This is a genomic window from Methylophilus sp. 'Pure River', assembly GCF_046765995.1.
Taxonomy (GTDB): Bacteria; Pseudomonadota; Gammaproteobacteria; order Burkholderiales; family Methylophilaceae; genus Methylophilus.
In genome coordinates, this window is sequence record NZ_JBKOUE010000006.1 from 57,018 (window position 1) to 114,688 (window position 57,671).

A 57,671-nucleotide genomic window follows, 5' to 3' on the forward strand; every position below is an offset into this window, starting at 1 on the left:
ACGGAAATCAGGCATGGCCTGCGCTAAAGACCCATTCTCTGAAAATGCGGAACTGACTTGCTGCTGTAAAGACATACATTAATTATCCCACGAGCCACCATAAATCAGGCAGGCATTTTTCAAGAAATGCGTGGGCTCATGGCGGCAGAAACGGATTAAAAAAGCCCAAAAAACTTGCGCATGTTGTTAAAGTATGGCAAGGTTTAGGCCGTAGTCACTTCTGTGTCATCAAAAAACCTTTTCTCCAAGCCCTTGATTGTGATGAATAAATCGTTTATCCGGCTGGCTGCTTTACTGGTCAGCGCGTTGTTATGCCAATGCAAAAGCGTCGCCGCACCCGGCGATGATACGCGCTGGAAAAACGCCTACAGTTACTCACAAGAGCAAGTAATGGAAAGCCAGTCTGGCATTGCTGGCTCCTGGTCAGAAAAAGTAGAAGAAATCATGATTCGCGCCTTGAGCCTTACCGGGGTCGACTATAAATACGGCGGCCGCAGCCCGGAAACCGGCTTTGATTGCAGTGGCTTTGTACAATACGTGTTTAAACACGCCGCCCAAATTTCGCTGCCACCTTCTGCGCGCACCATTAGCGAAATGGGCAACACGGTTAAACGTGAAGAGTTGCAGCCCGGCGACCTGGTATTTTTTAACACGCTGAAATCTGCGTTTTCGCATGTGGGCATTTACGTCGGCAACAATCAGTTTATCCACGCCCCCAGGGCAGGCGCTAAAGTCCGCATCGAAAACATGGACGAACGCTACTGGAGCACACGCTACAACGGCGCCAAACGGCTGGAAGTCGAAGCGTCAAAATAACCGCCTTACTCCCTTGCGCCTTTGACTGGCGTATCACTATGACCCAGAGAGCGTTCTGGATCAATCAGGTCACGAATCAATTGCTTTAACTCTTTGGACTCAGGAAACCTCCCTGCTTCTTTACGTGAAAAAATCACGGCACCATCGCAACGCACTTCCAGGATACCGCCAGTGCCCGGTACCAGATTGACCGACTTTAAATCGCCATCAAATGTGGTCAATAACTCCTGCGCGAGCCAGGCGGCGCGCAACAACCAACGGCACTGTGTACAAAATTCAATTTCTACGATAGGCTTTTGCATATTTCACTCTAAACATTTATTTGCGTGAAGAGTATAGTCAATTTTATTGAAATAGCGGAAAATGAACTTAACAGCGTTCTGTCCACTCTCTGCAAACAGGCTGCCATCAACAGATGCAACTTGACTCTTATTAAAGTAATATTCTTCGCTTAAATTGATCACACAAGGCATGGTATGCGTTCCAAATTAGAAAAATTCAGCTTGCTGGGTGCAGGCGTGTTTGTAGGTATCCTGGTAAGCATCAACATTTCCGCCTGGGCAGACAGAACCTCCGTGTCGCAACTGCCCATAGACGAACTGCGCGTGTTTGCCGAAGTGTTCGCTAAAGTCAAATCTGACTACGTTGAGCCGGTTGAAGACAAAAAACTGATTAACGAAGCCTTGTCTGGCATGCTGCAAGGCCTGGATCCACACTCTACCTTTATGGACGCCGACGCTTACAAAGAGCTGCAGGCTGGCACGCAAGGTGAGTTTGGCGGCCTGGGCATTGAAGTTGCGATGGAAGACGGCCTAGTCAAAGTGGTCACCCCGATTGAAGATAGCCCAGCCTACAAAGCGGGCCTTAAATCTGGCGACCTGATCATGAAACTGGACGACACCCAGGTGCGCGGCCTGACCTTGAATGATGCAGTAAAACGCATGCGTGGCACACCAGACACCAAAATCGTATTGACGGTGATTCGCAAAGGTGAGGACAAACCTCTCACATTCACACTGACCCGCGCCATTATCAAATCACAAAGCGTGAAAAATAAATGGATTGAACAGGATTACGGCTATGTCCGTATTACCCAGTTCCAGGAACGCACGGGTGAAGACCTGGCCAAAGCCCTGAAATCGCTGCTGGCTGAAAACAAAAAACCACTCAAGGGTTTGGTACTGGACCTGCGTAACAACCCAGGTGGCTTGCTGGATGCGGCTGTGGGCGTATCTGCCGCATTTTTACCAAAAGATGATCTGGTCGTTTACACAGAAGGCCGTGTGGTGGATTCAAAAATGCGCTTGAATGCAACACCAATGGACTACGCGCGCCGCGGCAAATCAGACTACCTGAAAGACCTGCCTGAAGAGTTCAAGTCTGTGCCTATCGTGGTGCTGATCAACGCGGGCTCGGCTTCAGCATCCGAGATTGTAGCCGGTGCATTGCAAGACCACAAACGCGCGACAATCATGGGCATCCAGAGCTTTGGTAAAGGCTCAGTCCAAACCATCTTGCCTATGAACAATGGCAGTGCGATCAAGCTGACTACCGCGCGTTACTTTACGCCCAATGGCCGCTCTATCCAGGCCAAAGGCATCGTGCCGGATGTGACCGTAGATGACGGCTCTGATCCAAGTCTGAGCTTGCATGAGGCCGACCTGAAACGTCACCTGTCTAACCCGACCGATGCCAAAGGCAATGTAGACAGCAAAGCAGCGGATGAAGCAAAAGCACGTGCTGCGGCTGAAAAACTGAAAGAAGAGAAGCATGCTGAAACGCGCGGTCCGATTGAGCCTGCCAGCAAAGATGACTTCCAGTTTACGCAAGCCATGAACTTGCTTAAAGGCCTGCCAGTGCAAAAAACACAAGAACCAGCTAAAGTAAGTACCGCCAAGCCATAACACCGCCCCGGTTTGCGCAGCCGACCAGCTGCCGCCGGGATACACAGGGAGCGAATGATGTTGACACTACCGCCACTAAGCCTGGACAAAGCCATACACGTGCTGGATATGGGCTTGCGCACAGTGTTTAGCCCGGCGATTGCCAGCCGCCCCTACCCTGCTGCTGACACGCTCGGTGACGCCAAACTTAGCGGTGACACAAAACATAGTGAAGCCACACTGACCGATAGCGAGCGCAAACATGCTGCCGCCCTCATGCGCATCAATCATGTGGGCGAAGTCTGTGCGCAGGCCTTGTATAGCGGGCAGGCATTAGTGTCGCGCGACCCTGCCAATGTAGAGGCGCTCAAACAGGCCTCGCGTGAAGAAGTAGACCATCTGGCTTGGTGCGAACAGCGCATTCACGAACTCGGCGGCCGCAAAAGCCTGTTGAACCCACTGTGGTTTGGTGCCAGCTTTGGTTTAGGTGTCACCGCAGGCTTGCTGGGAGACAAATGGAACCTGGGATTTTTGGCAGAAACCGAACACCAGGTTGCTGCGCACTTGCATAGCCACTTGCAAGAATTGCCTGCGCAAGACCACGCTTCGCGTGCCGTTGTGTCGCAGATGAAAATAGACGAGGAACATCACGCAGAGACGGCCGAACACCTGGGTGGCGCAGCACTGCCTGCCCCAGTAAAACTGGCGATGCGACTGGCCTCAAAAGTGATGACGCGTACAGCGTATCGCTTGTAAGATTTGTAGTAACCTAGAGTCAACCATGCAAAAATTTAGTGACAACCTTCTCGCACTGGACAATGCCGATCACGTGAAACGCATTGAACTGTATGATGAAAACAATCAGCCTGTGGGCGTGCTTGAAAACAAGCCAGGCACCCAAGGCTCTATCAAGGTATATCATCACCTGTTTAAGGTATTTGGTGAGATTAATACCGATGCGGCGGTAGAAGGCTTAGCCCTTTATGCTGAACATACCGAGGATGCCGAAGACCATCCGGGTAAACACCCTAATATTGACCGCTTGCTGAATGTGCTGGATAAAGAGCAAACGCTTTCAATCAAATTAATTACTGAGTAAGCTAACCTCAGTGATAAAAAAAGCCTCCATAAACTGGAGGCTTTTTCTTTTCTTGCGATTCAACCACATCACTCACTCTGCAAATGGCGGGTAATTGGCGGGTGATAAATAAACTCCAGCAAATGGCCTACGCTGTCCAGGCAATAAAATCCGCGCGAGCCATCGCGATGACTTTTCGGCGCTTCGGTAATGCGCACACCATGGGTGACCATGTGCGTATACCAGTCATCCACGGCCTGTGCATCGGTGAGCACAAAACCGATATGATCCAGCCGCTGCAATGGATCTGCTTTGTAATCCACGCGATGCAGGGCAAATACATCCCCATGATTGGTTAAATACACATTATCCGGATCAGGCTGCCACTCAATATGCATACCAACTATCCGCGTATAAAAATCAATCGCAGCCTCAAGCTCTTTAATAAACAACGCCACATGGCGGATGCCTACCATGCCTTTAGGAATGCTCATGTGACTCCGTTACTCAAAGCTTGGCGCTTTGATTTCATAGCCGTGCGTAATCTCGCACGCCTTTTGCAGCATGATGCTGGCAGAGCAATACTTCTCGGCAGATAGTTTCACTGCACGCTCCACCTGTGACTCATTCAAGCCTTCACCGGTCACCACAAAATGCACATGGATTTTGGTAAACACTTTAGGCACCGTGTCAGCACGTTCCGCCTGAATCTCTGCTACGCAATCGACAATCGGCTGACGGGACTTTTTAAGGATAGTCACCACGTCAAACGAAGTACACGCGCCCATGCCGATCAGCAACATTTCCATTGGGCGCATGCCAATATTGCGGCCGCCGTTTTCAGGTGCGCCGTCTAATACTACCGCGTGCCCGGTTTCGGATTCACCGACAAAACTGACACCATCTATCCATTTCACTTGGACTTGCATTATGACTTTCCAATCATTGAGTGTTTATCTATCGCCAACATTCTCTACTTGGGGGCAATGTTCCATAGACACAAGCCACACAAATATTGCTGCCCACCAAGTTGTTGCGATAAACAGAATTATTTTTATTTCACGCCTAGTAGTTCAACATCAAATACCAAGGCCGCATTCGGTGGAATCACGCCACCTGCACCACGTGCGCCATAACCCATATCAGAAGGAATAATCAGCGTGCGCTTGCCGCCGACTTTCATGCCTTGCACACCGACATCCCAACCCTCGATGACCTGGCTGCCACCTAAAAAGAAATTGAACGGCGAATTACGGTCCAGGCTGCTGTCGAACTTTTGGCCTTTGTGGTCTTGTTTGCTGGCGTCATACAACCAGCCGGTGTAATGCACGGTAACGTTAAAACCGACTTCAGCTTCGCGACCTGAACCGACCACCGTATCAATTTTTTGTAATTCAGTCACATTGGCAGACATTTGTGCAGATTCCTTCGTATTTGACGAGTTAGATTGCGCTTGGCAACCTGTCATGGCCAGCAGCAATACGCTAAGGCCGATTAGTTTGATTGCAGATTTCACTTGTTTACTCCCAGAAAACGACCATTATTTTACGCGTTTTTAACGTCAAATTATCAGATACAGGCTAACGGCCTTCAATCAATTGTTTAAGCAAGGCATCCTGCACCGCGCGCACTGCGGAAGCACGTGCGTGATTGGCAATCACCACCATCACATAACGTTTACCAGCCATATCCTGCACATAACCTGCAATGCTGCTCACACCTTCCAGCGAGCCGGTTTTGAGGTAAGCCATGCCTTTGCTACTCCCCTCGGCCAAGCGCTTTTTAGTGGTGCCATCCAGACCCAGTATGGGCATGGAGGCCATAAGTACCGGCATCACCGGGCGCTGGTAGGCTGTGACGAGCAATTGTGCCAAATGTTCCGCGCTCACGCGCTCTATACGAGACAAACCGGAACCGTTTTCGAGTACCAATTCAGGGAACTGCAATCCACGTTGACGCAGCACCTGTTTAAGCGCCAGCACCGCACCCGCTTCATCGGCAGGGGTAAACCCGGCCTCCAGCGCGATCGTCAACAGCAGTTGGCGCGCCATCACATTGTTGCTCCACTTGTTGATATCGCGCACCACGCTATCCAAAGGTGGAGATAACCAGGTCGTCACCAGCGTATTGGCGTCCGTCGCTGGCGCCAGCACTAACTGGCCGTTGAACTGCCCACCCAATTGCGCCCACAATTTTTTAAAGCTGAAAAATACATATTGCGTGTCGCTAAGCACGCTTAGCTCCAGATAGCGCTCATCGCACTGGTCAGGCAAGGTACCGCTAAACGCCACCGTCACGCCATCCGCTTGCGGCGTGATGCTGTAATGCAAATCGCCACGCCAATCGTTACACGCCCCTTTGCGAGTCTGCATGGTATTAATCACACGGATTTGCGGTAACTCGAATTCTTGCGAGATTTGCACTGCGGGCTTATTGCCTGCATTTGCCACAGAAAAACGGAAACTGGTGTTGCGGCCATTGAGCAACAAGGCGCTCGGATTAGCGTTATAGGCACGCCAGGGCTCGTCGTCCAGCACGGGCCGCTGGCTGACTTCTGGCGCATACACGGACAAGTCCAGAACGAGATTGCCTTTGACCTGACGGATGCCTTGCTGCTGCACTTGTTGCAACAGGCGCCAAAACTCAGTGATATTCAATGCGGGGTCGCCATAGCCCTTGATGATTAAATCACCATCGAGCACGCCCTGATTCAGTGTGCCATTGCGATAAACCTCTGTTTTCCAGCGGTAAGCGGACGTGAGTGCTTCAAGTGCTGCATATGTGGTGACCAGCTTCATCACGCTGGCCGGATTCATGGCTTTGGCGGCATGATGGCTGATGATAGGCCCGCCGCCATCCACAGGCTGCACCACGACTGCCACGCTATCAGCAGGCAATTGTGCTTTGTTTAACGCCTCTTGCAAGTTGGTTGGTAACACAGCGTGGGCCACGGTCACCCAGCAACCACACAATATCAGCAGCCAGCGCATTACAAGCTCTCCACGATGGCGGCTCGCGTTGTTTGTACCAGATGCGCAATATCGGCTGCGGTCAGGCAATAGGGCGGCATCCAGTACACCGTGTTGCCTATCGGCCTTAACAGCAAGCCATGCTTCAAGGCAGCGGCATAGCAGTCACGGGCAAATTGCTGGTTCTGGGTATCCACTTCAAATGCAGTAATCATGCCGCGTTGCCGCACATGCCCCAGCGGCAAATCATATCTTGTGGCCGCCGACCATAATTGCTGCGCAGTGTGCTGGTTATCACCAAGTACATCACGCGTTTCAAACAGTTTCAAGGTTGCCAATGCGGCGGCACACGCCAAGGGATTGCCGGTGTAGCTGTGACTATGCAAAAAACCTTTAACCGTCTGATCATGGTAAAACGCCTGGTAGACGTCATCTGTCGTCAGCACCACCGACAGCGGCAAATAACCGCCGGTAATACCTTTTGAAAGGCAGATAAAATCCGCAATATCACTCACGCGCTCACCCGCTTGCTCACACGCAAACAAGGTACCCGTACGGCCAAAACCGACGGCGATTTCATCAGCAATGATATGCACCTGGTAACGGCTGCAAATTTCACGTGCCCGCTGCAAATACACCGGGTGATACATTGCCATGCCCGCAGCGCCTTGAACCAGCGGCTCAATAATAAACGCGGCTAACGCTGTGTGATGCTCAGCGACATAGGTTTCGAGCGTTTCAGCACAACGTAAAGCGTAAGCCTCGTCTGACTCACCTGATTCAGCCAAACGACTATCCGGGCTGAGCATTTGGGCAGATTGCAGAATCAATGGCGCATAGGTATCTTTAAAAATGGCTACATCGGTGACACTAAGCGCTCCCAAGGTCTCGCCGTGGTAACTGTTTTGCAAGCTGATAAATTTGGTTTTTTGCGGCTGCCCAATATTGCGCCAATAATGAAAACTCATCTTGAGCGCGATCTCGGTTGCACTCGCACCGTCTGAGCCATAAAACGCATGCCCCAGGCCAGTTAATGCAGACAATTTTTCTGATAACGTAACCACAGGCTCATGCGTAAATCCGGCCAGCATCACATGCTCCAACTGATCAAGCTGCGCTTTGATCGCATCTTTAATCACCGGCTGGTTATGCCCAAACAGATTCACCCACCAACTGCTGACAGCATCCAGATAGGCTTTGCCTTCGCTATCAAACAACCAGGCGCCTTCGCCACGCGCAATTGGCACCAAAGGATAGCGTTCGTGATGTTTCATTTGCGTGCAGGGGTGCCACACGCTGCGCAAACTCCGCTGCAATAAATCCTGATTTCCACTCATGGCGCTATTTTAAACCAAGCGCAAACAGCATGCTTGGTTTAAAATAGCGCCTTAAATCAAGTTGTTACACTGAAACAAACACTCTGCATGCAAAAAACCCGCAAACATCTAGAACTGCTCGCCCCGGCCAAAAATGCCGATTACGGTATTGAAGCCATCAACCACGGTGCGGATGCCGTGTATATTGGCGGCCCGGCCTTTGGTGCGCGCGCCAAGGCGCCGAATACGGTGCAGGACATTGCGCGCCTAGTGCAACATGCGCATAAATTTCATGCTGAAGTGTTTGTCGCACTGAACACTATTTTTCACGATAACGAGCTCGAGGGCGTACGCCAGTTGGTGCATCAATTGTATGACAGCGGCGTCGATGCCCTGATCGTACAGGACATGGGTTTGCTGGAACTGGATTTACCGCCTATCCAGTTGCACGCCAGTACACAAACCGATATCCGCACCGTTGAAAAAGCGCAGTTTTTAGACCAGGTGGGCTTTAGTCAGATTGTGCTGGCTCGCGAGCTGGATATTGCCACGGTGCGAAAAATTGCCGATGCCACGACGGCTAACCTGGAGTATTTCATCCATGGTGCCTTGTGTGTCGCCTTTAGCGGCCAATGCTTTATCAGCCATGCGCATACTGGCCGCAGCGCCAACCGTGGCGAGTGCTCGCAAGAATGCCGCTTGCCTTATACGCTGGAAGACCAGAAAGGCCGCATTATCGGCAAAGACAAACATTATCTGTCGATGAAAGATAACGACCAGAGCGCCAATTTGCGTGCGCTGATCGCTGCGGGTGTGAGTAGCTTTAAAATTGAAGGCCGCTACAAAGACCTGCCGTATGTGAAAAACGCCACGGCACATTACCGCCAATTGCTGGATGAGATTTTGGAGGATATGCCGGCATACGCTAAATCCTCTGCCGGGCATGCCAGCTACACCTTTACACCGCAGCCGGAAAAAACCTTTAACCGCAGTGCAACCGACTACTTTGCCAATGGCCGTCAGGCAGATATCGGCGCATTTGATACACCCAAGTTTTCGGGTGAAGAGTTGGGCAAAGTACGCAAGGTGGGCAAAGACTTTATCGATGTTGCCACTGATGTTGAATTACACAATGGCGATGGCGTGTGCTTTTTTGATGTGCACAAAGAGTTGGTGGGCTTACGCGTCAATACTGTTCAAGCACTGGATAAATACACCCAGCGGCTGTTCCCCAATGAAATGCCTGCCGACATCCGCAACAACACGCAGCTCTATCGCAACCGTGACCATGCCTTTATGCGCTTGCTGGAAAAAGACTCCGCCACACGCAAAATCGCGGTGGATGCCGTACTTTATGAAACCCGTGACGGTTTTGCACTGACAGTTACCGACGAGCAAGGGTTTATTGCCACCGCACAAGTAGCGGCCGAAAAACAGCCTGCCAACGATACCCAAAAGGCTGAAGCCTCCCTGCGGGAAAATCTGGCCAAACTGGGCAATACTGATTTTGTGGCAACAGAAATCAGCCTGGAGCTGACCCAATGCTGGTTTTTACCAGCGTCCGTGGTCAATCAATTGCGTCGTGATGCGGTAGAGCAACTGATCGACATCAGGACGCTCGCCTACGAGCGCCCGCCATTGCGAGCCGCTGCCGAACCACCGGCCATTTATCCGCAAGACTCCTTAAGTTACCTGGCCAACGTCTACAACCAGAAAGCACGCGACTTTTACCACAAGCACGGCGTCAAACTGATTGCCAGTGCCTATGAAGCCAATGAAACACTGGATGAAGTGCCGGTGATGATCACCAAGCATTGCCTGCGCTTTAGCCACGGCCTGTGCCCGAAAGAGGCCAAAGGCGTGATTGGCGTACAAGGCACGGTGACCGCTGAGCCGATGACACTGATTAGCGGTAATGACCGGTATACGCTCAAATTTGACTGCAAACCGTGCGAAATGCACGTCATGGGCAAAGTGCGCAAACACATTTTGCAGATTGCGCCACCGCAACCGATTACGTTTTTTGATAAACGTCCGGCATAAAACCAATCGGCCCAGGCAAATTGCCAAGGCCGCTTTTTTCAGGCAAGCTGCAAGCACATCCACCCTGCTTATCGCTCATGACTGAATACGCCTACCTGCTCAAAGTGGCGATCGCCTTAATCGCCATCGTCAACCCCATCGGTTGCCTGCCTATTTTTATCAGTGCCACCAGCGGCTGGAGCAAAGCAGAACGTGCCAAAACTGCACGCACGGTCGCCATGACGGTGATGATTGTATTGTGTGTCTCAGCCTTTATCGGCGACCTGATTCTCGACTTTTTCGGCATTACCATTCCGTCATTTCAGGTCGGCGGAGGTATTTTGCTGCTGCTGATTTCAATCTCCATGATGCATGGCAAACAAGGCGGCACGCGCCAAACTGCCGAAGAAGCGCAGGATATGGCCGAGCGCGAGGTGATTGCGATTGTGCCGCTTAGCATTCCCTTACTGGCTGGCCCAGGTGCGATTTCCAGCATGATACTCACTGCGCAGCAGCACCCGGGATTCTGGGGCCATTTAAGCCTGATTATCCCAGTAGCACTGATTGCGCTATTTATTTGGGGCTTGTTGCAACTCGCCGACGGCATTACGCACTACCTGGGCACAATAGGCATCAACATCGTCACCCGCCTGATGGGTATTATCCTGGCCGCCATGTCGGTGGAGTTTATTGCGCATGGGCTGGTGGGTTTGTTCCCGCAACTGGCGAGCTAAAGAAACCTGTCACAATCAACCACTTAGCGGTAAAATAGCGCTTTTAACGAAACCTGCGCATTTTGAATTCCTCTGTTTCAACTCCATCGAAATCCTCCCAGCAGTGGAAGCCCAACGTGACCGTAGCGGCTATCATTGAGCAGGATGGCAAGTTTTTACTGGTTGAAGAAACCACGGACCGTGGTAACCGCTTTAACCAGCCTGCCGGGCATCTGGAAGAAAACGAGACCATTATCGAGGCGGCAATCCGCGAAACGCTGGAAGAAACCGCTTATGACTTCACGCCTGAAGCATTGGTAGGCATCTACCACTGGCAGCATCCGCTCAACGGTATTACCTATTTGCGCTTTGCTTTTACCGGCAAGCTGGGCACGCATTACCCTGAGCAGGCATTAGATGATGGCATCATTCGTACGGTATGGAAAACCGAAACCGAGATCGCGGCTGAAGGCGAGTTGATGCGCAGCCCGCAAGTATTGTTGTGCGTGCAGGATTACCTGGCAGGCAAGCGTTATTCTTTAGACATTTTGAAGCATTTAGGCCAAGCACTATGAGTAAGCCACATGTCATCGTCGGGTTGTCCGGCGGTGTTGATTCTTCCGTCACGGCCTTGTTGCTGAAACAACAAGGTTATCAAGTCACCGGTTTGTTTATGAAAAACTGGGAAGACGATGATAATGATGAATATTGTTCTTCACGCCAGGACTTAATCGACGCCGTTTCTGCGGCCGATAGAATCGGTATCGACATTGAAACCGTGAATTTTAGCGCCGAGTATAAAGAGCGAGTGTTCGCTAACTTTTTACAGGAATACCAGGCTGGCCGTACACCTAACCCGGATATTTTGTGTAACGCCGAAATCAAGTTTAAAGCGTTTTTGGACCACGCCATGGGCATGGGTGCTGACTTGATCGCCACCGGCCACTATGCGCAAGTGCGTGAAAACCCGATTCAACCCGGCAATTTCCAGTTACTTAAGGCCGATGACGGTAGCAAAGACCAGAGCTATTTTTTGTCACGCCTGAACCAGGCGCAACTGTCAAAAACATTGTTCCCACTGGGCAAATACCTCAAGCGCGAAGTGCGTGAGATTGCCCGTGAACACGGCCTGGCCAATGCCGAGAAAAAGGATTCCACCGGCATTTGCTTTATTGGCGAGCGTCCGTTCCAGGAGTTTTTGCAACGTTACCTGCCACGTCATCCTGGCATCATGCGTACGCCTGAAGGCAAAGTGGTCGGTGAGCACGAAGGCTTGATGTATTACACCATCGGCCAGCGCCAGGGCCTGAAAATCGGCGGCAGTCGCGAAAGCAATGGCGAGCCTTGGTTTGTCGCCGCCAAACATATGGCTGATAATGAATTGATCGTCGTGCAAGGTCATGACCATCCACTGCTACAAAGCGATGGCTTGAAAGCGGGCCAGTTGCACTGGATTAGTGGTGAAGAGCCCCAAACTAATTGGGTGTATGCGGCCAAAACACGTTATCGCCAACCTGATGCACCTTGTGAAGTGGATGCGGTGAATGCTGAGGAAGCGACCATCCGTTTTGGCCAACATCAATGGGCGATCACCCCCGGCCAGAGCGTGGTGGTATATGAAAGCAATGTCTGCCTGGGTGGCGGCATTATCACCGGCGCAATTTAACCCACTTTTAAGGCATGGTTATTGCTTCTGCTTGCATAATATAATGACAACACGCCGCCAAGTGACGAGGAATGACACCGTATGGCCTACGTATTAAAAAATAATGAAGGTGTAATTATTGCTGCCAGCCCGCATACGCAGATTGCTGCAGACTGGGTAGTCATTGAAAACACGGATACTGAATATCTGTGCTTTTTAGATGATGAACTGAAAAAACACCATACTTTCCGTGAAAGCGACATTCAACTGGCACGGGTGCTCGAAGACCTGATCGGTATTTTGATTGATCGCAGCGTGATCAGTTATACCGACTTCCCAAGCCCAGCCCAAAAACGCCTGAACGAACGACAAACCTTGCGTCACAAAAACAACCTGCACCTACTGGGTGAGGATGACGTGACACCGCTCTAACGACCCCTTGTCACCACCCTGATGGACGCACGACGGCTGCTTTGCCGCCTGCCGCGTCCTCGCCTCATATATACCAAGCATTTGCGCCTGCCCAGCCAGAGACGTAATCCGTCTATCGCTTTCTCCATTCAACACCTACCGAGTCATACGCACGGTATATATCCCGCCATCCCACCCACAACCGCAATTGACAATCATTCTCATTATCAAATAGCATATTACCTCACTAATACATATAACCATGAGGAGAGGATGAGATGATGCGTTTAACCCGCACATTGCCTGCACGATTACACATTTTAGCGTCACCACTTACGGCTATGCTGCCCGAGACCGCTACCATTCAGCAGCGAACACACAGGGGCCGCCCATGATGCACAGACTTAAACACGTGTGTTACGCCACACTACTCGCCTGTACGTTGCCTGGCAACGCCTGGGCGGGTTACTACCCCATGTATGCCAGTTGGGATCAGCCCAATGGCCTAGGCTCAGACATCACGCTGACTTATAGCTTTAGTAACCTGTTTAACGGTGATGTAGTAGATGCTCATGGGCAGCCATTCTCGGTAGACGTCATGCGCAGTGCTTTTGAACAAGCCTTTAGCGACTATGCGACTGTGCTGCCGATTCATTTTAGAGAAATCACTGACACTGGTCCTCTACCGGAAACCGGTGAGTATGACCCAACAGGCCTGGCAGATATCCGCATTGGTGTCGTACCAACTATAGACGATGCCAACGCCTATGCTTACTTTCCGCAAGAGACGACAACCAGCGGCCTGGCAGGGGATGTGGTATTTAACGGTGAGCGTTTCGGGTTGGGCTGGACGCCCATATTTTTCTACGCAGTCGCACAACACGAGCTGGGGCATTCACTAGGGTTGGGACATTACATCAACGACGAAGCGCCCTCCGAAACGACGTTTGCTAACGCCACTTACAATGGCCCGATTTTACCTTTGAATAGCCTGACTATCTCCGCCCTGCAAGCGGTCTACGGTGCGGGTAGCGGATCGGTGACGCCATTGTCTGCCATCCCAGAACCTGTCAGCAGCGCCTTATGGCTCGCTGGCTTATCCCTGTGTTTTGTTAGCAGAGAAAGAAAATACAAATGAAGCGATTACACCATGCATTAGCGCTGGCTGGGCTCATACTCACGCAGCCAGCACAGGCATTAACCATTGAGTTTGACTACACTTATGACACCAAAGGCTTTTTTACCGATCTGCTAACGGGCGCGCCCATCATTGAACGCCGAGCAATACTGACACAGGCAGCTTCGTTCTATAGTGGATTCACTGACAGCCTCAGCGCCATTACGCCACAGGCCGGTGACCAATGGTCAGTGCAAATCACACACCCAAGTTTGGGCGGTGGTGCCATCACACTCAGCAATCTCGAGATTGCTGCCGACACCCTGCGTATTTATGTGGGCGGCTCAAACTCGGCACCAGGCGTGCTCGGGTTTGCTGATAGCGGATACAACCTCATCGCCAGCGGCTCAGAGGTGTTTATTGATGCGGTTGCTACCAGAGGGCAAGAAAACGCCGTCGGGGCAGCCGCGACCGACTATGGCGTTTGGGGTGGCATGATCTGGTTCAATGCTAACAACAGTTGGTACTTTGGTAGCGATGCAGCGGGGCTGATGCCCGGAACGCCGGATTTTCTGACCACAGCGACCCACGAAATCGGCCATATTCTTGGCTTTGGCTCGGCAGACTCTTGGTGGGCACAGACTGACAATGGCTACTTCACTGGCACAAACGCTGTCGCGGCTTATGGTGAGGCCATTCCACTGGATCGTTTCGGCGCCCACTGGGCCACAGGCACCATGAGTACGGTGGATGGTGTGCCACAAGCCACCATGATGGACCCCAGCACCCCTGCGGGAAGCCGCGAATTACCTACGCTACTCGATTATGCAGCGTTTGCTGATATTGGTTGGCAAGTCACGGCAACCGCCGTGCCAGAGCCTGGCAGCTATGCCATGTTGACGGCAGGGTTCGCACTCATCACCTTAAGCGCCAGCCGCAGACGGGCACTCTAAGCACTGATCGTTACAAACAAAACGCCCCGATACCTGCGGGGCGTTTTGTTTACAAGCTAGATTAGAAGCGCTATCAATAAGTTAACTCGACCAAAAACTTCACATTTCTCCCTGGCCCATACATACCTAACCCTCCCATCGTACCATCCAGACGATACAATTCATTTTTAAGGTTTTCACCAATCAGACGAAATGTTAACTGCTCATTCACCTTATAGCGAGCGCCTGCATTCCATAGTTCATAGCCATCCTGGACTCCAAATACATAGGCACTGGTTGGCGTCCCGTCGCCACTAATTAGGATATTACGATCAGAAACCTTACGATAGGTTAGGTTTACATCCAGACTCTTAGTCAACTCGGTACCAAGATTAATATTTAAAGCATTACCAGGCGCGGTATACAAAGGCACACCCACAAGTCCGGTAAATATTTCACCGTTAATTCTCGAATAGCCGCTACGTAGGTACCAGCTTCGGTATTGCATAAAACTCTCTACCTCCACCCCATTTCTGCGCTCCCAACCATTTTGGGTAATGCGTCCAGACTCCTCACGTAGTGAGGATAATAACTGTGAGGTGTAGATGTGATAAAAATTCAACTTGCCAGAAAACCATACATCACTACCCAACAAGTGCGGATTCTGATAGCTAATGCCTGCTTCCGTAGACTCTGACAATTGTGGTTGATAAAGGTCACCACAAATACGTGATGCAGGATAAATATTAGGTACAAAGGGAGGACGGCAGCGGCCAAACGCTCCTTGTGTAAAATACTCATCAATCAATGGTGGCCGAAAACCCTGCCCATAATTGGTGTAAAGCGTCAGTTTCTCCGGATTATTTTTGGCCAGCACATCATATGACAATCCTAAACTCCAGGTTTCTTCCTTGAGTTTGATTTTGCTTGCTTGCTTATAAGGGGCTAATAAAGCAAGCGTTCCACCTGCAGCCTCCACCTCATAGCGATCTTGCCGATAGCCCGGAATCACCGTGAACTGACCAAGCTCAAATGTAGGCTGTATATAAATCGCATTAAATGACTTACTACCTGGTGGCGCCGATGCATTGAATCCATTGGTAGGATTAAAGTATGGGTTGTCATAAAGACGAGTCACATCACGCTCACTAGAGTTATATTGATAACCAGTAAGCAGTGAAAAATTAAAGAACCCCTTTTCCGTAAAAACTGCCTGATTACTAATATCTACGGTACGTGTTTTATATTGATAAGTATCTCTGGCATCACCGCGGCATCTGGTCACATCTGAAGGATTGGGGGTGTAGACAGTACCGCTACATCCGGCTGGCGCATTAGGATTAATCACAGGTGACAGGCCTGGCGGCGCCAGATCCTCAAGATTGGTGTGACCAGCGCCGACCGTAGCTTTCAAATTAACCCATGGATGCTCGGGATTATATTTCACCGTTTCAGACCATGTCAGGTCATCAATGGAACGAATAACGTAGCCAAAAAAACCAGGCGTCGCAGAGTTAGCATCGTACTGCTGCAAACCCATGTCATCGAATTTAACAACAGAGGTCACAAACTCCAGATCTTCAGTTGGAAATACACTTACTTTCAATAAATGAGAAATTGACTCAATGGCAGAATTCTCCAGCTTACTGCCATCACCCAAAGTAATGTTATTTGCTTGACGGTTAGAATAGTTATAAAGAATATCTACACGCTCGTCCGGGCGCGCATATAACAAATAAGAGCGTGAATACTCATCACTGTTATTGCCATAGCCAAACTTGACCTTGCCGCCATACTTCTGGCCAGGTTTTAAAAAGTCTTCTGCATTTTTAGTCGTTGCATTGATAGTGCCCCCCAGTGAACCGGAACCGCTGGTGATTTGCGGACCACGTTGCACTTCTATGCTTTTAAGTAATTCCGGCTCAATAAACGTGCCGCCCATACGGTATTTTTCAAAACCCTTGGGTACGCCATCCACTTTCACCATCACATCTTCATTATCAGCATAGCCACGAATGCTAAATGTCATGCCAGTAGGGCGTGGACCACCAGAAATAGACACTCCTGGGACAGACCTCACCGCATCAAAAATATTGCTGGGTTGCGCTCTCTGTAACTGCTCGCTGGTAATCGTAGTGATTGGCAATGTACGGTTAATACCGGTGTCTGGTGTTTTGATCTTGGTGTCAGTCACCGAAACCTCAGGCAAAGTATCAACGTCGTCTGAATCCGCCTTTTTCGCAGCTTTACTTACGGGAACAGAGACTGCTTCACTCACGGCCTCATTAACAGTTTGGGCGTCGGCATACGCCAGCTGCAAGCATGCAATCATCACCAACCAGCAGACGGCTATACTGCCGACCGATCTGAGCAGTGCACTCTTCTTTTTAATATGTTGTAACCAGGAGTCGTCAGAGCTTGCCATCATGAAGCACTCTTTTATTCATTCATAGGATAGAAACAAAGGGGCTATTTAGCCCCTTTGTCATGGTCGCACTAACGGGAAATTAGGCTTTGTTGCGGCGTGCTGCAAAAGCCATCAAACCCAAGCCCAATGCCATCATGCTGAAGGCTTCTGGCTCTGGAACTGGTGTGACTGTTGGCACAGAAACAGCCGCCAAAGCCAACTGATCCAAGCTCATGCTGGATGAAGTGGAAGTGAATTTGAATGTGTACAGGCTAGCCGCGCTGACGCTAGTCCATTTCCAGTACAGCTCTTGCTCTGCTGTCGCGCCACCCATCACAGTGCCTTGATCTTCATTGAACTGCAGTACTGAAGTCGCTGAAAGACCGTTCAATGTCGCAGTCGTGTTCGCCAAGGTACCCAGCGTACCAATACGCAGGTACACATCGAACAGGCCACTGGTTGAACCACTCAGCGTCGCAGTAAATGATGTAGCGCCAGAGAAGCTGTAAATATTACCGCCACCAGTTACAAATGAACCGCCACTGGTTTCCACTACTGAAGCTGTCGTGCCAGCCGTCACAGCAACATCAGGTGAACTGTCGCTAGTACCGTTAAAAATATTCCATTCGGCATAGCTAACTGGCGTTTCGCTACCCCATGGATTGGCTGAGTTCCAAACTGCCTGTGTCGCAAATGCAGAACTACTGAACGCCATGCCTAAAGTAAGTGCTAATACTGAAACTTTCATTGTTAATTCTCCTCAACAAGCGCTTGTTCCCCTTCCTCTCGAAGGCCATTGCGCTACCTCTAAAATAAGTCTCACGGACCCACACCGTTGAGTATTTCAATCTCCATGCTGTCAACGCATGGTTAAAAACTGAAATTGAGAGAATAAATTTATTTTTCTATGGCGGTTGCCGTTTCAAAATCGACCACAAAGCGGTATTGCTTGCCGCAATCGATAATGACTTCTTTTTGCCCACGTTTTAACAAGCGAATATCCACCTTGATGCTGCCAAAACCATCATGAGCAATCAGCTCATCCAGTAATTCGAGCAATCTTTTTTTAACCGGCGCATTTACAGCTTGCATAGAATTTATTCATCATTGTCTTGTTTGATTTTAAATGATAACAATTATCATTTAGTTTATCAATAATAAATTAACAAAGTGCACGCGTAAAGAATGGTTAATGATAAAAATGGGGTTTTCAGAAAAAAACAAAACCGGAACAATGGCTTAGGCGAATAGCGTCTCACCCTGTGACTATCGTCAGGAACAAGACCGTAAAATAGAGGAAAAACGAAGCAGAATACCCGCATTGATAGCAGGCACTCTGTCATGAAGCCAGGTTAGGGCTGTGGCATGGTTTGTTTGAAGCTAGGGCGCTTCACCAGCACGCCATAATGCTTGGCCAGGTTAGGAAACTTCTCCTGCCAGTATTTGCCTTCCCACTGAACGCTTTTAAAACGTAAATCCAGGTAGCCCAGCGCAGTGCCCAGCGCAATATCGGCCAAGCTGAAGGTTTCGTTCACACACCACTTTTTCTTAAGCAAATCATCATCCAGTGTGGTCAATCCGGCGGTCACTTTGGCAAATTGCTTTTCAAGCCAGGCCACAGATTGCTGCGCTTCTGGTTTGCGCTGCTCCAACATCGTCGCCACCGCGGCATCACAGACGCCATCGGCCAAGGCTTCCCAGCGGCGTACTTTAATTTTCGCAGAGTGATCTTGCGGAATCAGGTGCGCCACCGGCGTACGGTGATCCAGGTACTCAACAATCACCCGCGAGTCATACAAAGCATCACCATCATCGAGCACCAGCACAGGCACTTTGCCTAGCGGGTTATGTTGGCTCACCGGACAGTCTGGTGCCGACAGCACCACCTCAGTCAGCGTTAAATCAACATGTTTTTCAATGGCCACAATACGCACCTTGCGTGCATAAGGACTGTTTACCGTATATAAAAGCTGCATAGTGTGATGTGAGCCAAAAGGTTAAGTACTTTTCCCGAAAAAATACCCCATGACAAAAAGCGCATATCCAAACATCGCGTGTCTTGGGGTAGTTTTATTATAATAGCTTTTGGCATGGGCTTAGAATGGTCACATGCATAATTTTTAACCTTGCTGGCAACCTAATGACCACATCTGCACTTTACCAACACTTACCCGCTTATTTGAACGCCGCCATCATCAGCCAACAGGTAAGCCTGGCCTTGTCAGAAGACATGGGCAACGGCGATCTGACCGCGGCCCTGATTCCGGCAGGCACACAAGCCAGCGCCACCATCATCAGCCGCGAAGCCGCCGTGATTTGTGGTTGCGTCTGGTTCGCCCAATGCTTTGCGCAACTGGATGCGGACATACAACTGGAATGGCTGGTCAAAGATGGTGACCAGGTGACGCCTAACCAGCCACTGGTCCATATTCAAGGCGATGCGCGCGCCATGCTCAGCGCCGAGCGCCCGGCACTCAACTTTCTGCAAACCCTGTCTGCCGTGGCAACGCATACCCGCCACTATGTCGATGCGATTTCCGGGTTGCCAACACAGATTCTCGATACCCGCAAAACCCTGCCAGGGCTGCGTCTGGCACAAAAATATGCCGTACTCACCGGCGGTGGCGCCAACCAGAGGCTCGCCTTATACGACGGCATCCTGATTAAGGAAAACCATATTGCGGCCGCAGGCTCTATCGCCGCAGTACTCACTGCCGCTTTTGCCTTAAAGCAGACGAATAATATCCAGATTGAAGTGGAAAACCTGGATGAACTGCAACAAGCATTAAGTGCTGGCGCGACCAGTATTTTGCTGGACAACTTTACGCTGGAAGACCTGCGGGAAGCGGTAGTGATTAACCAGAAACGCGCCTTGCTAGAAGCCTCGGGCAATGTCGATTTAACCACTGTGCGAGCGATTGCAGAAACTGGGGTGGATAGGATTTCGATTGGCGCGCTGACTAAAAATATACAGGCAGTGGATTTGAGTATGCGGATTCAGATGAAATTGTAAGCTCACGAAAGAATCATTCGGTGAACGGAAAAGGCTAACGTTCTAACCGAACATCCTGTTTCGCCTCTCGGCGAGTCACTTTCTGATGCTTGCCCCTCAGAAAGTAACCAAAGAAGAGGGCACCCAGCCATCACGGCCTACGGCTCCCTTGCGTTGCTCGACAAAATAAGCCGGTCACGAAACTCAACCTTGTAGCTCACACAGAACGTGAGCTACTGCGGGATTCGAACAGTCGCTCCCTCTACTCTTATTTTGTCTCCGCTACTCAGCGTGATGGAATGGGAGTTATCTCGCCAAACTCACATTTCATAAATGCGGACGGTCTAAAAACCAGATTCTTTTTCTTCAATTCGCGAATGGTTGCAGTCGTATGGTGTTCGGGGTCCCCATCTGCCGCGCCGAGCAACGCAGGCTTGGCGGGGGTAGTCGGCAAGCAACTGTTTGAGCTCCAAAGGAGCGAGTTTTTGATTGCCGCCCGACAAGCCGAGTAGCGCAGGAAACAAGCGGAAGCTGGGGTGCACTTTCTTTTGGTTACTTGTTCTTTGTGCAAGCAAAGAAAAGTAACTCGCCGAAAGGGCGAAAAGCAACATCACAAAAACAACCCTCTTTTGCAATCCCGCCCTCTATAAAACACTCAATAAAACACACATAAAGTGACCATTCTTGCCACTTTTCCATGGCATGATTCTTGCACCATATGCTGGTACTCCTGCCCAGATATGACATGAATAGCCCAATCCCATTTTCACTGCCGAAAACCCTAGAAATCCTGCGTCTAGGCGATTTGCTACGCATGCTGGTTTCCGATGGCCGCATCGAAAAAGCATGGGCAGAAAAACTGCATCAGGACCGCAAGCGCGACAGTTCGAAAATCCACCCGATTGTGATTGTGGCCGAACAGAAATGGACCGACCAGCGTCAGCCGTCACAATTGCTGACGGTGGACAGCCTGAGCCGTTATGTGGCGGAAAAGGCGGATGTGCCTTATTACCAGATTGACCCACTGAAACTTGATTTCAGCGCGGCAGCGCAAATTGTATCGCAGGCCTATGCCGAACGCTTACGCATCATGCCGATCACGGTCAAGGATGGCATCGCCTCGATTGCGACGGCCGATCCGTTTCACCAGGAGTGGCTGCATGACCTGGAGCGTTTGCTCAAGCTAAAAATTCAAGTGGTGATGGTCAACCCGCTAGATTTACAGCGCTACCTGCCTGAGGTCTATCAGCTGTCTGCCGCGATTCAATCGGCCAATGCGGCCAAGGCCGGGCAGATTGTAGGCGTACAAAATTTTGAACAGTTGATTGAGCTGGGTAAAGACCGCCAGCTCGATGCAAATGAACAGCATGTGGTGAACATTGTCGACTGGCTGTTTAAATATGCGTTTGAACAACGTGCCAGCGATATTCACCTCGAACCACGCCGCAATATGGGCTTGATGCGCTTCCGTATTGATGGGGTGCTGCACCAGGTTTACCAGTTGCCCAGCAATATCATGAACGCGATTACCAGCCGCATTAAGCTGCTGGGCCGTATGGATATGGTAGAAAAGCGTCGTCCGCAGGATGGCCGTGTCAAAACCGTAGGCACCGACGGCAAGGAAATCGAGTTACGGTTATCGACCATGCCAACCGCATTTGGCGAGAAGCTGGTGATGCGGATTTTCAAGCCGGATATTCTGGTGCAGGACTTTCAGCTACTGGGTTTCTCCAAACGCCAGAGCGAACAGTGGGCGCAATGGACGCATCAACCGAATGGCATTATTTTGGTCACCGGGCCTACCGGCTCGGGTAAAACCACCACTTTGTACACCACGCTCAAGCAACTGGCGACAGATGAGGTGAATGTGTGCACGGTGGAAGACCCGATTGAAATGATAGAACCTGCGTTTAACCAGATGCAGGTAACGCAGAATATCGGCCTCGGTTTTGCCGAAGGCATACGCACGCTGATGCGGCAAGACCCGGACATTATCATGGTCGGCGAGATTCGCGATCAGGAAACCGCGGATATGGCCATTCAGGCTGCATTGACGGGCCACCTGGTGCTGTCTACCTTGCATACCAATGATGCGCCTTCCGCCGTCACGCGCTTGCTTGACCTGGGCGTGCCTGCTTACCTGATCCACTCCAGTTTGCTCGGCATTATGGCGCAGCGCCTGGTGCGTACGCTATGCCCGCATTGCAAAACCGAGGCAGAGATTTCGGACGATGAATGGGCCAGCGTCACGCACCCGTTCAAGGCCAAGAAACCGGCCAAAGTCATGCAAGCTGTCGGCTGCCAGGAATGCCGCCAGACTGGGTATCGAGGGCGCACAGGTATTTATGAAATGCTGACCTTGACGCCCGCCTTGCGCAAGCTGATTACCCCGGAAACCGATTTGCTGCAGTTACGCCAGGCCGCGACTAAGGCTGGCATGCAACCCTTGATGCTTAATGGCGCAGAAAAGATTGCCGCGGGCCTGACCACCGTGGCAGAAGTGTTAAAAGTCGCCCCGCCGATTGAAATGGACTAGCCATCACGCGTTGCGTTTTTGCAAAGCCTATTGATAACGCAGCGCCTCAATCGGGTTTAACCTGGCTGCTTTTCTGGCCGGATAAAAACCAAAGAAGACGCCGATACTGGCGGCCACACTAAAAGCAATCAACACAGAAGCACTGGAAACAATCACCTCCGCCTGCGTAAACACACTCACCAGCACCGCACCCGTCACGCCGATGACAATGCCGATCAGGCAACCGACAATGGAGATCATGATTGCCTCCAGCAAAAACTGCATGAGGATATCGCGTTCACGCGCACCGATCGCCATACGGATACCGATTTCGCGTGTACGCTCCGTCACCGACACCAACATGATATTCATAATGCCGATGCCTCCCACCAGTAACGAGACTGAGGCAATCGCCCCTAGCAGCAAAGACATGGTACGCGCAGTTTCAGCCGCCGAGTTGGCAATGGCCGTCAAGTTACGCACCGAAAAATCACTGTCAGCGCCTTCGCGGATATTGTGGCGCTGGTTGAGCAGGCTATTCAACGCATCCTCCACCATGCTCATGACGTTATCAGACTCAGCTTGCACCATAATCTGCCGCACGGTGCCCGGCAACTGGTTACCGAACAGTTTACGCTGTGCGGTGGTGAGCGGCACAATGATGGTGTCATCCTGGTCGCGCCCATCCAGTGTTTGCCCTTTGCTATCCAGCACGCCCAGCACCACAAACGGCCGCTGGTTGATACGGATAGTTTTGCCGATAGGGTCCACGTCATCCTCCTCACCAAACAGGTTTTGGACTACCGTTTTACCTAGCAGCGCCACGCGGGTGGCAGAACGGGTATCCGAAGTGGAGAACGGATAACCAGCCGACAATCCCCAGCCACGGATATCCATATACTCTGCTGTCGTGCCAATAATATCGGTATTCCAGTTATTGCTGGCATAGACCACTTGCCCCTTACCCATGGTCACCGGCGCGACGCCCACTACGCCATACAGCTCCCCAATAGCATTCGCATCACGCACATTAAGTGAAGGCGCGTTACCAGTCGCGGTGCGCGCGCCACCCATCCGTGGCGGCCCTGAAAGCACGACAAATAAATGGCTACCCATGGCACTGATTGAGCGTTTGACTGAAGCCTCAGCCCCCTGGCCGATGGCCATCATCAGCACTACTGCACCTACACCGATCACCATGCCTAGCATGGTCAGGAAGGTACGCAAACGGTTAGCGCCCATGGCATGCCAGGCTTCGCCTAACATGGCGCTAAACATGGTCATGTCCTATGACAGTTGATGCAACAGCGCCAGTGTCCTGCACAATACGCCCATCCAGGAATCTCACCTGCCGCTTGGCGTGCTCGGCAATATCAGTTTCATGCGTCACCAGCACAATGGTGATGCCTTCCTGGTTCAAGCCATCAAAAATAGCCATAATCTCTTCACTGGTGGTGCTGTCCAGGTTACCGGTGGGTTCATCTGCCAGAATCAAGCGTGGCTGATTCACCAGCGCACGGGCAATAGCGACACGCTGTTGCTGACCGCCGGAAATCTGGTTTGGGTGGGAATGCATATGCTTGCTCAAGCCCACCTTTTCCAGCAATAGGCTGGCACGGGCATGACGCGCTTCTTTGCTGACCCCGGCATAGACCAATGGCAAAGCCACGTTATCCAGCAAGCTGGCGCGTGCCAACAGGTTAAAGCCCTGGAACACAAAGCCTATGGTCTGGTTACGCACCTTAGCCACCTGGTCCGCCGCCATGGTGGCCACGGCGTAACCATCCAGCACATAATTGCCAGCGGTAGGCATATCCAGGCAGCCCAGAATATTCATAAAGGTCGACTTTCCCGAACCGGAAGGGCCCATGATGGCGACATAATCGCCAGCCAGCACCTGTAAATTGACATCCTTTAATACCGGAAAATCCCCTGCGGCCGTTTGATAGGCCTTGTACAGATGGTTCACCTCAATGACAGACTGTTGCATGCGTTTAGAACATTCTCGGGCCGCGCGGGCCGTTATTGTTGCCCTGCCCTTTATTAGGCGCATTGTCTCTTTGCAACTCGCTCACAATGACTTTATCGCCCGCCGCCAAACCATCGCCTGAGACCACGGTGGAACGGCCATCTGTAATCCCGGTATGCACGCGTACCATGACTGGCTTCCCGGCCTTGAGTACATAAATCTTGCCCATGACACTGCTGGCAGCAGCGCCTTGGCCTCCACCTTTCGCACCATGCTTGCGCCAGCCACGCTTACCTTCCCCGCCACCGGCTTCTGGTTTTGAGCTATCAGGTGTAGCAGCGTTGTCCAGCTTGGGTTTATAGCGCAAGGCAGCATTGGGGACGAGCAAGGCATGCCGGGCTCTATCCACAATAATATTGACGTAGGCTGTCATGCCCGGCAGCAGGGTTAAATCCTGGTTATCGACAGACACCACCACGTTATAGGTCACCACATTCGAGGTGTTGGTCGAGTTTAAACGTAGCTGCTTCACTACCCCTTCAAAACTGCGATCCGGGAAGGCATCCACATTAAAATTCACTTTCTGCCCTTCCTTGATTTTGCCGATATCCGCTTCGGCAAAACTGGTATCTATCTGCATCTTGGACAGGTCTTGCGCAATCTGGATCAGGGTTGGCGTCTGGAAACTGGCAGCCACCGTCTGGCCCACGTCGACCACCCGGTTAACCACCACGCCCGACACCGGCGATCGAATAATACTGAAATTAAGGTTAGTCACATCACGCGCCAATAAGCCACGTGCCGTTTCCAGTTGCGCCTTGGCTGACTTTAATACCTGCACGGCCGTATCCAGCTCCTGTTTAGAGACATACTCCTGCGCATACAACTGGCGCATGCGTTTTTCATTGGCAATCGCGAGCTCTACCGCCGCCTCGTTGTTCCTGACACTGCCTTGTGATTGTGCAATCTGCGCGTTAAACAAGCGGCTGTCCAGCTCCAGCAACACCTGGTCTTTTTTAACCACATCATTAAAGTCAACATACATCTTGCGCACAATGCCCGATACCTGGGTACCGACACTAATCAGGCTGACCGGGTTGAGCGTACCATTCGCCGATACGGTTTGCTCAATATGCCCTTGTGTCACCTCATCCAGCCGGTACAAGTCTTCCGGCTTGGGTTGATGGGTGTGCTTGTAGTACCAATAGGCCGCGGCGGCGATCGCCACTAACAGCAACAACACCAGTATGTTTTTGATGCGCTTCATGAATGCGTGTCCATTTATTTTATTGACTAGGTGCCTGGGCACCGGGCAAATCACTAACAGGTGCTTGGGCACCAGGTAATGATTGAATCATGGCATGGTCGAGCACGCCTATCGCTTGCGCCAACGTCGCGCGCGAGATATTAGCGTTAAGCCCCGCCTGGATGTTTTGCTGGCGAGCCGCGGCCAAGGCACTTTGTGCATTCAAAGTGTCGATGATATTGCCAACGCCAGACGTATAACGGCCGAAAGCCACCCGGTAAGATTGCTCCGCACTTTCAAGCAAAACCTTGCTGGCAGTGACTGACTGCAAGGCAGTGCGCAGGTTCTGATAAGCACTCCACACATCCAGTGAAATCTGCAAACGCAGACGGTCACGCTGAGCGAGGCGTAAATCAGCCGTGGCCTCTGCCGCACGGATACGGTAGGTAGGTGCATAACCGGCAAACAAGGGGATGGAAACCGTGACGCCCAATGTGGTAGCGCTGTTGGCGGCATATTGTGAGCCATCCTGCAGGTTATTGGAGACGCCCATGCTAATGGTCGGTTTGCTGGCCGCTTTACTGGCAGCAATGCCGGCCTCGGCGGCGCGCACCTGTGCCTCGCTGGCCAGCAAGTCTGGGCGGCGCTGCCCTGCCTGTTCAATTAATGTGCCTACATCGTCCAAAATGCCTGGTGGCACATCAGTACTGCTGCTCGCCAGCCTCACGCTACGGTTAGCCGGCCAACCCATCAGATTCACCAGGTTACCGTAGGCCACACGCAATGTGCCTTCGATGGTAATACGTTGCAAGGTCAGTTGCGCATACGCGGTCTGTGCCTGCAACTTGTCTGCCGGGGTTGCCACGCCCGCCTGATAGCGTGCATTGGCAGCCTTGAAACTCTCTTCTGCCGCACGCTCAGCCTGCTGGGCCGCCGTGAGTGCTGCCATATTGGCTTGCACCTGGTAATAGGCAATGATGGTATTCAGCAACACCGCTTGCACGGTACTGCTTTGTGTTGCACCGGCCGCCAGCAATAACTGGCGCGCACTCTCCACGTTGGCCTTGCGGTTGCCGAAGTCATATAACAGGTAACTCGCGACCAGGCTATTGGAAAGATTGAGGTTAGGGTTGCCACGCGTGGCCGACTCAGGATTGAGCACACCCATATTGCTGGAGACTGTATCGGTCACGCTGGGTAAATAGGCAGACTTGGCCACGCCTAGTTGCGCAGCTTGCACACGCGCACTGGCCCACATTTCACTGGTTTGCGGGTTATGGCATAAACTGATTTCTGCTACCTCTGCCAGCGTCAATGCTTGTTGCCAATCCACTTCGCCGCAACCAGATGCACTCCCCCAATACGCGCCCGGGACCTTAGGCAGAGTTTGTACTTGCGTGTCTAAAGGATCACCATCGTTGTAAAACAGCGACTCTTGCGCCTGCACACAAGCAAGGGGGAACAGCATGATGATCCATAACAATATGCGCATGTCATTCCACATTTAATCAACCAGACAGCACAATAAAAGCAAGGTCATACACATCATTCCAATCAGCAGATGTGCCATCTTAAATGAACCCTGCGCGAGACTAAAGAGAGCGATACATTTTGATACTTTTAAGCGCAGAAAAGTAGATAAGACTCAGGAGGAAAATAGGGTTAAATGCCAGCAACTGCCAACATTCAGTGTGACTTGCTTTTTATTGGCGCCGAACGCCCATGTATCATTTGTGCTAACAAATGCTGGCCAGATAGCCGCGACACCACAACCACCGCCAGCACATGTACCGCAATCAGGCCAAGCAAGCTCAGGCTTAGGGCAGCATGTAGATCCACTGGCCAATCCTCACCCCAAAAGGCATCCGTGCGACTCAACCAGCCAGTCAGCGCCAGCGCGGCAATCAACAACCAGATCAGGTACACAGCCCACTGGCCGAACGGATTATGGCCACGATGCGCGGTGATATGGCCCTGCCGCAATTCGGCAATATGTGTGCGCAATGCACGCCAGCCGGGCAGGTAGAAACGCGCACTACTGACTTTGCTCAGACAGCCCAGCAAAATACGCACAACCACCATGGTGATTACCGCATAACCGACTGCACGATGCAGCCAGTCGGTTTCATACCAGACATAACTCATAAGCCACAGGGAGATCACCCCTGCCGCTACCAGCCAATGGCTCAGCCGCACCCACCACGGCCACAGCATCTCAGCGCGTGTTTGCATCCGCGTGACTAGTCTTTCAGGCCAATGGCTTTCACGATGGCCAGCGTTTTCATGTCGAAATAAATTTCGACCTTTTTGCCTTCTTTGCTACGGCCATAAATCTCGTAACAATTACCGTCAATTTTAAACTTCTTGATCGTATAGCCTTCTGCTTCCATCGCTTCTTTCAGCGTATCTTCAGAAGCCCACTCCTCTTTAGGGTAGGACTTGCAATCAGCCGCAGCAAACGCTGCCTGAGAGCCCAACAGACCCATGGCCAATAAGAGTGAAAAACCAATTTTTTTCATGTTTGCTTCCTTTCTGTTACGCATACAATTCGACCTGGCGAATCTCAGCAAGATTCGAGACACCTGTGAGTGCCATGGTCATTTCCAATTCATCGCGCAGGGTGCGGATGACTTTGGCCACCCCCATCGCCCCTTCTGTCGCCAGGCCCCACACATAAGGGCGGCCAATACATACGGCATCAGCCCCCATGGCCAGTGCTTTAAATACATCCTGCCCGGAGCGGATGCCGCTATCGACCAGGATTTTACACTGTCCGCCCACCGCTGCCACGATATCCGGCAACACAGCGGCGGCTGACGGCGTACTATCGAGCACGCGCCCACCGTGATTAGAGACAACGATACCCTCATAGCCCAGCGCCACCACCTGTTTAGCATCATCCACATGCATCAGGCCTTTAATCAGCAGCGGGGTCTTGACCTGCTGCCGTAGCCAGGCCACATCGTCCCAGGTTGGTGCCTGCGTCATCCAGCCATCAAATACCTGGCTCTGGCCAGGTTGCAAGGCTTGCATCGCCAGCGGCTGGGCTAAATTCACGGCAGAAATACCTGCGGGTAAGTCGATCAACGCCTGCTTGACCGGTGCATCGACGGTAAACACGATAGCGCTGACGCCCACTGCCAGCGCTTTTTGCAACAACACAGCTGTGCGAGCACGGTCACCCTGCCAATAGAGCTGGAACCATAACGCTTGCTGCGCCTGTTTCACAATGTCACCAACGGGCTGGCTGGCGAGGCTACTCACCATCATCTGCCCTTGCTGGGCATTACAAGCCACTGCGGTGCCGATTTCACCATCGGCATGAAACAGTTTCTGGTAAGCCACTGGCGCCAACATGATGGGGTGTGCCCATTGCTCAGCGAATAAAGTGCATTGTGTGTTGGGGGTTTGCAAAGCCTGCAATGGGCGCGGTATCAGTTTTAGTGCCTGCCACCCAGCGTCATTGGCTTGCAATTGCGTACCATTACCTGCATCAGATTGCAGGTAATGCCAGATATTGGCAGGCAGTTTGACTTGCGCCTGCTGCGCAAAATAAGGTAACAACGGTAAGGCTTGCATGCTTAGAGCGCCCACTGGCGTAACAGGTTATGGTAGATACCAGTCAACTGAACCACCTCAGGCGTTTCCCCATGCTGCTGGCGCAACCTGACCAACGCCATATCCATATCAAACAACATGCGTCTGTGTGCGGCATCGCGCACCATGCTCTGGATAAACATAAAACTGGCCAAGCGCTCGCCACGCGTGACAGGCGTCACTGCATGCACTGAGCTGGAAGGATAGATAACAATAGAGCCGGCCTTGAGCTTGATGCGCTGATCACCAAACACATCCTGCACCACCAGCTCACCCCCCTCATATTCGTCAGGATCATTAAAAAACAAGGTCGCAGATACATCTGCGCGCACACGTGCACTGCCATCCGGCATGCTACGCATGGCACTATCGACATGGAAGCCGTAATGATTGGTTACCCCGACATAGCGATTCACAAACGGTGGCAAAATCTTATCCGGCAAGGCTGCCGAAAAAAATAAAGGATCGCGATGCAATGCCTGCAACACGATCCCTCGAATGTTTGCCAGCAACGGATCCTGTTCGGCCAGTTGCTGGTTATTTTTGACTTGTGCTGCCTGCGCCCCGGCGGTATTGCGACCATCGACCCATTGCGCCTGTTTAAGCAGGCCTCGGATGGCAGTTAGTTCTTCTTTCAGCAATACATCCGGTAACGTCAGCAGCAAATCAACTCCTAGAATTTATACTCAGTGGTAATGATCGCCTGGCGACCATTACCAGGAGTCACCAAACCACCATTGTCATACACTGCGTCATAATACACTTTGTTGAGCAAATTCTTGACATTCAAACGTACAGCCCATTTAGGTTGTTCATAAGTCGCCATGAGGTCAACACGGGCGTAACCGGGTGCTTTGTTTGGATCGAATACGCCGTTCTGAAAAACTCCACCTACAGCGCCTGTTTGTCCTTGACCAGTTCCGCTCGCTGCTGATGGTACATAAGCATAACGCTCACCTTTTGCCTCAACACCACCACCAACTTTCCAAGCTTCGGTGAGCGCATAGGTTGTCCATAAATTAAAGGTGCCAATCGGCGTATTACGAGCGCGCTCGCCTTCAAACCTTGAATCAGCATACGTAATAGCACCAGTGGTCGCATTCACATTTTCCGCCACATTGATAATACGCGCATCCAGCAAAGCAAACCCTGCAAACATATCCCAACGGTCTGTAATTTTACCTGTGACTTCAAACTCAACACCATTGGTACGGCGACGCTTAGTCAAAATAGCCGCCGTGGATTCCAAGTCAGTATTTCGCTCCCAGTCTTTCGTCGTGGTAAACAATGCAGTTCGTACAGCCAAATCGCCATCCATAAACAGCCATTTAGTACCTAACTCCAACGTACGTGCACGCTCAGGTGGCAACTTCTGCACTGATAGCTGGTACAAATCTGCGGTTGGACTAAAGGAGTCACTAAAGGTTAAATAGTAATGACGGTCAGCATTCGGCTGCCATGACAACCCTGTGCGATAACTGTTCTCATAGTATTTGAGTTTCGGCGAGGTTGCACTGGAGTAATCGGCATCCATTTTGTCACGTCGAATCCCCGCCAGCACAGTCCAGTTTTTCACAACTTCGACACTGTCTTGCACATACAAAGCGTAATTATCTGCATTAAATTCGGTCGGCGTTCCGATATACGCACTAGCGATATGACGGTTAAATGTCACACCATTTGGATTTGCTGCGATGGCCGCATTCAATGCCGCATTGGTGGTTTGGGTATAAGGCAAACCTGTGACTGGATCAAATGCTTGCAAAGTGTGACGATATGAGTCTTCTTTTAAATACTCCATACCAGTCAACAAAGAATGCTTCATGCCAGCAAGCTCAAATTTGGTACTAAAGTCAGATTGCAGATTAAGCGTTTTGTAATCCATTTTTCGTGTCACGTTACCGCCAACGGCATCATTCGCTGTTGGCAAGGCATTCGCAGGCGTTTTTGCCCAATATCCGCGTTGATACTCTGCTTGTCTTAACTGTGTTCTTAACTGGGTATCATCACTAAACTTATGGGTAAAGATACCTGTAGTAATCCGTGTATCACTATCATCAAAGTTGTTATTGCTGCCCCAAAAGGTGCGATCAGAGCGGCCATCACTGCTACTGCTGAGAGGGCGTTTATTCAAGAATCGAATGCCAAAATCAGGCACATCACGTGTTTGTGTGTAAATATGATTCAAGAAGAACTCATTTTCAGTTCCGATACCTGCACCAAAGCTTACAGCAATCCCTTTGCGGTCAAATGATGGTCGGTCACCCGTCGTTGGGTTTTTACGATAAGTTTCATCATGTCTGTCCATGACATTGACACGAATCGCAGCAGTTTCAGTCAGCTGCTTGTTAAAGTCACCGGTAAACTGATGATAATCGTAATTACCCGCACTACCTGTAATCGTATTTTTATCACGCAGTTCAGCCATCTTGCTGACCTGGTTAATCACACCACCCGCTTGACCACGACCAAACAACATCGCTGCAGAACCACGCAATACATCTACCTGCTCGAGGTTAAAGGTTTCACGGTTGTACTGCGCAGTGTCACGCATGTTATCCAGATAAATATCACCGAAAGTATAGAAACCACGCAGGTTGAAGTTATCACCAGCGCGACCACCTTCGGCAGCGTTCACAGACAGTCCCACTACATTACGCAAGGCCTCACGCAAGGAGCCCACTTGCTGATCGTGCAGCAACTCCCGGGTCAGGGTAGTCACGGCCTGCGGCACATCTTGCGGATCTTGCCAAGTTTTACCTACACGGGTTTTAGTCGCCTGATAACCTTTATTGGGTGCATCTTGAACGCGCTTAGACTTAACCTCAACCTCGGTCATTGTTTGTGCAGCATCTGTTTTTTTCTCTTCATCAGCAGCCATTGCAACTGCTGGTAGCGCCATCATCAGCGCCAATGTCATGGTTTTTTTGTTAAAGCCGGATGGCATAATCTTTCCCTAATTCACTCTTGTGTTATTTGGATTGCTGGCTACTGGAAACAATAGTCGTTGGCTTGCAAATTGCTTAATCGCTAATGATAACAATTCTCATTTTTGAAAGCAATTAAAGATAGCTTGCTAGTATATTGATATACATAGAAATAGTCTGCTAATTAGCAGACTATTGAGGGAAGTGATTAACGAGCCAACCGCTTTGATCTATGCGCCCCAATGAACGACTCCCGCACAATGACCTTTGAAACTTGCCTGGCTTTTCGCTTCTTCCACCAGAGATAAATACCTGTTACTGACAACATCGCGACCACCAGCCCCATCACAGAGATCAGCACCCTACCCGGCACGCCAAGAATACGGCCAGAGTGCAATGGAAACTGCGCTTGTACGATGACATCCCCCACCGTGCCTTCCCATGGAATACGCTTACCTACAAAATGTCCGTCCACACCATCGTAATACAATCGTTTATGCCCCGCGCCAGCAACGCCATGGTCCGCCTCAGGATAATAAAAATCGACATTAAACAGCTGGAAAGCCGCGCTGTATGAAATGCGTCCCACAGGCTCTTGCCAATGTTGAACTCGCGCCTCCTCTACAGCCAATGCCAATACCTGTTCATAACTCACTATTGGTGGCAATTGCTGTGCAACGGGTAAGCGCGGACGCAAATCAGAAGGCGTTGGCGTCAACGTAAAAGCAGACCTCATCACCGGCATAAAGACTTCCCGCCGCAGGTTAAGCGCCAAGGCTGAAAATGCCAGAATAATCAGCAATATCCATGTCCACAAGCCAAATGCCCTATGCATGTCAAAGTAACGTTTGTGTGTACTGCTGTTCCAGCGCATTTTCCAGGCTGGCCACCAGCGCTGCCAAAATGTTGCTTGATGAGGATGACGTTGTGCTTTGTGCAGTTTGGTCTTGGGTTTATTGGCAGACTTGGGCAAAGTGAGGTAAAAGCCCACAAAACTATCAATCAGCCAAATAATCGCCACGCCACCCAATAACCAGATGCCCCAGCGGTCTATGCCCCACATTTCGGGTAGGTGCAGGCTGTAATGTAGCTTATACAGGAAAGAGACTGCATTGGTACGATCCACAGGCCACACCGCACCCCATTCACGCTTACCCAACTCTTCACCAGTCACGGGGTCAAGAAACACCTGGTTAAACTTGACTGGCGCAAGGCCATTGGGAGGGTTCGGTAGCGGCCGTACACCAATCGCCAGCGTATGCCCCGGCTCCACTGTCAGCGGAATAGAACTGACCTGCACTTGCGGATAGCGCTCAGCCACCTGTTTTGCAAGCACGAGTGTCGATTGATGCAACCCTTGTGACTCACTATACATCCACGCGGGATTCAGCCACTCGTCTAGCTCATGATCCCAGGAAATCACTGCGCCAGTCAGGCCGGCAAGCAATAAGAATAAGGCGCTTGCCAGGCCTAGCCAGCGATGAATCAATAACAAAGACGAACGCAAATCACATCACCTCAAACTAGAAATCAAGTTGTGCACTAATCGTCACAGTGCGTGGAGCGCCTAATACCAAATACCCAGAATTAGAGGTAGTACCAGCATAACCACCTGCGGAAGCCCAGTAATCTCGGTCTGTTACGTTATCAATACGACTGCGTACAGTCAATAAATGCCCTTTAATTTCGGTTGCATATCTCGCTCCGATATCTAACCGAGTCCAGCCTGGAGCACGTTGCGTATTATCACTATCGACATATACATGACCAGTAGCAATCACACGCGCATCAAAAGTTAAACCTGGCACCATAAATGCATCCCACTCCATCCCCAGGTTAGCTTGTCGATCCGGCACACCGATGGTTTGCTTACCTTCAGAAGCAGCATCATCAGTGTTTTTCTGCTTAGCATCCAACCAGGTAATCCCGCCTAGCACGCGCAGGCTTGGTAAAATTTGACCATAAGTCATCAACTCAACCCCTTGATGCTCCTCTTTACCTTGTGAGGTAAATACATCCGCCGCATTGACAAATCCACGTGGCTTCTCAGTTGTAAAGTAAGCGGTAGTCACGCGAACCTTACCAAAGTCAAACTTAGCACCCACTTCTTTTTGTTTGGATACATAAGGAGCAAGCGTCTGCCCAGGGTTTGAGATTGGCTGAGACACTGTTGATGCCGGTGCAGTCGCGCCTTGCGATAAACCTTCAATATAATTGGCATACAGGGAGATACCGTCCCAAGGTTTTACCACGGCACCCAATACCGGACTTAACTTGCTCTTATCATAAGCATCATCAAACACGCCATCGTAGGTATAAGTTGTACCGACTATTTGCTGATGTCTCACCCCCAACGTCAGCAATAGCTGATTGTCCAGCATAGACACTGTGTCACCCAGTGCAACACTTCGCAATATCGTTCTGCCTGTCGTCTTTGGATTATTGAGCACACCGCCTGAACCAGCAGTTGCAGTAAAGGCCGGCAGTGAGGCGTAAACTGGCGAATACAAATTAGTACTGACTGAAGTGCCACTAAAATCAAATGTATAAGCTGCTTTTTTCTCAAAGTGATATAAGTTCGCATTCAGAACCACATCGTGCCCAATCGAACCTGTTTCAAATTTGCCCTTGACGCCTACTTCACCAGTTCTCACAGAGTCTTCTCTGGTATTGTCAAATCGATACAGGCTACCTGCACCTGTTGCAGCATTACTAACCGTCAAGTTAGCCAGAGAGTTGGCTTCATGTGATTCACGGAATCCGCCAGCAAAATAAGCAGTCACTTTTCCGGTCAAATCATACTCACCACGCAAGCTCCCGAATGTGTCTCTCTCATTAGAATATGACCATGGCTGTGCCCAGTTCGTATCACTTTTGGGGGCACGAGGTACATTTATACCTGACGCCAGAGAAACATTGGTGCGCGTTTGCTTTAAGTGGTTATCCTGATAACCAATATCACCAGACAAGCGTAATTTCTCACCGCGCCAATCTAACGCCAATGAAACCAAGTCCACATCAGCATGTTCTTTATCAACCGCTGTACCGCCATCACGCTTGGAAACATTCAGTCGAACACCAGCACGATCATCTGGCCCAAAGCGCCTGGCCACATCGGCAGAAATTAATTGCTGGTTACCAGAGCTCCAGCCAGCATTCACCACGCTTAATGGCTCATTGGGTGCGCGTTTCGGCAACAATGAAATAGAACCGCCGATGCCGTCGCCATTCGGGCTAGAACCATTCAAGAAAGCTGAAGCGCCACGTAACACTTCTACACGCTCAAAAAGTTCTGCTGCAATATATTGCCTGGGTAACAAGCCATACAAACCGTTATACGCAACACTGTCTGAATACAGCTGAAAACCACGAATGAAATAAGATTCCTGGAAGTTACCAAAACCGCGTGCAACACGTACAGATGGGTCATTTAACAAAACATCTCCAACACTCTTCGCTTGCTGGTTCTGAATGAGCTCATTGGTGTAAGCATTGATTGAGAATGGCGTATCCATTGCATCTTGGTTACCCATCACCCCAACACGGCCGCCTTTCGCCATCTGGCCACCAGCATATGGCTTCATCAAGCCTTTGGCGTTTGCATCAGCCGACGCTTTTACCTTCACCTCTTCCAACGTGACCGTATCATCTTTATCAGATGCAGCATCTTGTGCAAATACAGGGACTGCAGCAAAGGCCAACATGACAGCCACAACGGTCTTTTTTGGTAGAAACTGCATATTGGAAACGCCACTTTTATCTATAAAGATCATTCAAGCTCTCATCATTCCTTAAAAAATTACCATCAATAAAAAAAGGCTACTGAATGTTCAGTAGCCTTTTTTAGCTTATTTGATTGCCAGCTATTTACATGAATTGATGATAATAATTCTCATTTATTAACACAAGCTATTTTACACAAAAACACCTATCTCGATAATTATTTTGCATAAAAACAACTGATGGATTAAGCGGATGTTGCAAGGTCACCCCGACAATGTCACTTTCCTGTGCGAGCCTTAACAGCCAACGTTTATCATGCCATTCTTAAGCCAAGCCAATCACTAAAATACCCATATGATTTTCTTGGTTAATATTTCCAGGTAAGCGTAGCCATTGCATTCACTGGTGCTGCGTAAAAAGCTTGTCCATACGCGGAATATCTAAAGCTCGACAAATACTTTTCATCTGTCACGTTATAGACATTGACGGCAGCATCCCAGTGATTGTCGATTTTATAATTAGCCATCAGGTTTAAAACAGCGTAACTATCTTGCACATAGCGCACGGTGCCAATATCCACATAGATGTCACTCTGCCAATTGACGCTTGCGCCGACTTTTAAATTCTGCACAAATGGCACTTTATACACCAGGCTCAAATGCGCCATATGCTTGGGCGTGTAAGTGTTTGCACTCGCCCCACCCTGCCCTTTAATACTCGTCAAGCGTGTATAGCCTGCACTCATGCTCAAATGGTCATTCACTTCACCGGAAACATCAAACTCATAGCCTTTGCTCATCGCTTCTATGGCCTCATACACCGACTTAGCGGGTGTCGACTGAGAACTGTATACTGCTTGATTTTCCTGTTCGGTTTTAAACAATGCAAACGAACTATTCAACGCCTTGTTAAACCACTCACTTTTAACACCCATTTCATAGTTTCTCCCTTGTAATGGCGCAAGCACTTTGCCGTTGGTGCCCAACTCAATTTGCGGCCTGTAAATGCCCGCGTAGCTGGCATATAACGAATGCGCATTGGTCAAATCATATATTGCACCCACATAAGGGGTAAATTTATTATCTTCCTTGGCCTCCTGAGGCACGCCATAAGCATTGCCTTCCAATTTGTAGCTTAACAAATTGCCGCCCACGGTGACTTTTAAACCCTCAGCCGGGTTCAACTTGGCAGCAGTATAAATATTGGTCGTTCTAGTCGAATAGTCGGAGCTTTTACTTTCAGCCCCAAATGCAGGATAAGGAACATCCCCCGCAGCGTCAAAGCTGTCGAGTGGCACGCCCGCCACACTGCGAGAAAACTCCCTCATATTACTGCGGCTTAAAGTGGTACCAACGACCAACTCATGCTTGCGGCCAGCCAACTCAAACGGCCCATTGGCATAAATATCCGCCACATAATCTTGTGTCTTGAAGGTATAGAAGAAAGGATTGGTTTTTAAGCCAAGGCCAGTGGTCCGGTCTTCGCTACCATCCACATAATCATGCGGTCCAGCAGAGGTGACTGCCTTTTGTGTGAGCTGGCCTTTCATCTTCCATTCGTTATTAAAGTAATGCGTTAACTCAGCAAAACTGATATTGGTATCCACATTCCGCTGACTCCAGCTCGGCGCGGTCGAATCAGACACTTTGTAAGGGCGCTTGCTGCCATCGGAATACAATAAAGTCAAACCACCAAACATATTGCCGCTGGCGTCGTTTCTTTGATAGGTATGGCCAATTGAGAAACTGGTGTTCTCTGTGAGGTCTGCCTCAACAATGCCGTAGACAACATCTCGTGTACTACTGTAACGGTCAAGATAAGAGTTCTTCTCCTGATGAGCTGCGACCAAGCGCGCACGTACACTGCCATCACTATTCAAAGCGCCCGAAATATCGGCATCCAGGCGCCTGTTATCCCAAGAACCAAGGGAGGCGCTGGCTTTAGCCTGAAAATCTCTTGTCGCACGTTTACGAATAAAATTGATGGTTGCAGAAGGATTGCCAGGACCCGTTAACAAGCCATTGGCGCCACGCAGCACTTCAATACGGTCATACGTGGCAATATCCAGATCGCCGTAATTTGTCCCGCTAAAACTAATCGGCGTGCTCAGGCCATCTACCTGAAAGTTGGTGATATTAAAACCACGTGAGGTATATTCGGTACGGTCTGTCTCAAACTGCTCAACTTTAATGCCGGTTGCGTAAGACAATGCATCATTGACGGTCAAGACACGAAAATCATCTAACTGCTCGCGTGTAACCACGGAGATAGATTGTGGCGTGTCCCGGATACTAGTATTTAGACGGGTAGCCGTTGCGGTAGATTTAACGGTATAGGACTTTGTTTTTTCCGAAGGCCGATCTTTTTCTGCTTGGGAAGTGACCTTCACCTCTGGCAGAGACTCAACTTCTTCTTTGCGTGCTGAGTCTTCAGCATAAGCCAGATAAGGCATCGCCAGCATCAATGCAGCTACCAGGCTACGACGACGAAATGAATATTGTAATTGTGGACTGTGCACGAGACTCCCCTGTGAGTTAATTGCTGGCTACAGGAGAAAAACTCGTTGGCTTGCACTAAAGCCTTAAATGATAACAATTCTCATTAAAAACATCAAGAAGACAAGATAGGCGAGAGTCATGCGCCCATGTAAAACCGTGCTAACACTCAGCGACAACCTTCCGTTGCAAGCTAGGTGCGACAATCATTTCGCCCTCTTCGGTCACGGCACAGGCCAGGTTAACGTCATACAATGCCTCTAGCAATGGTAAAGTGACATGTGGGGTTTGATAGTCACCTACCATGGCGCCATGCTTGATAAATATCAAACGCTCAAAGCCTTGCAAGGCCTGATTAATATCATGCAAGATGGCCAGGATGGCGTGACCGCGTTTGGCGGCAAACGTATAAATCGCTTCCATCAAACTGAACTGCAAGCCGGGATCCAGCGCGGCCAACGGCTCATCTACCAGCAACAAACCCTGCTCTACGTCCCATAGCTGTGCAAACACGCGCGCCATTTGTACGCGTGCTTTTTCACCGCCTGACAACGTGTCAAACCGGCGGCCCAGTAGATGCGCGGCGCAGGCCTGCTCGGCCGCTTGCTGCACAATGGAGGCCAGCGATGGATCATGCATGCGCGACACACGGCCCAATCCAATGACCAAGTCTACGGGCAACCCGAATGCGACCTCATGCGACTGCGGCAAGATGGCACGACGGCGGCTTAAATCTGGCAGCGACCAGCCTTGGAGTGGTTGCTGGCAAAAGCCTGCGTGGCCACTCGCCGGGCTTAGCTCACGCGCAAGCAGTTTAAGCAAGGTCGACTTGCCCGCCCCGCTGGGGCCCAATACGGCCACACGCTCTCCGGGCTGAATGGCAAATGAAAAAGGGCCAAACGTACGTTGACCAAGTTTCACGGTGACTCGGTCGAGTGACAACATACTGTGGCTTTGTACGGTATGGATCATGTTAGCCTCCTTTTCTGACACTGGTGAGCAGCACAAGAAAGAAAGGCGCGCCTAGCAGGGCAGTAAAGATGCCCACCGGGATTTCTGCCGGGATAGCCACGGTTCGGGCGGTAGTATCCGCCACCAGCAGAATGATGGCACCCACCAGCATGGCCAGTGGTGCCATACGGCGTTGGTCAGGCCCGACCACTAATCGCACGATATGCGGTGCAACCAGGCCGATAAACCCGATGACACCACACCAGGCGACCGCAAAACCAGATAACAGCGCGACCAGGATAATCACGCGACGGCGCAAATGCCGTACATTAATACCCACGTGCGCAGCGGTGGCTTCACCCAGCGCCAACGCATTCATGGCACTGACCAGCCGCCGTACATACCAGATGGCCGCCAGCAGCAACACCGACAGCGTCCCCACCAATGGCCAACTGCCGCCGGCCAGGGAGCCTAGCGTCCAAAAGGTCAGGCTGCGTAATTGTTCGTCTGTGGCTAGGTAAGTACACAAGCCGATAATGGCTGCAGCTAATGCATTCAAGGCAATACCCGTCAACAACAGTCCTGCGATAGAATCTGCTGTGAGCCAGCGCGCGACCGTATCCAGCAGCAAACACACACCCACAGCACCCGCAAACGCCGTCAGCGGTAGCACCCAAAAACGCCAGGCAATTGGGATATCAATACCACTGCCCGCGAGCACCACAATGGTCAAGGCGGCGGCACAGGCGGCGCCACTGGTAACACCCAACAGACCAGGATCAGCCAGCGGATTACGAAACAGGCCTTGCGTTAATGCGCCAGACAAGCCAAGCACTGCACCCACCAAAGCCGCAAACAAGATGCGCGGCAAACGCAGGTTCCACAGCACATAGGCACCACTGGTGAGCGGCTCTTCGTGACGCCACAACACGCGCCAGTCATCCGCCGTGACAGGCACTGCCCCCGCCCAGGCCGCCACCCAAAAACAGAGCAGCAACACTACCCATAAAAACCAGACCGGCCTGTTGAGCAGGCCGGTGGTGAAACGCGAAGTCAAGGATATCGCTCCTACCGCCGCACTCATGTACTCATCACCTTCAGCAATGCGTTATCCAGCGCTGTCAGTGCTTGTGGCATGCGCGGACCAAAACCCAGCATAAACATCGCTTCCAGCGAGGCCACGCGACGCTTTTGTCCCGCAGGTGTTTGCGCCACGCCCGGCAGCTTCAATACGCCATCAATCCCGCCGACAATACTCAAGCCCTGGTCAGTAAATAACACCACATCCGGCTGGGCCGCAATAACTGCCTCCGGCGTCAATGGCTTGAAGCCATCGAACCCCTGCACGGCATTTTGTGCACCCACATAATGCAGCATGGCTTCGGCGCTGCTGCCCTTGCCGCCAACCATGACCTGGCCCGGACTATGCGAAAGGATAAAGAGCACACGTGGCGCAGGCGATTTGCGGGCCAGGATAGGCTCACGTGCACGCTGCCAGTCAGCTTTCATTTTTTCGACCAGTTGTGCTGCCTGTGTTGGGCGGTCAATCAAGATGCCCAGTCGAGCAACGCGATCCAGCACGCCTTCAAATTTATCATTCGCGGCCAAAATAGTGACCGGCACGCCCGCAGCACTAATCTGACGCAGCACCGCAGGCGGCCCGGCATCCTCAGTCGCAACCACGTGATTAGGCGCCAATGCCAGAATGCCCTCGCTGGATAAAGTGCGTGCATAGCCCACACTCGGCAGCTTGGTTGCCGCCTCTGGATACAGCGAGGTGGTATCTACCCCCGCCAGCTCCTGACTAGCTCCCAAGGCATAAATAATCTCCGTCAGCGCACCACCGATACTGACAATACGGCGTGCAGATTTTTTATCCGCCGCCCATAGCGTTTGCGGCAGGCAAACACTGGCAGCCAGCGCCCCTGCCTGCAACAAGAAGGTGCGGCGAGCGGGTGTGGTTGCCAGATCGTCTTGGGACATATTTAAAAATGACATATTTAACTCAGACATAACGCATTATCATTGAGCAGACCTTCAACCAATGTCCGCCATGTAGCAAGTTCTGGTTTGCCAGGTTTGCGCTCACCAAAAAACATCGCAATCACTTCGCCATGCCGATCAAACAACTCCAGTGAAGTCACCAAGCCATCGACGGTTGGCTTACGCACAATCCATGCACTGGCAATATGGTCTTCACGCAAATGCAGGTTAAAACCGGGATCCAGCACATTGAGCCACGGGCCCATCACCGCAATCTTGTTTACCAGGCCAGAGTGAATCTGGATCATGCCCGGATTACCGACAAAAATCATGATGGCGACGTTGTCGCTGGCAGCCGTTTCCAGCAATTGACGGGCACCGGCGGGATTGATTTGCTGCACAAAACGCTCTTCGCCCAGGCGCATGCTCTGCAGGCGTGACACACCAAACTTTTTTAACAAGGCAAAAAAATCATGCGTATCCTGCAACGCTGCCCAGGCCGCCTGAAAACCATCGACATCAATACTGTCATCAGGTTGCTCGGCAACTGGCGTGGCGGCTGGCAGGGGCACCAATCCAGGCTGCTGGTCTGTATCCGCAAACTGCGCCACAAAAGTCTCATAGGCTGCCACATGACTTTGCGGTTTGATAAAGACCTTATGGATAGCGGTGCCGCTGGCATCAAAAAACTGCAAGCTTTGTTGAATACCGTTTTCGCCAGTTTCTGACACGGCAAAGCCATGCGCCCATTGACTATAAAACGCGCGCAAATCAATTTCTGCCCCCAGCACCAGCCCCACGTGATTGCTATCACTCACATTGGTATAAACGCCGGTTTTTTCGTGCACACACGAAAGATTACGCGTTAAAGCCATCACCTCGCCCAATGGCTCCAGCGATTTGATCAACGTTGGCCACACAGGCTGCAGGCGGGTCGCGCGCATCAAGGGCTCCTCATGTCCGGCACCCACGTGCGCAGCAATCAGCTCGCCTTCAGAAATCTGCAGCTTTTCTGCAATATCTCGATGACGCGCCTTGCCCGACTGGCGCTCAATGACAAATTGCTGACGGATAAACGCACTCGTGTGACTCATGACGGCATCTCTCAGGCTTAAGCCAATTCGTCCAGTTTTTGCTGGCTGGCCTGGTCTGGCGCAGCATGGCCTTGATCATTACGGTGTGTGATTTGCAGCAAATCCTGGCCATTCAAATGGTAGGCCTTAGCAAAGCCAGCCACATAACTGCCATGCGTTGGCGCCAATTCCACCATATGAAAATCGGTCAGTTTGCCAATCGCATCCATGAACTTGCCAAACTTGTCATAGAACAAGGCCATCACTTCATCAAACTTGGCCGTATTTCTGGCCACTTCCTGCGTGTCACATTTGAACACCAGGCGTTTTCTGGCAAACAGGTGGCCAGCGTCTTTTTCGCTCTCGATAAACATGGCTGAACAACGGCCAGTTTCACGCAGATTAGCGCAATGCGTCGCCAACTCACTCACGTAGACATAAAACTTGTTATCGCGCTCAACAAACGCGGCATAACTCGCCTCGGGAATGCCCTGGGCATTGGTCGTCGCCAACTGCACAGATTTAAACAAGCCTTTAAAAGCAATGGCTTGTTCGCCCACGGATTGCAACTTTTCGTTCTCGTTCATGCAACTTCTCCTATTGTTCATGAAGCAATACACTGCGTATTGTTTTTATTCACACAGCGTTTGCTGACACTGCGACAGGCCATCACAGCAATTAATGATATTCTATATGATAATCATTATTATTTACAATAATGATTTAATGCTTCCCAACAGCAGGCTCAAGCAGGTCTTTGTGAAAAGTCAGGGAGTCATGGCAGCGCTTGCGCAAAAGCAAGCCGCCAGCAATTTAACGACGTGTGATGAGTGGCTGTAGCCAATAGAAAAAGATAGCGACCAGCACAGGGATGCCAATGGCGGCATTCGCCAGCCACTCACGCGCATCGTCATACACGAGGGCAAAAATCAGCCCGGCCAGTGAAATCACGGCGATCAGCAAGGGCCAGAAAAAAATTTGGGAGAGTTGTTTATTAGGCATAAATAAGTGCGTCACCATATTGCTCAACCTCTACAGAAAAACTGCGTTTCATAGGCTTCACTCGTTTGATCAGTGTCGCTTTAGCAGGCTTTGCTTTTTAATAAGCCTCGCTTAGCGTAATTCTTGAACGAATATCCGGCACATACTGATGCCGCTTTTTCCACCACAGCATCAGACCGGTCCACAATACAACAATCGTGATCACATCCAGCACCGCCCATAACCATTTCAAAGTGGTGCCACCATAATCCCCAAAATGCAGTGGCTGCGAAATCAGCAAGGCCACCAGGTACCATGGCAAGTCACGGCTATCGGTCAAGCTTGCCGTACGTGCATCGACCAGCACAGGTTTAAACAGGCGCTTGGTGATTGGTGAATCGCCACGCATAAAAATACCGTAATGATGCGGACTGGCATAGACTGTGCCGGGGAAGGCAATAAAGCCCAATTGCATGTCTGGTTCGGTTTGTTGCGCAACCTGTACAGAGGCCTGCAATGAGGCAAATTTCTCCGGCGGCGGCAGATTTTTGTAAGGCGCAATCATTTGCGACATCTGGTCAAACTGCCAATATTTCACCAATAAATCTGACCAGGCATTTATCACACCGGTGGCAGCCACGACCAGGGTCCAACTGAGGATAACAATCCCAAGGAAATTATGCACATCTAGCCGCTTGAGTTTTTTGCCACGCTGACGGCGAATTTCACCAAATGCCAGCTTACGCATAAACGGCGCATACAGCACCACACCCGACACAATCGCGATCACCAGCAAAAAGCCCATCAAGCCCAGAAACAGCATGCCCGGCAAGCCTGCGAACAAGTCGACATGCAACTTGAACATGACATACATAAAGCCCTCTTCTACCGGCGGCTCACCCAACACTTGTGCCGTGCGTGCGTCCAGCACCACTTGCCTGAACCCGCTCTCGGCATCCACCGTTTTAGCCATGCTAATGACCCATTGCAGCGGCTCATCCTCTTCACGGTACATATACAAAGGCACCATGCCAGGTTGCTTGCTTTTGGCCGCTGCCAGCAAGGCATCCATACTAGCCAGCGGCCCCTGGTGCGCAATCTGCGGCGTCTCAATATGATTGCCTAGCCAGTCGCCAATCTCGTGGTGGAAGATCAGCGGCAGGCCGGTCAGGCATAGCAATAACATAAACACCGTGCAAACCAGGCTGGACCATTTATGCACCCACGCCCAGGTACGGATAGAGGACTGCGTCAACATAGAAATACTCAGTTTGCTGACTTATGGTTGTGGCTGGCTGACAAAGCCTACTTTTTTCATGCCAGCGGTTTGCGCCTTGGCCAACACTTCAGCCAACACCTGGTAACGTGTGTTTTTATCAGCGCGTATCTGCAATTCCGGCTGTTGTTGCTTGGCCGCTTCATCTGTCATACGTGCAGATAAATCAGCAACGGACACTTCGCTGTCATTCCAGAAAATCTTGCCATCCACATCGACCGCCAGGTCGATCACTTCCGGCTTTTCTTCCAGCGGCTGCGAGGTCGCTTGCGGCAAATCAATCTTCACTGCATGCGTCAGCAATGGCGCAGTAATAATAAAAATCACCAGCAGCACCAACATCACATCCACCAACGGCGTGGTGTTGATTTCACTCATAGGCTGAGTGTGCTCACCTGCGCTAAATGGATTTTGCCCCATCATACATTGCCACCTTTATTGGCTACCTTGGCATGCAATTCGGTAACATTAGCTGGTTTTGCTGTGCTTTTAATCACCAATGGCGCACCAGTTGTCAGCAATGTATGCAAATCTTGCGCAAAGCTTTCCAGTTCAGCCATGATGCCGCGGTTGGCCTTGATAAAAGCGTTATAAGCCAGCACCGCAGGAATCGCCACGGCCAGGCCAATCGCCGTCATAATCAAGGCTTCACCCACCGGGCCAGCCACTTTATCAATGGTGGCTACACCGGATTGGCCAATCGCTGTCAGCGCGTGGTAAATCCCCCACACCGTACCGAACAAACCAACAAATGGTGCCACGCTACCCACAGAAGCCAGCACGGACAAACCGCTTTCTAACGCTGCCTGCTCTTGTGACAAGGTACGGCGCAATTGGCGTGCAATAAACTCATCCTGGCTGCAAGCTGCGCCCAATGACTGGCTAGCGTATTGCTGGTGATGCTGGGTAGATTCAGCGGCGGTCACTGCCAGGCGAAATGCCGGGGACTGCAGTTGCGGCTCTTGCAGCGCTTCCTGCAAAGTCGCTTTACGCCAGAACTGGCGCACATAGGCAGACACGTCACGCTTGCGCTTGAATACCTGCCAGGTTTTGACCAGAATGAAATACCAGCTCAGCACTGACATCGTCAGTAAAATCAGCGCCACCAAAACCGACACCACACCGCCTTCGGTGATAAAAGCCAAACCACTTGTTGATTGCATCAAAAATTCCCTTTCACTTGAAACTTAACTTAACTCTTGAAACTTGCTTATTCTTGCGTCAGCGAGAATGACAACGGTACATTTACGTAGGCACTGACTGTCTTGTCACCTTTGCGTCCGGGCACGAAACGCCATTGTGTGACCGCATTAACAGCCGCCTTGTCCAAGCGCTCAAAACCACTACTACTAACAACATCCACCGACTCTGGACGCCCGTCAGGAGACACGAGTACCTTCATCAATACTTTACCCTCTTCACCAGCTCGCTTTGACAGTCGCGGATACTCAGGTGCTGGATTATGCAAGTAAGCCACACCAAATTTTGGCGGCTCTTCTTTTTCTACAACCTCCTGCTTGGGAGGTGCAGAAACAACCGGTGCCGGTTTGCTCGGCGCAGCAGCCACAGGCGTCTCCAGCGGTGGCGCAGAAGGTTGCGTACTGGCCTCAAAGCGCGGCTGGTCTGGCGTGGTTTCGACAATACGCTCCACCACAGGCGCCGGGCGCTCTATCGGCTTCACTGGCGTTTCTTTAGGTTTAATCACGGGTTTCACAACTGGCTGCTGTTTGATGATAGGCACCACTTCTGGCGCAGGCGCTTCTTCTTTTTTGGCCGGCAAAGTAATCAGGGAAACTGTCATCGGCTCCGGCTTAGGCTCAATGATGACAGGCTCTTGATGCATGACCAGCCAGGCAATGACTGCCGCATGCAAAGCGACCACCAGCAACATACCCAAGCCATGCCAGTCCTGGCGCTTATCGCGTTGCAGCCAATCCTCGGTCGCCAGCACGGACCAGCGGAAAATACCTGCCAGCTCACCCAACTGGCGGCGATGCAGGCTCAACTCAGGCAATTGGGGCGCTGACGCACGTGCGGGTTTTAACGACAACCCCTGCAAAGACTCACGCTGCACCATTCGCATACTCCTCAATCAAAACCACAAAAGGCAACCCCAGGTTGCCAGTATTACATACACAGTTCACGCAAAACCTCTACTAATCTTGTTGCACCAGTGCTTGTTGTGCCTGCGATGACACCGCCAGCGCATGACACTTGGTCAACAGTAATTTATTCTGTTTGGTACGGGTCAACTGATAAGTATCACCACCATGCACAATGGCCAATACACCGGCCTCACCCAGCAATTGACTCGCCTCAATGGTCGGCACACGATGCGATGAAACACTGGCCGCATTTTGCGCTTTACCTAATGATGATTGCAAGCGATTGGTCATGCATTCACATCCAAATTAAAAAAAGGCCGACTTATATGCAAAAGCATCGCGGCATAGGATTTCAAGGAACACCCTTACCAGGGGTAATTTGGCGCATGAATAATCACGCCTAATTTGAGCAATGACATGTTGGGGTTAGGAGCATTGCTCAAATGCTTTACCAACAGCCCTGATGCATCAGGACCGCCAGTGAAATTAAACGCGGTTAGAGTAATACTCAACCACTTGCTGCACATCAATCGGGAACGGCACATCTTCAATAGACGGCAAATGACCGATTTTTGCGCTTGCAGATGCTGCTTCTACCGACAACCACTCAGGAATCGTCAAGCTAGGCGTTGCCATGGCATCGACCACCATTGGGATCTTGCGGCTCTTTTCTTTCACCGTCACCACATCACCAATTTGCAAACGAATAGAGGCAATGTTGGCTGATTTACCGTTGAGCAACACGTGGCCATGGTTCACCAGTTGACGCGCAGCAATGCCTGTAGGCGCGAAACCCGCACGAAACACCACGTTATCCAAGCGGCGCTCCAGCAAAGACATCAATTTTTCACCAGTTGGCTCGCTGCCTTTACGCGCTTCCAAGATCAGGCGACGCATCTGCTTTTCGCTCACACCGTAGTTAAAACGAATCTTCTGCTTTTCAACCAGCTTGACGGCAAAGTCAGAACGGCGGCGGCGTGACGCCTGCTGCCCATGCTGACCTGGTGGATTAGGGCGATTTTCAATCGACTTACGTGACAACCCGGGCAGCTCTACGCCCAATGCACGCATAATCTTCAGTCTGGGTCCTGTGGTTCTTGCCATGAATCTATAGCCTTTCTTGATTTATCTTTTATTACTATCTTTTAAATTTATCGTCAGCCGCTTGTTACTGCAGCGTAGCTGGCTGCGCCACAAAATCAGTCACCGCCTGCTGCATCGCAAACTCCTGATGTGCCTGCAGCAAGGCTTGCCAATCCTGCAACAACTGTTTGGCTGCGGATTGAATCAACCCGCTTTCCGCATATTCAGGCGCTGTCAGCGTCTGCGCCAGGCTACAACCCAACAAAGCCAGGTCCTCAGAAGGATTCACCGCATAGCGCGTGGCCACACAACTCAGTGAAACCAATACCGCACTGGCAGTAGGCAAATCCGGATCAAACAAATGACTGGCTGGCGCTGCGTAATCAACTTGCATTGCAATGACTTTCATTTAATCGTTTATGCAAATGATAATGTTTCTCATTTATAATGTCAACTACTGTTTGCAATCACCAGCAAAGTCCCTCCTGCTATTAGGCATACACCCAACATCCTGGAGATAACAACCCGCCCGATTGATCGACAATCTTGACCAAATTAGTAAAGCAAGCTAATGTATAGGGTTCAACAATTATTAGCCGAAAAATCAAGGTTTTATGGACGCTTCAGCCCACTCCGCGACAGACACCCACGCCAAATCCATGACAGGTGCGGACATCGTTGTCTCCTGCCTGAATGAGGAAAAAGTCAAATTCGTCTTTGGCTATCCAGGTGGTGCGGTCTTGCACATTTACGACGCACTCTATAAACAGAATGGCTTCAAGCACATTCTGGTGCGCCACGAACAGGCAGCCGTACACGCGGCAGATGCTTATTCACGTGCAACAGGGGATGTGGGCGTCGCCTTGGTCACCAGCGGCCCAGGTGCCACCAATGCGGTAACGGGTATTGCCACGGCTTATATGGACTCCATCCCTATGGTGGTCATCAGTGGCCAGGTACCCGTACCGGCCATTGGCATGGACGCATTCCAGGAAGTCGACATGGTTGGCGTGACCCGCCCCTGTGTGAAACACAACTTCCTGGTCAAGCATGTCAAAGACATTGCGCCTACCATCAAGAAAGCATTTTTCATTGCCAAAACTGGCCGTCCAGGTCCGGTCGTGGTCGATATTCCCAAAGATATCACGGCGCACGTGGCAGACTTCATCTACCCGAAAACGGTAGAGATGCGTTCTTACAACCCAATTTTGAAAGGCCACAGCGGCCAGATCAAAAAAGCAGTCAAGTTACTGCTGGGTGCCAAACGTCCGATGATTTACACCGGCGGTGGCCTGGTATTGGGTAATGGCGCAGCCGAGCTGGTGAAACTGGCCAAGGCCTTGAACTTCCCAGTCACCAACACGCTGATGGGGCTGGGCGGTTATCCAGCCACAGACCGGCAGTTTGTCGGCATGCTGGGCATGCACGGCACCTATGAAGCCAACATGGCCATGCAGCACTGTGACGTGTTGCTGGCGGTAGGCGCGCGCTTTGACGACCGTGTGATTGGCAACCCGAAACACTTCTCCGGCCAGAAACGTACCATTATTCATATCGACGTTGATCCTTCCAGCATCTCCAAGCGCGTGAAGGTTGATGTGCCAATTGTGGGCGATGTGCAGTCCGTATTAGCTGACATGAATGAAATCCTGTCACAGGAAGAAAACCAGACCACAGATACCGCTGACTGGTGGACGCAAATTAACGAATGGCGTGGCATCCAGTCACTGGATTACGCCTATTCAGACACGGTGATCAAGCCACAATACGTGGTACAAAAACTGTGGGAAGTCACCAAAGGCGAAGCCTATGTGACGTCTGACGTCGGCCAGCACCAGATGTGGGCTGCGCAATACTACAAATTTGACAAACCACGTCGCTGGATCAATTCCGGCGGCCTGGGCACCATGGGTGTGGGCTTGCCCTACGCCATGGGCTGTCAGTTTGCAGATAAAAATGCGCAAGTAGCCTGTATCACCGGCGAAGGCAGCATCCAGATGAACATCCAGGAGCTGTCCACCTGTGCGCAATACGGCTTGCCGATCAAGGTCATCCTGCTCAACAACCGTTACCTGGGTATGGTGCGCCAGTGGCAAGAGTTCTTCTACGAGAACCGCTACTCCGAGTCTTACATGGACAGCCTGCCAGACTTCGTCAAACTTGCCGAGTCTTATGGTCATGTTGGTATGAACATTACCAACCCTGCCGATGTAGAAGGCGCGCTCAAAGAAGCATTTGATAAAAAAGACAAGTTTGTGTTTATGAACTTCTTAACCGACCAAGCCGAAAACGTCTTCCCTATGGTTGAAAACGGCAAGGGCCTATCCGAAATGGTATTGAGCCCACGCACCGCCAGCCGCCTGAAAGGGGAAGAATAATGCGCCATATTATTTCACTGCTGATGGAAAACGAAGCAGGTGCCCTGTCACGCGTGGCAGGCCTGTTTTCCGCACGCGGTTACAACATTGAATCACTCACGGTCGCGGTCACCGAAGACCCAACCCTGTCACGCATGACCATTGTGACGACAGGCTCCGATGATGTGATTGAACAAATTATCAAGCAACTCAACAAGTTGATTGACGTGGTCAAAGTGCTGGACCTCAACGATGGCAAGCACATTGAGCGCGAACTGATGCTGGTCAAGGTCAAAGCCACCGGCGTCCATAAAGACGAAATGAAGCGTATGTGCGACATTTTCCGCGGCCGTATTATCGATGTGGCCGACAATAGTTACACCATTGAGCTTACCGGCTCTTGCAGCAAACTGGATGCGTTTATTGAAGCCATAGACCGCAGCGCGATTCTGGAAACCGTGCGTACCGGCGCGTCCGGCATTGGTCGTGGCGACCGCATCCTCAAAGTTTAATCGACAGTATTTTCAAACTATACCTAAGCATTTGTATTGAAAGGCAAAAGCAGACATGAACGTTTATTACGACAAAGATGCCGACCTAAGCATCATTAAAGGCAAAAAAGTGACTATCGTGGGCTACGGTTCACAAGGCCATGCACACGCAGCTAACCTGCGTGACAGCGGCGTGAACGTCACCATCGGTTTGCGTAAAGGCGGCGGCTCATGGGCTAAAGCTGAAGGCGCTGGCCACACCACTCTGGAAATCGCAGCAGCAGTTAAAGATGCTGACGTAGTGATGGTATTGCTGCCAGATGAAACCATGGCAGAAATCTTCCATGCTGAAATCGCGCCTAACCTGAAAAAAGGCGCTGCACTGGCATTCGCCCACGGTTTCAACATCCATTACAACCAAATCGTGCCACGTGCTGATCTGGACGTGATCATGATCGCTCCTAAAGGCCCAGGCCACACTGTGCGTTCCGAGTACCTCAAAGGCGGCGGCGTACCTTCACTGATCGCTGTTTACCAAAACGTGTCTGGCAAAGCCAAAGACATCGCTTTGTCTTACGCTGCAGCTAACGGCGGCACCAAAGGTGGCGTGATCGAGACTGACTTCCGTGAAGAAACAGAAACCGACTTGTTCGGCGAACAAGCAGTACTGTGTGGTGGCGCGGTTGAACTGGTTAAAGCTGGTTTCGAAACTTTGGTTGAAGCTGGCTATGCGCCAGAAATGGCCTACTTCGAGTGCTTGCACGAACTGAAATTAATCGTTGACCTGATGTACGAAGGCGGTATCGCCAACATGAACTACTCCATCTCCAACAACGCGGAGTACGGTGAGTACGTAACAGGCCCACAAGTGATCAATAGCCAATCTAAAGAAGCTATGCGTCAGTGCCTGGCTAACATCCAGAACGGCAACTACGCTAAACAGTTCATCCTGGAAGGCCGCACTAACTATCCAGAAATGACTGCACGTCGTCGTTTGAACGCTGCTCACCCAATCGAGCAAGTGGGTAACAAACTGCGCGCCATGATGCCTTGGATCGCGAAAAACAAACTGGTTGATCAATCTAAAAACTAATTTTTGGAATTTAACCAAGCTGACCGCTGTTTAATTAAACAACGGTGGGCAAAAAGCACAGGCTGATATATCGCCTGTGCTTTTTTATTTGTAAAATCACGAACAAATATATGATAAAAATAAGTTTCTGCAACACACTGGAACTGCTTAAAAAGGGATAGAAGTGAAACTCGCCATTCTGCTGCAATACATTGCCCCCAAACAATTACTGACTGCCGCCGCTGGCAAGCTGGCGCACTGGCAAGCTGGACGCCTGACCACGGCGTTTATCGGCTGGTTTGTCAACAAGTACCACGTCAATATGGAAGAAGCGCTCAATGGCGATATTGGCAGCTACGCAACGTTCAATCTATTCTTCACCCGCCCACTCAAATCAGGTGCCAGACCACTAGCAAATAATGCTTTTGTCTGCCCGGTCGATGGCGCTATCAGCCAGTTTGGCAACATTGAAAACGGCCAGATTTTCCAGGCCAAAGGGCATCATTACACAGCGCAGACACTCGTCGGCGGCGATGCGACACTGGCGGCTAATTTCGATAGCGGCAGCTTTGCCTGCCTGTATTTAAGCCCCAAAGACTACCACCGCATCCATATGCCTTGCGAAGGCAAGCTATTGAGCATGACTTATGTGCCAGGGGATTTATTCTCAGTGAATCCGCTCACAGCCGCCAACGTGCCCGGCCTGTTTGCGCGTAATGAGCGCGTAGTCTGTACGTTTGAATCTGCCCAGCATGGCAAGTTTGTATTGGTGCTGGTCGGCGCCACCATTGTCGGCAGCATGGCCACCGTCTGGCATGATGCCAAAGACCGCATCATCAACCCGCCACGCCCTGGCAAAGTGGTGCAATGGGATTACAGTGACCGCAACATCACCTTAAAACAAGGCGAGGAAATGGGCCGTTTCCTGCTGGGCTCTACCGTGGTCATGTTATTTGAAAAAGATGTGCTGGACTTTCATGGCAGCTGGCACCCAGGCAAACCGATACGCCTGGGCGAAGCAATGGGCAAATAACCCCCCCTGAAAGCTATAAAAAAGCGGAGTGTAAACTCCGCTTTTTTTATTAGCCGTTCAAACTCTTGCTGACGATCTCAAACACATCGCCAGACAAGTTAGGCGTCGCCAGAATCGCTTCCAGCGCCGCTTTCATCTGAACCTGCAAGGCTGGCGTGTAGCGCTTCCACTCGCGCAATGGCGTCACCATGCGTGCGGCAATCTGCGGGTTAATCGTGTTGAGCTCGATAATCGCATCACGCAAGAAAGCGTAGCCTTTACCGCTAGGATCGTGGAACTTGATCGGGTTGTTAATGGCAAACGTGCTATACAGTGAGCGCACGCGGTTTGGGTTCTTGATATTGAAATCCGGATGCTTGCGCAACATGGCCAGGTCATCAAAAATCGCCTCGCGATTCGCCAGCGCTTGCAGCGAGAACCACTTATCGACCACCAGCGGATAGTTTTCAAATGCCTGGTAGAAGTCAGCAAACACTTCTGCGCGTTGTGGCTGGGTACTATCGGCCAGGCAAGCCAGCGCGGCGACCCTGTCGGTCATATTATCTGCCGCATCATAATGCGCTTTGGCACGTGCAGCGCAGCCAGTGCCATTGGTCACGGTGAGGATTTCCAGCACCGCATTTTGCAACGCACGGCGGCCCATGGCTTCAGGTGTTACTGAGAATGTACCCGGATTGCTATTCGCGTCGTACAGCGCCGCTAATGCATCTTTATGCGCGCGTTTAATCTGCGTCAGGATGCTGGTACGTGCCGCATCAATCGCTGCCGGGTCTATGACGGGCAGATATTGCCCGATCACGCCTATCATCGGCAAACTCAGGGCCCGCGCCAGCAGCGCTTTATCACCCTGCCCGCTCAAGCCTTGCGCAATCAATGTCCCTACATCTGCAATAAACTGGCTGATATCCGCTTGTGGATCTGCCATGACGCGCTGAATAGTACGCAAAGCCAATGTCTGGCCCGCTTCCCATTTATTGAATCCGTCAGTGTCGTGCACTTGTAGCAAGCGCAAATCATCGTCACTTAAATCCGTTTCTAGCTTCACTGGCGCAGAGAAGCCACGCAAAATGGAAGGTACAGGTTTACCCGGCAAATCGACAAACGTGAATGATTGCTCGCGCGCAGTGACTTCCAGCACGCGGGTCGGCAGAATCTCTTTGCCTTGTGCGTCCAGCAAACCAATTGCCACTGGAATATGCAGCGGTTGCTTATCGGTTTGTCCAGGCGTATCAGCTTGTGATTGCTTGAAAGTCAGTGTATAGCTTTGCTTTACTGCATCGTACTGGCTGCTCACTTGCAAGGTCGGCGTCCCTGCCTGTTTATACCAGCGGAAAAATTGCGACAAATCACGACCAGACGCATCCGCCATACACTGCACAAAATCATCACAAGTCACAGCGTGACCGTCATAACGGTCAAAATACAAATCGGTGGCTTTACGGAAAGTCTCCGCACCCAGCAACGTATGCTGCATGCGGATCAGCTCAGCGCCTTTTTCATAAATGGTTTTGGTGTAAAAGTTGCTGATCTCGATAAACTGGTCCGGCTGCACCGAGTGCGCCAATGGGCTGCCATCTTCAGCAAACTGCAAGCGACGCAAGCCATTCACATCGTCAATCCGCTGTACCGCACGCGAGTTCAAATCCGAGCTGAACTCCTGATCGCGGAATACGGTAAAGCCTTCTTTCAGCGACAACTGGAACCAGTCACGGCATGTCACGCGGTTACCGGTCCAGTTGTGGAAATACTCGTGACCAATCACGCCTTCCACGCTCATAAAATCGCTGTCGGTCGCGGTTTCCTGATGCGCCAATACCAGCGCCGTATTAAAAATATTGAGAGAGGTGTTTTCCATCGCGCCCATATTAAAATCGCTCACCGCGACGATATTGAACAAGTCGAGCTGATACTCGCGGCCGTACACTTCCTCATCCCACTTCATCGACTTTTTCAGTGATTCCATCGCATGGTCGCACTGCTTTTCATCGCCCGCCCGCACATAAATATGCAAATCCATCTTGCGGCCAGACATGGTGGTAAAGGTATCCGCCACGCGCTGCAAATCGCCTGCCACCAGCGCAAACAAATAACAAGGTTTAGGGAAAGGATCATGCCAGACGCGAAAATGACGGCCATCTGGCAAACCGCCCTCTTCCTGCAAATTACCGTTGGAGAGCAACACCGGATACAACTTGGCATCCGCCTCAATGCGCACGGTGAACACACTCAGCACATCCGGACGATCCTGATAATAAGTAATCCGTCTGAAGCCTTCCGCCTCGCACTGCGTGCAATAGTTACCCTGTGATTGATACAACCCCTCCAGCGCCGTATTCGCTGCCGGGTCAATCTCGCTGACAATGGTTAACGTAAACTCATTGCCTGGATTGGCTATCGTCATTTGCCCATCAGCCACGGTGTAACCATCAAACGGCTGACCATCAATCGCAACAGAAACAATTTTCTGATCTTCACCATCCAGCACCAGATCATTCGAAACACCCGCCGAGTTTTTCACATACTTCACTTCAGACGTGACGATGGTTTTACCCGGCAACAGGTTAAAACTCAGATTCACCTGCGCAGCGTTATAAGGTGCAGGCGTATAGTCTTTGAGGTAAATGGTTTTTGGTGCAACAGCGTTTTCGGTTCGCATTTGGATAACCTGAGAATAGGAAATATAAAGGATTATATTTGAGAGTTGGCTCAGGCCAATTGGTTTAATGCAATTGCATGCAAATGTTGCTACGAATTATCATGAATCGAGCAGCGGGTGCCCAGTTTGGCGAGGCAGGAGAATGATGTCGACAAACCTCTTAATAATTCAAGCAGTGTTAAGTATCCGCCTCAGAAAGAGGCGGTTCTAGTGCCAAAGACTAAACCTTCTTCACAAACTCCGACTTTAACTTCATCGCACCAAAGCCATCAATCTCGCAGTCGATATCATGATCACCATCGACCAGGCGGATATTTTTCACTTTAGTACCGACTTTTACCACGGACGAAGAACCTTTTACTTTGAGGTCTTTGATCACATTGATAGTATCGCCATTTTGAAGCTCGTTGCTGTTTAGTCCATCAAAGCACTTGTAGGCCTGACACCGACTTTTTTATAACCCAACTTCAGCTACACTTCCGCCATTACTCATTATGGCTTTTGTCCCAACTCATGATTCTCACAAACTCGTGTTTGATGGCAAACAATTGTACATCTACCAGACTCGCCTCATCGATCATATTGCTGGTGAGTTTATTGCTCTCAAGCTGTGCGGTGATCCCGGATCATAAACAAACCTTTGAGAACATTGAGCCACAGCAAAAGGTGGAAGTGGTTGGGGCAAAAAAAGAGCTGCCACAAGCCAAAGTTTCCAAAGCATTGCAAAAGCTCTCTCCCGATGAAAGCATCAGGGCATCATTGGAGGCGCATTTAAAGGTCGAGCAGGCCATTTCTGATAATCACTTGTTTGCCGATAACGCGTTCACCTTGCTGTTCAATGGTCAGTCGACCTTTAGCAAAATGAAAGAGTTGCTTGGCAGTGCCGAGAAAAATATTCACCTGGAATACTTCACTTTTGAAGATGTCGATTTAGGTGGCGTCACGCTTAAGGCTTTGCTGCTTGAGAAGCTTGCGCAGGGTGTTGAGGTACATGTGATTTATGACGCCTATGGCTCCCAGCAAACACCCCCTGAGTTTTTTGAATCCCTGAAAAATGCCGGGGCCAAAATCACGGTGTTTCATCCTTTAAATGAAGGCTCACTCACGCAGAGGAATCAGCGCGATCACCGGAAAATCATGGTGGTGGATGGCAAGGTGGCGATCATTGGTGGCGTGAACCTGAGCAAAACTTATCAAAGCAAAGGCTCGTTCAAGACTTATAAAAAAGATACCGTGAACCCGTTAACGGATGTGGTCTGGCGGGATACGGACGTGATGGTGCAAGGGCCGATTTTAAGTGATATTCAACGCATCTTTTTATCCAACTGGGATGAAAAGCAGCCGCTCGACGAATCCAACTTTTTTCCGAAATTAAGCAAACAGGGGAACCAGTTTGCGCGTGTGATTGCCACACCAGCCACTAAACAAAAAGACACGGACTCACCGTATTACCTGACCCTGCTCTCAGCGATTGATAGCGCAGAAGACCGTATCATGATCAATGCCGCCTACTTTGTACCAACCAAGGCGCAGTTACAGGCGCTCATCAACGCGGCCAATCGTGGCGTGCGTGTGCAGTTGTTAGTGCCGAGTTTTACAGACTCAACCCTATCTCTGCTGGTGCAACGTTCAAGATACAGCCTGTTGCTTGAAAACCAGGTTGAAATCTATGAGATGCAGGGGCAAGTCCTGCATGCCAAAACCATCACGATTGATGGCGTATGGTCGTCTATAGGTAGCTCAAACTTTGATTACCGCAGCGCGGGGATTAATGCAGAAGTTGATATGGTGATTTTAGGCAAAGAGGTTGCCAAAGCGCTGGAGGAAATGTTTAAAG

General features: G+C 50.8%; 56 protein-coding genes and 1 pseudogene (2 of these 57 cut by a window edge). 18 read left to right on the plus strand and 39 right to left on the minus strand.

Going from position 1 to position 57,671, the window contains the following annotated elements; translation table 11 throughout:
• Window positions 1–75, minus strand: the beginning of a protein-coding gene (locus ACIDE9_RS08505; protein WP_411994108.1) for an ATP-dependent DNA helicase. The gene continues 1,878 nt to the left of window position 1, outside the view; 75 of the gene's 1,953 nt are visible here — the first part of the coding sequence; it begins with the start codon at window positions 73–75; the stop codon falls past the left edge of the window.
• Window positions 76–261: 186 nt separating this feature from the next.
• Here ACIDE9_RS08505 and ACIDE9_RS08510 point away from each other — a divergent pair, with 186 nt between their 5' ends.
• Window positions 262–816, plus strand: coding sequence for a C40 family peptidase (locus ACIDE9_RS08510; protein WP_194754787.1), 555 nt, complete (start codon window positions 262–264; stop codon window positions 814–816).
• A 5-nt stretch (window positions 817–821) separates the two neighbouring features.
• Here the strand turns inward: ACIDE9_RS08510 and ACIDE9_RS08515 are convergent, their stop codons facing one another.
• Entirely contained in the window at window positions 822–1,118 is a 297-nt protein-coding gene (locus tag ACIDE9_RS08515; RefSeq protein ID WP_411994110.1) for a SelT/SelW/SelH family protein, read from the minus strand.
• Window positions 1,119–1,292: 174 nt separating this feature from the next.
• On the opposite strand from ACIDE9_RS08515, the gene ACIDE9_RS08520 reads away from it, so the two are divergent.
• Genes ACIDE9_RS08520 through ACIDE9_RS08530 form a run of 3 tightly spaced genes read left to right on the plus strand, consistent with a single transcriptional unit; the run spans window position 1,293 to window position 3,798 of the window.
• A complete protein-coding gene (locus ACIDE9_RS08520) occupies window positions 1,293–2,720 on the plus strand; it encodes a S41 family peptidase (RefSeq protein WP_411994112.1) in 1,428 nt (475 codons plus the stop codon).
• A gap of 57 nt (window positions 2,721–2,777) precedes the next feature.
• On the plus strand, window positions 2,778–3,455 hold the full coding sequence (gene coq7 / locus ACIDE9_RS08525; protein ID WP_411994113.1) for a 2-polyprenyl-3-methyl-6-methoxy-1,4-benzoquinone monooxygenase: 678 nt from the start codon (window positions 2,778–2,780) through the stop codon (window positions 3,453–3,455).
• A 25-nt stretch (window positions 3,456–3,480) separates the two neighbouring features.
• Window positions 3,481–3,798, plus strand: a complete 318-nt coding sequence (locus ACIDE9_RS08530) for a DUF2322 family protein (protein WP_194754790.1) — start codon at window positions 3,481–3,483, stop codon at window positions 3,796–3,798.
• Window positions 3,799–3,866: 68 nt separating this feature from the next.
• On the opposite strand, the gene ACIDE9_RS08535 is transcribed toward ACIDE9_RS08530, so the two are convergent.
• The 5 genes from ACIDE9_RS08535 to bioA form a co-directional block, all read right to left on the minus strand.
• On the minus strand, window positions 3,867–4,271 hold the full coding sequence (locus ACIDE9_RS08535) for a VOC family protein (RefSeq protein WP_411994115.1): 405 nt from the start codon (window positions 4,269–4,271) through the stop codon (window positions 3,867–3,869).
• 9 nt (window positions 4,272–4,280) lie between these two features.
• Window positions 4,281–4,706, minus strand: a complete 426-nt coding sequence (locus ACIDE9_RS08540; protein ID WP_019883384.1) for an OsmC family protein — start codon at window positions 4,704–4,706, stop codon at window positions 4,281–4,283.
• A gap of 125 nt (window positions 4,707–4,831) precedes the next feature.
• Window positions 4,832–5,245, minus strand: coding sequence for an FKBP-type peptidyl-prolyl cis-trans isomerase (locus ACIDE9_RS08545; protein WP_411994356.1), 414 nt, complete (start codon window positions 5,243–5,245; stop codon window positions 4,832–4,834).
• Between the two features lie 112 nt (window positions 5,246–5,357).
• Complete coding sequence (gene dacB, locus ACIDE9_RS08550) at window positions 5,358–6,767, minus strand: D-alanyl-D-alanine carboxypeptidase/D-alanyl-D-alanine-endopeptidase (protein WP_411994117.1); 1,410 nt, start codon at window positions 6,765–6,767, stop codon at window positions 5,358–5,360.
• Window positions 6,767–8,083, minus strand: a complete 1,317-nt coding sequence (gene bioA, locus ACIDE9_RS08555; protein WP_411994118.1) for an adenosylmethionine--8-amino-7-oxononanoate transaminase — start codon at window positions 8,081–8,083, stop codon at window positions 6,767–6,769. The genes dacB and bioA overlap by 1 nt, the downstream gene beginning before the upstream one ends.
• Before the next feature lie 87 nt (window positions 8,084–8,170).
• Here bioA and ACIDE9_RS08560 point away from each other — a divergent pair, with 87 nt between their 5' ends.
• From ACIDE9_RS08560 to ACIDE9_RS08590, 7 genes are all read left to right on the plus strand, one after another.
• Complete coding sequence (locus tag ACIDE9_RS08560; protein ID WP_411994119.1) at window positions 8,171–10,105, plus strand: peptidase U32 family protein; 1,935 nt, start codon at window positions 8,171–8,173, stop codon at window positions 10,103–10,105.
• A gap of 77 nt (window positions 10,106–10,182) precedes the next feature.
• Entirely contained in the window at window positions 10,183–10,818 is a 636-nt protein-coding gene (locus ACIDE9_RS08565) for a YchE family NAAT transporter (RefSeq protein ID WP_411994121.1), read from the plus strand.
• A gap of 116 nt (window positions 10,819–10,934) precedes the next feature.
• Window positions 10,935–11,372: an NUDIX hydrolase gene (locus ACIDE9_RS08570; RefSeq protein ID WP_411994123.1), complete on the plus strand. Its 438-nt coding sequence runs from the start codon at window positions 10,935–10,937 to the stop codon at window positions 11,370–11,372.
• Entirely contained in the window at window positions 11,369–12,463 is a 1,095-nt protein-coding gene (mnmA, locus tag ACIDE9_RS08575) for a tRNA 2-thiouridine(34) synthase MnmA (RefSeq protein WP_411994125.1), read from the plus strand. Before ACIDE9_RS08570 ends, mnmA begins: the two co-directional genes overlap by 4 nt.
• Window positions 12,464–12,544: 81 nt before the next feature.
• Complete coding sequence (locus ACIDE9_RS08580) at window positions 12,545–12,874, plus strand: hypothetical protein (RefSeq protein WP_411994127.1); 330 nt, start codon at window positions 12,545–12,547, stop codon at window positions 12,872–12,874.
• Between the two features lie 370 nt (window positions 12,875–13,244).
• Complete coding sequence (locus tag ACIDE9_RS08585) at window positions 13,245–13,991, plus strand: matrixin family metalloprotease (RefSeq protein WP_411994129.1); 747 nt, start codon at window positions 13,245–13,247, stop codon at window positions 13,989–13,991.
• Window positions 13,988–14,923 carry a PEP-CTERM sorting domain-containing protein gene (locus ACIDE9_RS08590; protein ID WP_411994131.1) on the plus strand — a complete coding sequence of 312 codons (936 nt, stop codon included), beginning with the start codon at window positions 13,988–13,990 and terminating at the stop codon, window positions 14,921–14,923. Before ACIDE9_RS08585 ends, ACIDE9_RS08590 begins: the two co-directional genes overlap by 4 nt.
• A 73-nt stretch (window positions 14,924–14,996) precedes the next feature.
• Here the strand turns inward: ACIDE9_RS08590 and ACIDE9_RS08595 are convergent, their stop codons facing one another.
• From ACIDE9_RS08595 to ACIDE9_RS08610, 4 genes are all read right to left on the minus strand, one after another.
• Window positions 14,997–17,330, minus strand: coding sequence for a TonB-dependent receptor domain-containing protein (locus ACIDE9_RS08595; protein ID WP_411994133.1), 2,334 nt, complete (start codon window positions 17,328–17,330; stop codon window positions 14,997–14,999).
• Window positions 17,331–17,409: 79 nt separating this feature from the next.
• Window positions 17,410–18,057 carry a PEP-CTERM sorting domain-containing protein gene (locus ACIDE9_RS08600; RefSeq protein WP_411994135.1) on the minus strand — a complete coding sequence of 216 codons (648 nt, stop codon included), beginning with the start codon at window positions 18,055–18,057 and terminating at the stop codon, window positions 17,410–17,412.
• A gap of 149 nt (window positions 18,058–18,206) precedes the next feature.
• Entirely contained in the window at window positions 18,207–18,401 is a 195-nt protein-coding gene (locus tag ACIDE9_RS08605) for a hypothetical protein (protein WP_411994137.1), read from the minus strand.
• A gap of 260 nt (window positions 18,402–18,661) precedes the next feature.
• Complete coding sequence (locus ACIDE9_RS08610; protein ID WP_411994139.1) at window positions 18,662–19,285, minus strand: glutathione S-transferase family protein; 624 nt, start codon at window positions 19,283–19,285, stop codon at window positions 18,662–18,664.
• A gap of 164 nt (window positions 19,286–19,449) precedes the next feature.
• Here ACIDE9_RS08610 and nadC point away from each other — a divergent pair, with 164 nt between their 5' ends.
• Window positions 19,450–20,322 carry a carboxylating nicotinate-nucleotide diphosphorylase gene (gene nadC / locus ACIDE9_RS08615; protein ID WP_411994140.1) on the plus strand — a complete coding sequence of 291 codons (873 nt, stop codon included), beginning with the start codon at window positions 19,450–19,452 and terminating at the stop codon, window positions 20,320–20,322.
• A 531-nt stretch (window positions 20,323–20,853) separates the two neighbouring features.
• Here the strand turns inward: nadC and ACIDE9_RS08620 are convergent.
• Entirely contained in the window at window positions 20,854–21,000 is a 147-nt protein-coding gene (locus tag ACIDE9_RS08620) for a hypothetical protein (protein WP_411994142.1), read from the minus strand.
• Between the two features lie 46 nt (window positions 21,001–21,046).
• On the opposite strand from ACIDE9_RS08620, the gene ACIDE9_RS08625 reads away from it, so the two are divergent.
• On the plus strand, window positions 21,047–22,837 hold the full coding sequence (locus ACIDE9_RS08625) for a GspE/PulE family protein (protein WP_411994144.1): 1,791 nt from the start codon (window positions 21,047–21,049) through the stop codon (window positions 22,835–22,837).
• Between the two features lie 27 nt (window positions 22,838–22,864).
• On the opposite strand, the gene ACIDE9_RS08630 is transcribed toward ACIDE9_RS08625, so the two are convergent.
• From ACIDE9_RS08630 to ACIDE9_RS08750, 25 genes are all read right to left on the minus strand, one after another.
• Window positions 22,865–24,094, minus strand: coding sequence for an ABC transporter permease (locus ACIDE9_RS08630; RefSeq protein ID WP_194754806.1), 1,230 nt, complete (start codon window positions 24,092–24,094; stop codon window positions 22,865–22,867).
• On the minus strand, window positions 24,087–24,806 hold the full coding sequence (locus tag ACIDE9_RS08635) for an ABC transporter ATP-binding protein (protein ID WP_194754807.1): 720 nt from the start codon (window positions 24,804–24,806) through the stop codon (window positions 24,087–24,089). Before ACIDE9_RS08635 ends, ACIDE9_RS08630 begins: the two co-directional genes overlap by 8 nt.
• Before the next feature lie 4 nt (window positions 24,807–24,810).
• Window positions 24,811–26,052: an efflux RND transporter periplasmic adaptor subunit gene (locus tag ACIDE9_RS08640; protein ID WP_411994146.1), complete on the minus strand. Its 1,242-nt coding sequence runs from the start codon at window positions 26,050–26,052 to the stop codon at window positions 24,811–24,813.
• Window positions 26,053–26,071: 19 nt separating this feature from the next.
• Window positions 26,072–27,523 carry a TolC family protein gene (locus ACIDE9_RS08645; RefSeq protein ID WP_411994148.1) on the minus strand — a complete coding sequence of 484 codons (1,452 nt, stop codon included), beginning with the start codon at window positions 27,521–27,523 and terminating at the stop codon, window positions 26,072–26,074.
• A 194-nt stretch (window positions 27,524–27,717) separates the two neighbouring features.
• On the minus strand, window positions 27,718–28,263 hold the full coding sequence (locus ACIDE9_RS08650) for a cytochrome b/b6 domain-containing protein (protein WP_411994150.1): 546 nt from the start codon (window positions 28,261–28,263) through the stop codon (window positions 27,718–27,720).
• Between the two features lie 8 nt (window positions 28,264–28,271).
• Window positions 28,272–28,550 (minus strand): PepSY domain-containing protein, encoded by a 279-nt coding sequence (locus ACIDE9_RS08655; protein ID WP_411994152.1) that lies wholly within the window; start codon window positions 28,548–28,550, stop codon window positions 28,272–28,274.
• 16 nt (window positions 28,551–28,566) lie between these two features.
• A complete protein-coding gene (locus tag ACIDE9_RS08660) occupies window positions 28,567–29,610 on the minus strand; it encodes an alpha-hydroxy acid oxidase (protein ID WP_411994154.1) in 1,044 nt (347 codons plus the stop codon).
• A 2-nt stretch (window positions 29,611–29,612) separates the two neighbouring features.
• The gene (locus ACIDE9_RS08665) at window positions 29,613–30,293 is read right to left on the minus strand and encodes a Fe2+-dependent dioxygenase (RefSeq protein ID WP_411994155.1); all 681 of its coding nucleotides are present in this window, start codon (window positions 30,291–30,293) and stop codon (window positions 29,613–29,615) included.
• A gap of 8 nt (window positions 30,294–30,301) precedes the next feature.
• On the minus strand, window positions 30,302–32,575 hold the full coding sequence (locus ACIDE9_RS08670; RefSeq protein ID WP_411994157.1) for a TonB-dependent receptor: 2,274 nt from the start codon (window positions 32,573–32,575) through the stop codon (window positions 30,302–30,304).
• A gap of 188 nt (window positions 32,576–32,763) precedes the next feature.
• Window positions 32,764–34,062, minus strand: coding sequence for a PepSY-associated TM helix domain-containing protein (locus ACIDE9_RS08675; RefSeq protein WP_411994159.1), 1,299 nt, complete (start codon window positions 34,060–34,062; stop codon window positions 32,764–32,766).
• Window positions 34,063–34,078: 16 nt separating this feature from the next.
• Window positions 34,079–36,328, minus strand: coding sequence for a TonB-dependent receptor (locus tag ACIDE9_RS08680; RefSeq protein WP_411994160.1), 2,250 nt, complete (start codon window positions 36,326–36,328; stop codon window positions 34,079–34,081).
• A 317-nt stretch (window positions 36,329–36,645) separates the two neighbouring features.
• Window positions 36,646–38,739: a TonB-dependent siderophore receptor gene (locus ACIDE9_RS08685; protein ID WP_411994358.1), complete on the minus strand. Its 2,094-nt coding sequence runs from the start codon at window positions 38,737–38,739 to the stop codon at window positions 36,646–36,648.
• A 196-nt stretch (window positions 38,740–38,935) separates the two neighbouring features.
• Window positions 38,936–39,745, minus strand: a complete 810-nt coding sequence (locus tag ACIDE9_RS08690) for an ATP-binding cassette domain-containing protein (protein ID WP_411994162.1) — start codon at window positions 39,743–39,745, stop codon at window positions 38,936–38,938.
• A gap of 1 nt (window position 39,746) precedes the next feature.
• Window positions 39,747–40,781, minus strand: coding sequence for a FecCD family ABC transporter permease (locus ACIDE9_RS08695; RefSeq protein ID WP_411994164.1), 1,035 nt, complete (start codon window positions 40,779–40,781; stop codon window positions 39,747–39,749).
• 23 nt (window positions 40,782–40,804) lie between these two features.
• Window positions 40,805–41,722, minus strand: a complete 918-nt coding sequence (locus ACIDE9_RS08700; protein WP_411994166.1) for a heme/hemin ABC transporter substrate-binding protein — start codon at window positions 41,720–41,722, stop codon at window positions 40,805–40,807.
• 2 nt (window positions 41,723–41,724) lie between these two features.
• Window positions 41,725–42,801, minus strand: coding sequence for a hemin-degrading factor (locus ACIDE9_RS08705; protein ID WP_411994168.1), 1,077 nt, complete (start codon window positions 42,799–42,801; stop codon window positions 41,725–41,727).
• Window positions 42,802–42,818: 17 nt separating this feature from the next.
• Entirely contained in the window at window positions 42,819–43,367 is a 549-nt protein-coding gene (locus tag ACIDE9_RS08710; protein ID WP_411994170.1) for a HugZ family protein, read from the minus strand.
• Window positions 43,368–43,593: 226 nt separating this feature from the next.
• On the minus strand, window positions 43,594–43,800 hold the full coding sequence (locus ACIDE9_RS08715) for a hypothetical protein (protein ID WP_194754820.1): 207 nt from the start codon (window positions 43,798–43,800) through the stop codon (window positions 43,594–43,596).
• A 79-nt stretch (window positions 43,801–43,879) separates the two neighbouring features.
• Entirely contained in the window at window positions 43,880–45,019 is a 1,140-nt protein-coding gene (locus ACIDE9_RS08720; RefSeq protein ID WP_411994172.1) for a PepSY-associated TM helix domain-containing protein, read from the minus strand.
• A 21-nt stretch (window positions 45,020–45,040) separates the two neighbouring features.
• The gene (locus ACIDE9_RS08725; protein ID WP_019883433.1) at window positions 45,041–45,457 is read right to left on the minus strand and encodes an ExbD/TolR family protein; all 417 of its coding nucleotides are present in this window, start codon (window positions 45,455–45,457) and stop codon (window positions 45,041–45,043) included.
• Window positions 45,457–46,200 carry a MotA/TolQ/ExbB proton channel family protein gene (locus ACIDE9_RS08730; protein ID WP_194754822.1) on the minus strand — a complete coding sequence of 248 codons (744 nt, stop codon included), beginning with the start codon at window positions 46,198–46,200 and terminating at the stop codon, window positions 45,457–45,459. The genes ACIDE9_RS08725 and ACIDE9_RS08730 overlap by 1 nt, the downstream gene beginning before the upstream one ends.
• Before the next feature lie 47 nt (window positions 46,201–46,247).
• Entirely contained in the window at window positions 46,248–47,120 is an 873-nt protein-coding gene (locus tag ACIDE9_RS08735) for a TonB family protein (protein WP_411994174.1), read from the minus strand.
• Window positions 47,121–47,193: 73 nt separating this feature from the next.
• Complete coding sequence (gene hemP / locus ACIDE9_RS08740; protein WP_194754823.1) at window positions 47,194–47,433, minus strand: hemin uptake protein HemP; 240 nt, start codon at window positions 47,431–47,433, stop codon at window positions 47,194–47,196.
• Between the two features lie 195 nt (window positions 47,434–47,628).
• A complete protein-coding gene (gene rpsD, locus ACIDE9_RS08745) occupies window positions 47,629–48,246 on the minus strand; it encodes a 30S ribosomal protein S4 (RefSeq protein ID WP_411994176.1) in 618 nt (205 codons plus the stop codon).
• 64 nt (window positions 48,247–48,310) lie between these two features.
• Window positions 48,311–48,634 carry a hypothetical protein gene (locus tag ACIDE9_RS08750; RefSeq protein ID WP_194754825.1) on the minus strand — a complete coding sequence of 108 codons (324 nt, stop codon included), beginning with the start codon at window positions 48,632–48,634 and terminating at the stop codon, window positions 48,311–48,313.
• Between the two features lie 205 nt (window positions 48,635–48,839).
• Between ACIDE9_RS08750 and ilvB the strand changes: the two genes are divergently transcribed.
• The 4 genes from ilvB to asd all read left to right on the plus strand — a co-directional run bounded on the left by ilvB (window position 48,840) and on the right by asd (window position 53,178).
• Window positions 48,840–50,603 (plus strand): biosynthetic-type acetolactate synthase large subunit, encoded by a 1,764-nt coding sequence (ilvB, locus tag ACIDE9_RS08755; protein WP_194741395.1) that lies wholly within the window; start codon window positions 48,840–48,842, stop codon window positions 50,601–50,603.
• Window positions 50,603–51,094: an acetolactate synthase small subunit gene (ilvN, locus tag ACIDE9_RS08760; protein WP_018987330.1), complete on the plus strand. Its 492-nt coding sequence runs from the start codon at window positions 50,603–50,605 to the stop codon at window positions 51,092–51,094. Before ilvB ends, ilvN begins: the two co-directional genes overlap by 1 nt.
• Before the next feature lie 55 nt (window positions 51,095–51,149).
• Window positions 51,150–52,166, plus strand: coding sequence for a ketol-acid reductoisomerase (ilvC, locus tag ACIDE9_RS08765; protein ID WP_411994180.1), 1,017 nt, complete (start codon window positions 51,150–51,152; stop codon window positions 52,164–52,166).
• Window positions 52,167–52,329: 163 nt separating this feature from the next.
• Window positions 52,330–53,178 (plus strand): archaetidylserine decarboxylase, encoded by an 849-nt coding sequence (asd, locus tag ACIDE9_RS08770; RefSeq protein ID WP_411994182.1) that lies wholly within the window; start codon window positions 52,330–52,332, stop codon window positions 53,176–53,178.
• Window positions 53,179–53,227: 49 nt separating this feature from the next.
• On the opposite strand, the gene pepN is transcribed toward asd, so the two are convergent.
• On the minus strand, window positions 53,228–55,834 hold the full coding sequence (gene pepN, locus ACIDE9_RS08775) for an aminopeptidase N (protein WP_411994184.1): 2,607 nt from the start codon (window positions 55,832–55,834) through the stop codon (window positions 53,228–53,230).
• A 220-nt stretch (window positions 55,835–56,054) separates the two neighbouring features.
• Window positions 56,055–56,243 (minus strand): annotated as a pseudogene (locus ACIDE9_RS08780) (zinc ribbon domain-containing protein YjdM); the annotation flags it as partial.
• Window positions 56,244–56,422: 179 nt separating this feature from the next.
• On the opposite strand from ACIDE9_RS08780, the gene ACIDE9_RS08785 reads away from it, so the two are divergent.
• Window positions 56,423–57,671, plus strand: partial view of a phospholipase D-like domain-containing protein gene (locus ACIDE9_RS08785; RefSeq protein WP_411994186.1) — the 5' portion only. Its footprint extends 107 nt past the window's final position; the window shows 1,249 of its 1,356 coding nt (coding positions 1–1,249); it begins with the start codon at window positions 56,423–56,425; its stop codon lies beyond the right edge, outside the window.

Coding starts and splice junctions, on each gene's coding strand:
- mnmA (WP_411994125.1), top strand. CDS start 11,369: ATGAGTAAGCCACATGTCATCGTCGGGTTGTCCGGCGGTGTTGATTCT.
- ACIDE9_RS08620 (WP_411994142.1), bottom strand. CDS start 21,000: ATGGAAAAGTGGCAAGAATGGTCACTTTATGTGTGTTTTATTGAGTGT.
- ACIDE9_RS08565 (WP_411994121.1), top strand. CDS start 10,183: ATGACTGAATACGCCTACCTGCTCAAAGTGGCGATCGCCTTAATCGCC.
- ACIDE9_RS08680 (WP_411994160.1), bottom strand. CDS start 36,328: ATGATCTTTATAGATAAAAGTGGCGTTTCCAATATGCAGTTTCTACCA.
- ACIDE9_RS08580 (WP_411994127.1), top strand. CDS start 12,545: ATGGCCTACGTATTAAAAAATAATGAAGGTGTAATTATTGCTGCCAGC.
- ACIDE9_RS08605 (WP_411994137.1), bottom strand. CDS start 18,401: ATGCAAGCTGTAAATGCGCCGGTTAAAAAAAGATTGCTCGAATTACTG.
- ACIDE9_RS08750 (WP_194754825.1), bottom strand. CDS start 48,634: ATGAAAGTCATTGCAATGCAAGTTGATTACGCAGCGCCAGCCAGTCAT.
- ACIDE9_RS08700 (WP_411994166.1), bottom strand. CDS start 41,722: ATGTCATTTTTAAATATGTCCCAAGACGATCTGGCAACCACACCCGCT.
- ACIDE9_RS08710 (WP_411994170.1), bottom strand. CDS start 43,367: ATGAACGAGAACGAAAAGTTGCAATCCGTGGGCGAACAAGCCATTGCT.
- ACIDE9_RS08645 (WP_411994148.1), bottom strand. CDS start 27,523: ATGCGCATATTGTTATGGATCATCATGCTGTTCCCCCTTGCTTGTGTG.
- pepN (WP_411994184.1), bottom strand. CDS start 55,834: ATGCGAACCGAAAACGCTGTTGCACCAAAAACCATTTACCTCAAAGAC.
- ACIDE9_RS08515 (WP_411994110.1), bottom strand. CDS start 1,118: ATGCAAAAGCCTATCGTAGAAATTGAATTTTGTACACAGTGCCGTTGG.
- ACIDE9_RS08510 (WP_194754787.1), top strand. CDS start 262: ATGAATAAATCGTTTATCCGGCTGGCTGCTTTACTGGTCAGCGCGTTG.
- ACIDE9_RS08735 (WP_411994174.1), bottom strand. CDS start 47,120: ATGCGAATGGTGCAGCGTGAGTCTTTGCAGGGGTTGTCGTTAAAACCC.
- ACIDE9_RS08705 (WP_411994168.1), bottom strand. CDS start 42,801: ATGAGTCACACGAGTGCGTTTATCCGTCAGCAATTTGTCATTGAGCGC.
- ACIDE9_RS08715 (WP_194754820.1), bottom strand. CDS start 43,800: ATGGTGACGCACTTATTTATGCCTAATAAACAACTCTCCCAAATTTTT.
- ACIDE9_RS08610 (WP_411994139.1), bottom strand. CDS start 19,285: ATGCAGCTTTTATATACGGTAAACAGTCCTTATGCACGCAAGGTGCGT.
- ACIDE9_RS08535 (WP_411994115.1), bottom strand. CDS start 4,271: ATGAGCATTCCTAAAGGCATGGTAGGCATCCGCCATGTGGCGTTGTTT.
- ACIDE9_RS08560 (WP_411994119.1), top strand. CDS start 8,171: ATGCAAAAAACCCGCAAACATCTAGAACTGCTCGCCCCGGCCAAAAAT.
- ACIDE9_RS08725 (WP_019883433.1), bottom strand. CDS start 45,457: ATGGGGCAAAATCCATTTAGCGCAGGTGAGCACACTCAGCCTATGAGT.
- ilvN (WP_018987330.1), top strand. CDS start 50,603: ATGCGCCATATTATTTCACTGCTGATGGAAAACGAAGCAGGTGCCCTG.
- ACIDE9_RS08595 (WP_411994133.1), bottom strand. CDS start 17,330: ATGATGGCAAGCTCTGACGACTCCTGGTTACAACATATTAAAAAGAAG.
- ACIDE9_RS08545 (WP_411994356.1), bottom strand. CDS start 5,245: ATGACAGGTTGCCAAGCGCAATCTAACTCGTCAAATACGAAGGAATCT.
- ACIDE9_RS08520 (WP_411994112.1), top strand. CDS start 1,293: ATGCGTTCCAAATTAGAAAAATTCAGCTTGCTGGGTGCAGGCGTGTTT.
- hemP (WP_194754823.1), bottom strand. CDS start 47,433: ATGACCAATCGCTTGCAATCATCATTAGGTAAAGCGCAAAATGCGGCC.
- ACIDE9_RS08530 (WP_194754790.1), top strand. CDS start 3,481: ATGCAAAAATTTAGTGACAACCTTCTCGCACTGGACAATGCCGATCAC.
- ACIDE9_RS08660 (WP_411994154.1), bottom strand. CDS start 29,610: ATGCAAGCCTTACCGTTGTTACCTTATTTTGCGCAGCAGGCGCAAGTC.
- ACIDE9_RS08630 (WP_194754806.1), bottom strand. CDS start 24,094: ATGTTTAGCGCCATGTTAGGCGAAGCCTGGCATGCCATGGGCGCTAAC.
- ACIDE9_RS08585 (WP_411994129.1), top strand. CDS start 13,245: ATGATGCACAGACTTAAACACGTGTGTTACGCCACACTACTCGCCTGT.
- ilvC (WP_411994180.1), top strand. CDS start 51,150: ATGAACGTTTATTACGACAAAGATGCCGACCTAAGCATCATTAAAGGC.
- ACIDE9_RS08640 (WP_411994146.1), bottom strand. CDS start 26,052: ATGAAGCGCATCAAAAACATACTGGTGTTGTTGCTGTTAGTGGCGATC.
- ACIDE9_RS08720 (WP_411994172.1), bottom strand. CDS start 45,019: ATGTTGACGCAGTCCTCTATCCGTACCTGGGCGTGGGTGCATAAATGG.
- ilvB (WP_194741395.1), top strand. CDS start 48,840: ATGGACGCTTCAGCCCACTCCGCGACAGACACCCACGCCAAATCCATG.
- rpsD (WP_411994176.1), bottom strand. CDS start 48,246: ATGGCAAGAACCACAGGACCCAGACTGAAGATTATGCGTGCATTGGGC.
- ACIDE9_RS08625 (WP_411994144.1), top strand. CDS start 21,047: ATGAATAGCCCAATCCCATTTTCACTGCCGAAAACCCTAGAAATCCTG.
- ACIDE9_RS08540 (WP_019883384.1), bottom strand. CDS start 4,706: ATGCAAGTCCAAGTGAAATGGATAGATGGTGTCAGTTTTGTCGGTGAA.
- ACIDE9_RS08635 (WP_194754807.1), bottom strand. CDS start 24,806: ATGCAACAGTCTGTCATTGAGGTGAACCATCTGTACAAGGCCTATCAA.
- ACIDE9_RS08600 (WP_411994135.1), bottom strand. CDS start 18,057: ATGAAAGTTTCAGTATTAGCACTTACTTTAGGCATGGCGTTCAGTAGT.
- ACIDE9_RS08730 (WP_194754822.1), bottom strand. CDS start 46,200: ATGCAATCAACAAGTGGTTTGGCTTTTATCACCGAAGGCGGTGTGGTG.
- ACIDE9_RS08670 (WP_411994157.1), bottom strand. CDS start 32,575: ATGCCATCCGGCTTTAACAAAAAAACCATGACATTGGCGCTGATGATG.
- ACIDE9_RS08590 (WP_411994131.1), top strand. CDS start 13,988: ATGAAGCGATTACACCATGCATTAGCGCTGGCTGGGCTCATACTCACG.
- nadC (WP_411994140.1), top strand. CDS start 19,450: ATGACCACATCTGCACTTTACCAACACTTACCCGCTTATTTGAACGCC.
- ACIDE9_RS08685 (WP_411994358.1), bottom strand. CDS start 38,739: ATGCTGGCGATGCCTTATCTGGCTTATGCTGAAGACTCAGCACGCAAA.
- ACIDE9_RS08690 (WP_411994162.1), bottom strand. CDS start 39,745: ATGATCCATACCGTACAAAGCCACAGTATGTTGTCACTCGACCGAGTC.
- ACIDE9_RS08655 (WP_411994152.1), bottom strand. CDS start 28,550: ATGAAAAAAATTGGTTTTTCACTCTTATTGGCCATGGGTCTGTTGGGC.
- coq7 (WP_411994113.1), top strand. CDS start 2,778: ATGTTGACACTACCGCCACTAAGCCTGGACAAAGCCATACACGTGCTG.
- bioA (WP_411994118.1), bottom strand. CDS start 8,083: ATGAGTGGAAATCAGGATTTATTGCAGCGGAGTTTGCGCAGCGTGTGG.
- dacB (WP_411994117.1), bottom strand. CDS start 6,767: ATGCGCTGGCTGCTGATATTGTGTGGTTGCTGGGTGACCGTGGCCCAC.
- ACIDE9_RS08650 (WP_411994150.1), bottom strand. CDS start 28,263: ATGCAAACACGCGCTGAGATGCTGTGGCCGTGGTGGGTGCGGCTGAGC.